This window comes from Pseudomonas sp. G34, assembly GCF_031119625.1.
Taxonomy (GTDB): domain Bacteria; phylum Pseudomonadota; class Gammaproteobacteria; order Pseudomonadales; family Pseudomonadaceae; genus Aquipseudomonas.
Genome location: NZ_JAVHZV010000001.1, coordinates 57,672 through 114,505 on the forward strand (window position 1 = coordinate 57,672; position 56,834 = coordinate 114,505).

General features: G+C 63.0%; 52 protein-coding genes (2 of these 52 cut by a window edge). 19 read left to right on the forward strand and 33 right to left on the reverse strand.

Features of this window, described 5'->3' with window-relative positions; all coding sequences use genetic code 11:
- The 3 genes in view from QYS36_RS00265 to QYS36_RS00275 are tightly spaced (at most 29 nt apart) and all read left to right on the forward strand, a layout consistent with a single transcriptional unit that may run on beyond the window.
- Window positions 1-258, forward strand: partial view of a PilX N-terminal domain-containing pilus assembly protein gene (locus QYS36_RS00265; RefSeq protein WP_308837589.1) — the 3' portion only. The gene continues 210 nt to the left of window position 1, outside the view; 258 of the gene's 468 nt are visible here — the last part of the coding sequence; the start codon falls outside the window, past its left edge; its stop codon occupies window positions 256-258.
- 4 nt (window positions 259-262) lie between these two features.
- Window positions 263-4,186 carry a PilC/PilY family type IV pilus protein gene (locus QYS36_RS00270; RefSeq protein WP_308837590.1) on the forward strand — a complete coding sequence of 1,308 codons (3,924 nt, stop codon included), beginning with the start codon at window positions 263-265 and terminating at the stop codon, window positions 4,184-4,186.
- Between the two features lie 29 nt (window positions 4,187-4,215).
- Window positions 4,216-4,641 carry a type IV pilin protein gene (locus tag QYS36_RS00275; protein WP_308837649.1) on the forward strand — a complete coding sequence of 142 codons (426 nt, stop codon included), beginning with the start codon at window positions 4,216-4,218 and terminating at the stop codon, window positions 4,639-4,641.
- 56 nt (window positions 4,642-4,697) lie between these two features.
- Here the strand turns inward: QYS36_RS00275 and QYS36_RS00280 are convergent, their stop codons facing one another.
- Window positions 4,698-4,856: a YqaE/Pmp3 family membrane protein gene (locus QYS36_RS00280; RefSeq protein WP_070884503.1), complete on the reverse strand. Its 159-nt coding sequence runs from the start codon at window positions 4,854-4,856 to the stop codon at window positions 4,698-4,700.
- Between the two features lie 198 nt (window positions 4,857-5,054).
- Here QYS36_RS00280 and QYS36_RS00285 point away from each other — a divergent pair, with 198 nt between their 5' ends.
- Window positions 5,055-5,609, forward strand: coding sequence for an NADPH-dependent FMN reductase (locus QYS36_RS00285; protein WP_308837591.1), 555 nt, complete (start codon window positions 5,055-5,057; stop codon window positions 5,607-5,609).
- Window positions 5,610-5,893: 284 nt separating this feature from the next.
- Here QYS36_RS00285 and QYS36_RS00290 read toward each other — a convergent pair whose 3' ends face one another.
- From QYS36_RS00290 to bioB, 10 genes are all read right to left on the reverse strand, one after another.
- Complete coding sequence (locus QYS36_RS00290) at window positions 5,894-7,669, reverse strand: acyl-CoA dehydrogenase C-terminal domain-containing protein (RefSeq protein WP_308837592.1); 1,776 nt, start codon at window positions 7,667-7,669, stop codon at window positions 5,894-5,896.
- Between the two features lie 94 nt (window positions 7,670-7,763).
- Window positions 7,764-9,056: a GGDEF domain-containing protein gene (locus QYS36_RS00295; protein WP_308837593.1), complete on the reverse strand. Its 1,293-nt coding sequence runs from the start codon at window positions 9,054-9,056 to the stop codon at window positions 7,764-7,766.
- Window positions 9,057-9,198: 142 nt separating this feature from the next.
- Window positions 9,199-11,004, reverse strand: a complete 1,806-nt coding sequence (locus QYS36_RS00300; RefSeq protein WP_308837594.1) for a phenylacyl-CoA dehydrogenase — start codon at window positions 11,002-11,004, stop codon at window positions 9,199-9,201.
- A 150-nt stretch (window positions 11,005-11,154) separates the two neighbouring features.
- A complete protein-coding gene (locus QYS36_RS00305; RefSeq protein WP_308837595.1) occupies window positions 11,155-11,907 on the reverse strand; it encodes a putative metalloprotease CJM1_0395 family protein in 753 nt (250 codons plus the stop codon).
- Window positions 11,908-11,952: 45 nt separating this feature from the next.
- Complete coding sequence (locus QYS36_RS00310) at window positions 11,953-12,219, reverse strand: hypothetical protein (protein WP_070884509.1); 267 nt, start codon at window positions 12,217-12,219, stop codon at window positions 11,953-11,955.
- A gap of 92 nt (window positions 12,220-12,311) precedes the next feature.
- Window positions 12,312-12,995: a dethiobiotin synthase gene (bioD, locus tag QYS36_RS00315; protein ID WP_308837596.1), complete on the reverse strand. Its 684-nt coding sequence runs from the start codon at window positions 12,993-12,995 to the stop codon at window positions 12,312-12,314.
- Window positions 12,992-13,783: a malonyl-ACP O-methyltransferase BioC gene (gene bioC, locus QYS36_RS00320; protein ID WP_308837597.1), complete on the reverse strand. Its 792-nt coding sequence runs from the start codon at window positions 13,781-13,783 to the stop codon at window positions 12,992-12,994. Before bioC ends, bioD begins: the two co-directional genes overlap by 4 nt.
- The gene (locus QYS36_RS00325) at window positions 13,780-14,487 is read right to left on the reverse strand and encodes an alpha/beta fold hydrolase (protein WP_308837598.1); all 708 of its coding nucleotides are present in this window, start codon (window positions 14,485-14,487) and stop codon (window positions 13,780-13,782) included. The genes bioC and QYS36_RS00325 overlap by 4 nt, the downstream gene beginning before the upstream one ends.
- Complete coding sequence (gene bioF, locus QYS36_RS00330; RefSeq protein WP_308837599.1) at window positions 14,487-15,659, reverse strand: 8-amino-7-oxononanoate synthase; 1,173 nt, start codon at window positions 15,657-15,659, stop codon at window positions 14,487-14,489. The genes QYS36_RS00325 and bioF overlap by 1 nt, the downstream gene beginning before the upstream one ends.
- A gap of 92 nt (window positions 15,660-15,751) precedes the next feature.
- Window positions 15,752-16,810: a biotin synthase BioB gene (bioB, locus tag QYS36_RS00335; RefSeq protein ID WP_308837600.1), complete on the reverse strand. Its 1,059-nt coding sequence runs from the start codon at window positions 16,808-16,810 to the stop codon at window positions 15,752-15,754.
- 82 nt (window positions 16,811-16,892) lie between these two features.
- On the opposite strand from bioB, the gene QYS36_RS00340 reads away from it, so the two are divergent.
- The 4 genes from QYS36_RS00340 (at window position 16,893) to rarD (ending at window position 20,505) form a co-directional block, all read left to right on the forward strand.
- Window positions 16,893-17,630, forward strand: a complete 738-nt coding sequence (locus QYS36_RS00340) for a ComF family protein (protein WP_308837601.1) — start codon at window positions 16,893-16,895, stop codon at window positions 17,628-17,630.
- Window positions 17,631-17,686: 56 nt separating this feature from the next.
- Window positions 17,687-18,451, forward strand: coding sequence for a TOBE domain-containing protein (locus tag QYS36_RS00345; protein WP_308837602.1), 765 nt, complete (start codon window positions 17,687-17,689; stop codon window positions 18,449-18,451).
- Between the two features lie 94 nt (window positions 18,452-18,545).
- On the forward strand, window positions 18,546-19,520 hold the full coding sequence (locus QYS36_RS00350; RefSeq protein ID WP_308837603.1) for a serine/threonine protein kinase: 975 nt from the start codon (window positions 18,546-18,548) through the stop codon (window positions 19,518-19,520).
- An 88-nt stretch (window positions 19,521-19,608) separates the two neighbouring features.
- Complete coding sequence (rarD, locus tag QYS36_RS00355; RefSeq protein ID WP_308837604.1) at window positions 19,609-20,505, forward strand: EamA family transporter RarD; 897 nt, start codon at window positions 19,609-19,611, stop codon at window positions 20,503-20,505.
- A gap of 58 nt (window positions 20,506-20,563) precedes the next feature.
- On the opposite strand, the gene QYS36_RS00360 is transcribed toward rarD, so the two are convergent.
- Window positions 20,564-21,082, reverse strand: coding sequence for an ACT domain-containing protein (locus QYS36_RS00360; RefSeq protein ID WP_308837605.1), 519 nt, complete (start codon window positions 21,080-21,082; stop codon window positions 20,564-20,566).
- 23 nt (window positions 21,083-21,105) lie between these two features.
- A complete protein-coding gene (locus QYS36_RS00365; protein WP_308837606.1) occupies window positions 21,106-21,552 on the reverse strand; it encodes a GNAT family N-acetyltransferase in 447 nt (148 codons plus the stop codon).
- 313 nt (window positions 21,553-21,865) lie between these two features.
- On the opposite strand from QYS36_RS00365, the gene QYS36_RS00370 reads away from it, so the two are divergent.
- Window positions 21,866-24,043 (forward strand): malate synthase G, encoded by a 2,178-nt coding sequence (locus QYS36_RS00370; RefSeq protein ID WP_308837607.1) that lies wholly within the window; start codon window positions 21,866-21,868, stop codon window positions 24,041-24,043.
- Between the two features lie 301 nt (window positions 24,044-24,344).
- Here QYS36_RS00370 and QYS36_RS00375 read toward each other — a convergent pair whose 3' ends face one another.
- Together QYS36_RS00375 and QYS36_RS00380 are read right to left on the reverse strand one after the other, a co-directional pair.
- A complete protein-coding gene (locus tag QYS36_RS00375; protein WP_308837608.1) occupies window positions 24,345-25,388 on the reverse strand; it encodes an acyltransferase in 1,044 nt (347 codons plus the stop codon).
- 87 nt (window positions 25,389-25,475) lie between these two features.
- Window positions 25,476-26,519: a glycoside hydrolase family 5 protein gene (locus QYS36_RS00380; protein ID WP_308837609.1), complete on the reverse strand. Its 1,044-nt coding sequence runs from the start codon at window positions 26,517-26,519 to the stop codon at window positions 25,476-25,478.
- Between the two features lie 201 nt (window positions 26,520-26,720).
- Between QYS36_RS00380 and QYS36_RS00385 the strand changes: the two genes are divergently transcribed.
- Both QYS36_RS00385 and QYS36_RS00390 read left to right on the forward strand, forming a co-directional pair.
- A complete protein-coding gene (locus tag QYS36_RS00385) occupies window positions 26,721-28,652 on the forward strand; it encodes a putative nucleotidyltransferase substrate binding domain-containing protein (protein WP_308837610.1) in 1,932 nt (643 codons plus the stop codon).
- Window positions 28,649-29,356, forward strand: a complete 708-nt coding sequence (locus QYS36_RS00390) for a 3'-5' exonuclease (protein WP_308837611.1) — start codon at window positions 28,649-28,651, stop codon at window positions 29,354-29,356. The genes QYS36_RS00385 and QYS36_RS00390 overlap by 4 nt, the downstream gene beginning before the upstream one ends.
- An 81-nt stretch (window positions 29,357-29,437) precedes the next feature.
- On the opposite strand, the gene QYS36_RS00395 is transcribed toward QYS36_RS00390, so the two are convergent.
- The 13 genes from QYS36_RS00395 to pip all read right to left on the reverse strand — a co-directional run bounded on the left by QYS36_RS00395 (window position 29,438) and on the right by pip (window position 42,748).
- Window positions 29,438-30,229 (reverse strand): hypothetical protein, encoded by a 792-nt coding sequence (locus QYS36_RS00395; protein WP_308837612.1) that lies wholly within the window; start codon window positions 30,227-30,229, stop codon window positions 29,438-29,440.
- A 141-nt stretch (window positions 30,230-30,370) separates the two neighbouring features.
- The gene (locus QYS36_RS00400; RefSeq protein ID WP_308837613.1) at window positions 30,371-30,673 is read right to left on the reverse strand and encodes a hypothetical protein; all 303 of its coding nucleotides are present in this window, start codon (window positions 30,671-30,673) and stop codon (window positions 30,371-30,373) included.
- Window positions 30,674-30,716: 43 nt separating this feature from the next.
- On the reverse strand, window positions 30,717-32,066 hold the full coding sequence (gene creD / locus QYS36_RS00405; protein ID WP_308837614.1) for a cell envelope integrity protein CreD: 1,350 nt from the start codon (window positions 32,064-32,066) through the stop codon (window positions 30,717-30,719).
- A gap of 171 nt (window positions 32,067-32,237) precedes the next feature.
- Window positions 32,238-32,675: a CBS domain-containing protein gene (locus QYS36_RS00410; protein ID WP_308837615.1), complete on the reverse strand. Its 438-nt coding sequence runs from the start codon at window positions 32,673-32,675 to the stop codon at window positions 32,238-32,240.
- A gap of 118 nt (window positions 32,676-32,793) precedes the next feature.
- On the reverse strand, window positions 32,794-34,215 hold the full coding sequence (creC, locus tag QYS36_RS00415) for a two-component system sensor histidine kinase CreC (RefSeq protein WP_308837616.1): 1,422 nt from the start codon (window positions 34,213-34,215) through the stop codon (window positions 32,794-32,796).
- Window positions 34,216-34,246: 31 nt separating this feature from the next.
- On the reverse strand, window positions 34,247-34,924 hold the full coding sequence (creB, locus tag QYS36_RS00420) for a two-component system response regulator CreB (protein ID WP_308837617.1): 678 nt from the start codon (window positions 34,922-34,924) through the stop codon (window positions 34,247-34,249).
- Window positions 34,925-35,672: 748 nt separating this feature from the next.
- On the reverse strand, window positions 35,673-37,700 hold the full coding sequence (locus tag QYS36_RS00425) for a methyl-accepting chemotaxis protein (protein WP_308837618.1): 2,028 nt from the start codon (window positions 37,698-37,700) through the stop codon (window positions 35,673-35,675).
- A 105-nt stretch (window positions 37,701-37,805) separates the two neighbouring features.
- Complete coding sequence (locus tag QYS36_RS00430; RefSeq protein WP_308837619.1) at window positions 37,806-38,306, reverse strand: ATP-dependent zinc protease; 501 nt, start codon at window positions 38,304-38,306, stop codon at window positions 37,806-37,808.
- 266 nt (window positions 38,307-38,572) lie between these two features.
- Entirely contained in the window at window positions 38,573-39,307 is a 735-nt protein-coding gene (locus tag QYS36_RS00435; protein ID WP_308837620.1) for an amino acid ABC transporter ATP-binding protein, read from the reverse strand.
- Window positions 39,300-40,262, reverse strand: a complete 963-nt coding sequence (locus QYS36_RS00440; protein WP_308837621.1) for an amino acid ABC transporter permease — start codon at window positions 40,260-40,262, stop codon at window positions 39,300-39,302. The genes QYS36_RS00435 and QYS36_RS00440 overlap by 8 nt, the downstream gene beginning before the upstream one ends.
- Window positions 40,263-40,346: 84 nt before the next feature.
- The gene (locus tag QYS36_RS00445) at window positions 40,347-41,138 is read right to left on the reverse strand and encodes a transporter substrate-binding domain-containing protein (protein WP_308837622.1); all 792 of its coding nucleotides are present in this window, start codon (window positions 41,136-41,138) and stop codon (window positions 40,347-40,349) included.
- A gap of 204 nt (window positions 41,139-41,342) precedes the next feature.
- Window positions 41,343-41,780: a D-aminoacyl-tRNA deacylase gene (dtd, locus tag QYS36_RS00450; RefSeq protein ID WP_308837623.1), complete on the reverse strand. Its 438-nt coding sequence runs from the start codon at window positions 41,778-41,780 to the stop codon at window positions 41,343-41,345.
- A complete protein-coding gene (gene pip / locus QYS36_RS00455) occupies window positions 41,777-42,748 on the reverse strand; it encodes a prolyl aminopeptidase (protein ID WP_308837624.1) in 972 nt (323 codons plus the stop codon). Before pip ends, dtd begins: the two co-directional genes overlap by 4 nt.
- 103 nt (window positions 42,749-42,851) lie before the next feature.
- Here pip and QYS36_RS00460 point away from each other — a divergent pair, with 103 nt between their 5' ends.
- Window positions 42,852-43,286: a hypothetical protein gene (locus QYS36_RS00460; protein WP_308837625.1), complete on the forward strand. Its 435-nt coding sequence runs from the start codon at window positions 42,852-42,854 to the stop codon at window positions 43,284-43,286.
- A 189-nt stretch (window positions 43,287-43,475) separates the two neighbouring features.
- Here QYS36_RS00460 and QYS36_RS00465 read toward each other — a convergent pair whose 3' ends face one another.
- From QYS36_RS00465 to QYS36_RS00485, 5 genes are read right to left on the reverse strand one after another with little or no spacing between them, the layout of a single operon-like run.
- On the reverse strand, window positions 43,476-44,039 hold the full coding sequence (locus QYS36_RS00465) for a lipocalin family protein (RefSeq protein ID WP_308837626.1): 564 nt from the start codon (window positions 44,037-44,039) through the stop codon (window positions 43,476-43,478).
- Complete coding sequence (gene bamE, locus QYS36_RS00470; protein WP_308837627.1) at window positions 44,039-44,293, reverse strand: outer membrane protein assembly factor BamE; 255 nt, start codon at window positions 44,291-44,293, stop codon at window positions 44,039-44,041. The genes QYS36_RS00465 and bamE overlap by 1 nt, the downstream gene beginning before the upstream one ends.
- A gap of 44 nt (window positions 44,294-44,337) precedes the next feature.
- Complete coding sequence (locus tag QYS36_RS00475; RefSeq protein WP_308837628.1) at window positions 44,338-44,937, reverse strand: DUF924 family protein; 600 nt, start codon at window positions 44,935-44,937, stop codon at window positions 44,338-44,340.
- 3 nt (window positions 44,938-44,940) lie between these two features.
- Window positions 44,941-45,951, reverse strand: coding sequence for a class 1 fructose-bisphosphatase (locus tag QYS36_RS00480; protein WP_308837629.1), 1,011 nt, complete (start codon window positions 45,949-45,951; stop codon window positions 44,941-44,943).
- 35 nt (window positions 45,952-45,986) lie between these two features.
- The gene (locus QYS36_RS00485) at window positions 45,987-47,675 is read right to left on the reverse strand and encodes a histidine kinase N-terminal 7TM domain-containing protein (RefSeq protein ID WP_308837630.1); all 1,689 of its coding nucleotides are present in this window, start codon (window positions 47,673-47,675) and stop codon (window positions 45,987-45,989) included.
- A 351-nt stretch (window positions 47,676-48,026) separates the two neighbouring features.
- Between QYS36_RS00485 and QYS36_RS00490 the strand changes: the two genes are divergently transcribed.
- The 7 genes from QYS36_RS00490 to QYS36_RS00520 form a co-directional block, all read left to right on the forward strand.
- Window positions 48,027-48,419, forward strand: coding sequence for a YkgJ family cysteine cluster protein (locus QYS36_RS00490; protein WP_308837631.1), 393 nt, complete (start codon window positions 48,027-48,029; stop codon window positions 48,417-48,419).
- A 914-nt stretch (window positions 48,420-49,333) separates the two neighbouring features.
- On the forward strand, window positions 49,334-50,644 hold the full coding sequence (locus QYS36_RS00495; protein WP_308837632.1) for a UDP-glucose/GDP-mannose dehydrogenase family protein: 1,311 nt from the start codon (window positions 49,334-49,336) through the stop codon (window positions 50,642-50,644).
- 82 nt (window positions 50,645-50,726) lie between these two features.
- Window positions 50,727-52,154: a mannose-1-phosphate guanylyltransferase/mannose-6-phosphate isomerase gene (locus QYS36_RS00500; RefSeq protein ID WP_308837633.1), complete on the forward strand. Its 1,428-nt coding sequence runs from the start codon at window positions 50,727-50,729 to the stop codon at window positions 52,152-52,154.
- 75 nt (window positions 52,155-52,229) lie between these two features.
- Entirely contained in the window at window positions 52,230-53,762 is a 1,533-nt protein-coding gene (locus QYS36_RS00505) for a glycosyltransferase (protein ID WP_111461090.1), read from the forward strand.
- A 13-nt stretch (window positions 53,763-53,775) separates the two neighbouring features.
- The gene (locus tag QYS36_RS00510; RefSeq protein ID WP_308837634.1) at window positions 53,776-54,918 is read left to right on the forward strand and encodes a PilZ domain-containing protein; all 1,143 of its coding nucleotides are present in this window, start codon (window positions 53,776-53,778) and stop codon (window positions 54,916-54,918) included.
- Window positions 54,919-54,927: 9 nt separating this feature from the next.
- Window positions 54,928-56,388 (forward strand): sel1 repeat family protein, encoded by a 1,461-nt coding sequence (locus tag QYS36_RS00515; protein WP_308837635.1) that lies wholly within the window; start codon window positions 54,928-54,930, stop codon window positions 56,386-56,388.
- A protein-coding gene (locus QYS36_RS00520; protein ID WP_308837636.1) for an alginate export family protein crosses the window boundary here: on the forward strand, window positions 56,385-56,834 show its beginning. 972 nt of this gene lie beyond the right edge of the window; only the first 450 of its 1,422 coding nucleotides appear in the window; the start codon lies at window positions 56,385-56,387; its stop codon lies beyond the right edge, outside the window. The genes QYS36_RS00515 and QYS36_RS00520 overlap by 4 nt, the downstream gene beginning before the upstream one ends.

The window sequence follows — 56,834 nt, forward strand, 5'->3', positions numbered from 1 at the left end:
ACCCGTACCTATTGGCAGAACTACACGGCGACGCCTGCCTGGGCAGGTGGTACGGCGCTATCGGGGCTGGGTACACCAAGATATAAAATCACACCGCTGCCTGGAATAAGCATTGTAAAAGCAGGTGACTCACTACAGGCCGGTGCGCCGATCAGCTCAAGCGTGATACGAATAGAAGCCGAAGGTCTCGGCACTACTAAAAATGACGCAAGCAGCTGGGCATCGAAAGTCGAATTACGCTCCATATATAGGCGCTAAAACCATGCTAAAAGATCAAGCCATGTATGGCCGCTTAAAGAACAGCTCCCTTGGCAGCGCCACGCTTGCCTTCGCATTGACATTCGGGCTTTTTTTCCCAGCGGCACAGGCACGCGCGGCAGTAGCGCAATCACCGTTACTTCTGCCCTCTGAAAGTGTACCCGGCAGTTTGGCTTTAGTTCCATCCGTAGAGTGGCCGACGATCCTCTCGGTTGCAAACTTGGGAAACTATAGCTCCGCCGTCAATTACACAGGTTATTTTGACCCAACCAAATGCTATCTCTACAAATACGACGGCACCAACGCTGACGACACCTGGTTCTACCCCAATGGCAAAGCAGTTGACCGCAAATGCAACGTAGGTAGCGCTAAAAAAGAATGGAGCGGAAACTTTCTCAATTGGGCTGCAACGCCAACCATTGATCCATTCCGTAGCGCCCTAACGGGCGGACAACGATATCGAGACACTGCCGAGCTTACAGTGCTGCAAAAGGCCAGGCATAGCGGCCAATCTGCAGCCGGCAATAGAATAGAAGACGTTCAGAATAATCGTCAGGGAATCCTGCCCCAAGCAGAAATCACAGGCGCCACACCTGCTAGCTCAGACTGGACAAATTTTCATATCCGCCTTCAAGGCCTCGACTATGACATGCTGTTCTCGAATTGGCGGGACGGGATCGGGGGCGGCGGATCGACAGGTGAAAAACAGCGAGAATGGGTGGACTATCAACCGTCGCTCAACGCCCAATTCAAAAACAGTAGGCTTATCACTGATTACACACCGCAAGGACAAGTAAAAAGTATTTATCGAGTAAGGCTTCGAGTAAAAGTGTGCGATCCATCCACTGATGCTGGTGGAGTTGAGGCAAACTGCAAGCAATATGGAAGCAACTATAAACCCGAGGGGCTTCTTCAGCAGTATGCAGGGACGTTGCGCTACAGCGCATTCAGTTACCTCAATGACTCCAGCAACGGTCGAGACGGTGGGGTTCTACGCGCTAATCAAAAATACATAGGCCCAACGCTTGGCGATGGCGGCACCAACAATCCTAACAAAGAATGGAGCGCTACGACTGGCGTATTCGTCAAGAACCCTAACCCAGATGACGCTACAGCGACCGGTTACGGCGTAGTCGATAGCGGCGTAATTAATTATTTGAATAAATTTGGCTCGATGTCGGATCGAAATCACAAAAGTCTAGACCCGGTCAGTGAGCTGTATTACACAGCCGTTCGCTACTTCAAACACCAAGGTAATATCCCTAGTTACTCCAATCTCAACGATGATACGTCCGAGAACCGCTATAAAACCGCCGATGGTTTCCCAGTAATTACCCAATGGGCTGACCCCATTACTTACTCTTGCCAGAAAAACGTGATACTAGGTATCGGTGACGTCAACACCCACAGGGACAAGAACCTCCCGGGCGCCACGAGTAGTGCAGGAGAGCCTGAAAAACCGGCAGAAGTCATAGCTGATACAACCGTTGACGTAGTGACTGCTACCGCAAAAGTTGGCGCCCTTGAAGGCGTGGATCTCAAGGAAAGCGCGAACAATTATACAGGTGACCGTTTTAACTCTGCCTACATTGCTGGCCTTGCGTACGATTCGCACACAAAAGACCTACGCCCAAACATATCAGGCAAGCAAACGCTTTCAACTTACTGGGTAGATGTTCGGGAGAATCAAGCACTGGCGTCCAAAGCCTCCAACCAGTACTGGCTCGCCGCAAAATATGGTGGTTTTACCGTCCCCAATAATTTTCAACCCTATTCCACTGACACCACAGGAGCGAGCATCACCGATGCGATGTGGTGGACAACCGGCCAATACCTCAGCGCAGGTTACAAACGACCGGACAATTTCTTTGTCGCCAGTGATGCTCAGAATATGGTGAGCAGCCTCAAGCAGGCCTTTGCGAAAATCGTTCAGGAAACACGTAGCTCCACCACGTCCTTGGCTACCAACTCAACTCAACTGGATACCGGCAGTGCTGTATTCCAATCGCTATATAACAATGCAAAATGGAGCGGAGATCTTGTCGCTAAAGCTGTTTCCTCAAATAATACTGTAGCAAGCACCTCGACCTGGAGTGCAGCTGCAAAACTGGATGCGTTGAGCGCTGAATCTAGTCGCATGATTTTCACCAGCACTGCCTTATCAGGCAGAAGCAACAATAGCTACTCCACGGCGATTGCAGCTAAAGAGTTCACGTGGAGCGCCCTAGACGACGATGCAAAAACTCTGTTGAAGTCATCTGGCGCTGGCAACAACTCTGTCGATGATACGTTAGGCTCTGATAGAGTTTCTTATCTTCGCGGAAATCGCGCAAAGGAAAGAAACCAAGATAACCCAACCCGCCCGTTCAGAGAGCGAGCTAGTCGTCTGGGTGACATTGTCAACTCCGACCCGCAGTTCATTCATAAACAAGACTTTGGTTACAACCTTCTGAGCGGTAGCTCATGGGCATCGGCCGGCACCAGCTACCAGACGTTCCGTCGTACTAACGCTTACCAAAACCGTACTCCCATCATCGCGGTAGGCGCCAACGATGGCATGCTGCATATATTCAATGCCAGCTTGAGTAGCAGCGGTGGAAGTGAGCTTTTCGCCTATGTGCCGAGGAACGTACTGGGATCCCTTTATGCGCTGACAGACCCAGCCTATACACACCGTTATTACGTTGATGGTACCCCGGCATTTTCCGATGTCTGGATAAATAGCGCATGGAAAACCATTGTCGTAGGCACAACGGGCGCTGGTGGCAAGAGTGTCTTTGCGCTAGACGTTACAAATCCGGACAGTATGGGATCGAGTAGCGTACTGTGGGAATTTACCGCGCCCGACATGGCGTTTCCGATTCAACAGCCGAAAATAGTCGCCCTCGCTAACGGGAAGTTTGGAGTAATCGTCAGTAGCGGCTTTGTTAATGCCACGGTCAGCACCGGGCAAGTCTGGATTCTAGACGCGGCAAACGGCTCAGTGATAAAGAAATTCTCTCTTACCACCTCGGGTGGTATGGGTGAACCGCTTGCGGTAGATATGAATAATGACAGGGTCGCAGACCGTATCTACGTGGGAGATACAGCGGGTAAACTGTGGCGCATGGATATTACGGATGCTAACCCCGCCAACTGGGCTACGCCCAACGCCCCCATCTTCACTGCCGTGGATGGTAGCGACCGCGCACAATCGATTACCGCGCCACTCTCAGCCGCGCTAAATAAAGACGGTTCGGCATTGGTGCTATTCGGCACTGGCAGCTTCTATCAGGTAACAGATACGGACTTACTACAAAACCAAAGAATAGAATCTTTCTATGGACTCATAGATCGAAACACGCCAATTAGCCGGACGGATTTACAAGAGCAGACGATCATTAACGAACGCACTGCAGCCGGTACGAACCTGGGCCGCGCAGTTAGCAAAACCTCGCTCGGTGATGCCAAAGGTTGGTACTTGGATCTTCTTTGGAAACAAGCTCAGGGTGGCTCGAATGCTCTTACTGGCGAGCGAGTTGTTTCACGGCCTGTTTTGAGAAATGGTGCCGTCGTGTTCAGTACACTTACACCCTCTTCAGACCCATGCGCCGGTGGGGGGAGCAGCTGGGTCATGGCGCTTGATGTATTCAGCGGCAGTCGCTTGGATCAGGCCTTTTTCGACGCTGACAGCAACGGAACGCTAGACGGAAATGATTATTACACCGACGCAGCCGGCAATAAGATCCCTTATTCGGGAATAAAAAGCCCGCAGTACGGCGCCATCAAGACACCTACTTTTTTAGAGGGCAATAATGACGGCTCAAATGCTGGCGGAGATGATCTGATATGTTTCTCTGGCTCGGCAGGCGGAGAACCGTTCTGTTCACCTACCGATCCCCTGGCACGCTCGCTTGGGCGGATATCTTGGCGCGAAGTTAATCGATAGGTAACGTTATGAAGAATTGTCGTTCAAAGATGAATTACCGTAGTCGAGCGAGGGGCTTCACATTGATCGAGCTGATGATTGTCGTCGCGGTCATCGGCATCCTTTCAGCTATTGCCTACCCCTCCTACCAGGAGCATGTGCGCAAGAGCAAACGGGCGGATGCCCAGGCTGCGCTGATGGAGCTCTCCCATTTCATGGAGCGCTACTACACGGCTAACGGCAAATACACGAAAGCGGCAAATACCGGGCCTGATCTTCCTTTCGCCAAGACGCCAAAGGACAGCGGGACTGAAAACTATACGTTGGCGTTGTCGGCCGTGGATGACTTCAGCTATACCCTTACTGCGACTGCCACGAACTCCATGACAAACGACTCATGTGGCAACCTCACCCTTACGGATAAGGGCGTAAAAGGCTCAAGTAAAGGGACGCCAGCGGAATGCTGGCGACGCTAAGCCACGACAAAAAGAAAACGCCCCTCGGGGCGTTTTTTATTGCTCGCTTGCTCAACTCACCGCTTGGCGATGATGTACACCGCATGAATGATGCCCGGGAAATAACCGAGCAAGGTCAGCAGGATGTTCAACCAGAAGGCGCCAGCGAAGCCGACCTGCAGGAAAACCCCCAGCGGCGGGAGGAGAATGGCGATCAGAATGCGGATCAGATCCATGATGGTAGTCCTATAGTGGGCCCGGCTGGGCGATACTCCACAATCGACTGGTGCCGGCAACATCCGGTTCAAGAAAAATCGCTCATTGGCACCGCCATGGCGCCAGCTAGATAGCCCGGCTGCTTTCGCATCGCCGTGCGGAGTCTATAGTGTGCTGGCCCTGTCTATAACTGCTCCACCCCTTTCTGGAGAGCTTCCATGAGCAAAACCTACAACGTGGCCGTACTGGTCGGCAGCCTGCGCAAGGCGTCGATCAACCGCAAGCTGGCGCTGGCGCTGGCCGACCTGGCCCCGCAGCACCTGAAACTGCAGATCGTCGAGATCGGCGAGCTGCCGCTGTACAACGAAGACATCGACGTCGATCCGGCTCCGGCCGCCTACACCACCTTCCGCAACGCGCTCAAAGCCGCTGACGCCGTGCTGTTCGTGACCCCCGAATACAACCGCTCGATTCCCGCGCCGATGAAGAATGCCGTGGACGTCGCCTCGCGCCCTTACGGGCAGAGCGCCCTGAGCGGCAAGCCGGCCGGCGTGGTCAGCGCCTCGCCAGGCGCCATCGGTGGCTTCGGTGCCAACCACCAACTGCGTCAGGCCCTGGTGTTCCTCGACATGCCACTGCTGCAGCAGCCGGAAGCCTACCTGGGCGGCGCGGGCAATTTCTTCGACGAAAGCGGCACGCTCAGCGACAGCATCAAGCCCTTCCTGCAGAAGTACATCGACACCTTTGCCGCCTGGGTCGAAAAGACCGCCTGACACAGGCGCACCACGCAGGAGCCCGGCTCCGGGCTCCTTGCAGCGGGACAACCAGGTACTTTTCCTCGCGCAAAAAGAAAACCCCGCCGAGGCGGGGTCTACAGACTCTATTCTGACATCCTTGATCAGCGCGCCATCCTGGCACCTTCCCACGTATCCCTGTCTGCTTCAGTGCGCTTCCTGCGCTAAGTCCTTGAAGTGAAGATTACGCCCCGGGCACAAAGGCCAATAGTGGGTAAAGGCAGAACCGCGTGTAAGCAATCGCCTACACGCGGCTCACGCCCTTAGAACTGCTCAGCGGCCAGCAGGTAGAGGCTGTCGCTGCCCGCACTCACCGAAGCGTTCAGCGAATGGATGCGCGGCAGCAGGCGGGCGAAGTAGAAGCGCGCGGTACCCAGCTTGCTGGCATAGAAATCATCCTGCCCTTCCTTGCCCTGGGCAGCCTTGGCCATCATCGCCCACATGTAGGCGTAGGCGGTGTAGCCGAACAGGTGCAGGTATTCCACGGAAGCGGCGCCGATTTCATTCGGGTTGAGCCGTGCTCGTTCGAGCAACGCCTCGGTTTGCGTCTCCAGAATCTCCACGGCCTCCAGCAGCGGCGCCTTGAACTCCTCGGCCAGCGACCCTGCACTGGCGAAGGCCCGCACTTCTTCGGTGAAATGCCGGCAGAACGCGCCGCCACTGCCGACGATCTTGCGCCCGACCAGGTCCAGCGCCTGGATGCCGTTGGTGCCCTCGTAGATCTGCGTGATGCGGCAGTCGCGAACCAGCTGCTCCTGACCCCACTCACGAACATAACCGTGGCCACCGAACACCTGCTGGCCATGGATGGTGGTTTCCAGCCCGAGGTCGGTGAGAAACGCCTTGGCTACCGGGGTCAGCAGCGCCACCAGCTCTTCGGCGCGCTTGCGGGTGGCAGGCTCTTCGCTGTACTTGGCGGTGTCGAGCTGCATGGCCACGTAGCTGGAGAAGGCGCGACCGCCCTCGTTGAGCGCCTTCATGGTCAGCAGCATGCGGCGCACGTCCGGGTGCACGATGATCGGGTCGGCCGCCTTGTCCTTGGCCACCGCACCGGTCGGCGCACGGCTCTGGATCCGCTCGCGGGCGTACTCGATGGCGCTCTGGTAGGAGCGCTCGCCGGTCGACAGGCCCTGGATACCAACGCCCAGGCGCTCGTAGTTCATCATGGTGAACATCGCCGCCAGGCCGCGGTTCGGCGCATCGATGATGTAGCCGGTGGCGCCATCGAAGTTCATCACGCAGGTGCTCGATGCCTTGATGCCCATCTTGTGCTCGATAGAGCCACAGGACACCGCGTTGCGCTCGCCCAGCGAACCATCGGCGTTGACCATGAACTTGGGCACCAGAAACAGCGAAATACCCTTGGGCCCTGGCGGTGCGTCCGGCAGCTTGGCCAGCACCAGGTGGATGATGTTTTCGGTCAGGTCGTGTTCGCCACCGGTGATGAAGATCTTCGTGCCGCTGACCTTGTAGCTGCCGTCGGCCTGGGGCTCGGCCTTGGTACGGATGATGCCCAGGTCGGTACCGGCGTGCGGCTCGGTCAGGCACATCGAGCCGGCCCAGGTACCGGCGTACATGTTCGGCAGGTAGGCCTGCTTGAGTTCTTCGCTGGCGTGGGCGTTGATCGACAGGCAGGCGCCGGCGGTGAGCATCGGGTAGAGGCCGAACGACAGGCTGGACGAGTTGACCATCTCCTCGACCTGGGCGGAAATGACCTTGGGCATGCCCATGCCGCCGAACTGCGGATCACCGCCCACGCCAACCCAGCCGCCCTCGGCGTAGGCCTTGTAGGCCTCGATGAAACCGGCCGGCGTGCGTACTTCGGTATTGGCCCAGGTGCAGCCTTCTTCATCGCTGGCCCGGTTCAACGGGGCGATCATGCCTGCGGTGATCTTACCGGCTTCCTCGAGGATCGCGTTGGCGGTTTCCTCGTCGACGACCTCGGCCAGGGCCGGCAACTGGGCCCAGAGTTTGGAGACCTGGAAAACCTCGTTGAGCACGAAGCGCATGTCACGCAGGGGAGCTTTGTAGTCGGCCATGGGAAGTCCTCGGTAGCACGGTCAGACGCCGAGTCTAGCTCAACAACTTTTCAGACACATAGGGTCGTGTCGTGACCGGTCAGCCACTGATCGGTCAGCCCGGATTGCCCTTCAACTTCACCGCACCGCGCCTGCGCTGCGCCTGGCTGTTCACGCGGTTGCGACCTGCACTCTTGGCGCCATACAGCGCCTTGTCGGCAGCCTTGAGCACCTCTTCCACACTGCGATGCTGGTCGCCGGACTGCGCCACGCCGATGCTCACCGTCACCGACACCTGGGACGCCCCCGAGCCGGCACGGCGCTGACGCCCCAGGGTGTCGTCGACGGGGCGTTGCTGACGATCACGCAGCTGGATCTGGTAGCGCTCCACCGCCTGGCGTATCGCCTCCAGATGCGGCATGCATTGCTCGATGTCCTTGCCGGCGAATACCAGGGTGAATTCCTCGCCGCCGTAGCGATACACCTTGCCGCCACCACCCACCTTGCGCAGTTGGCTGGCGACCACGCGCAGCACCTGATCGCCGACGTCATGGCCGTGGGTGTCGTTGAATCGCTTGAAATGATCCACGTCGGCCATGGCGATCACGTAGTTGCGCCCCAGGCGTTGCAGGCGCTCGTTCAACGCGCGGCGCCCGGGCAGGCCAGTCAGCTCATCACGGAAGGCCATCTGGTAGGCCTCATGAGCCACCCCGACGACGATCATCAGCATCACCACGCTGGACATCACCTGCAGCGCATGGGGCTGGATGAAGGTATTGGGCAACATCCACGACAGCGCCAGCGCCCCCACCAGCTGCACCGCATGCACCGGCCGCGGGGTGCGCAGGTACTGGATCAGCAGCGCGATGATCACCAGCAGGAACACCGGGTAGGCCAGCTGCACCAGGCTCATCCACTCGGCATGCAGCGATGGCCAGCGGATCACCGACAGCCACTGCTCCAGGCCCTGGGGATAACGCCGTGCCAGGGCTGCCGCGACACCGCCGACCGCCAGCAGAACGGCCGCCCGGGCAACCAGATCCTGGATCAGGTGGGTACGCTCGCGCCACAGCGCGAACAGGCCATAGAGCGCAGGCAACAGCAGGCTGCTGAGGTGAAACACCAGCGCCGCGTCATCACGCACCCGGCCGAACTCACGGTAGTGATCGGCCTGCTCGTCGAGCAGAAAGTAGCCCAGGTACAGCACCAGCAGCATGAACAGTTCGCGCTGGCGGCCGTAGACCACGCAGAAGGTGCCGCCGAGCAGCAGCAGCGAGGTGGGCAGCACGTTGAACAGCGAGGTGAAGAACTCGGTCAGGGTCGGCAGGGTCGCGGCCAGCAGACCGCCGCCGAGCAGCAACAATGCCGGCAGAAAATGTCCCAAGCGCAACGCGACGAGACGCGGCAAGGCGAGCTCCGCAGTGACCGAAAAAAGAGACTGGCATTTTGCCTGTAATTGCCTGCCGACGCACGCCGGCACTATCAGGATCCTGCCCTGCGCCCATAAAAAACCGCGGCACTCGGGCCGCGGTTCATGGGGCGCTGAAGGATCAGTAGCTCAGCGCGAAATCTTCTTCGCTCATGTCCATCAGGCTGCTGGCACCAGACAGCATGGCTGCCACGTGGGTGCGGGTGCGCGGCAGGATGCGCGCGTAGTAGAACTGCGCGGTCTGCAGCTTGGCCTTGTAAAAGGCCTGGTCACCATCACCGGCGGCGATCTTCTCGGCCGCCACACGCGCCATGTCGGCCCAGAAGTAGGCCAGGCAGGCGTACCCGGAATACATCAGGTAGTCGACCGAAGCGGCACCGACTTCCTCACGATCCTTCATGGCGGCCATGCCGATCTTCATGGTCACTTCGCCCCACTCCTTGTTGAGCGCGGCCAGCGGCCCGACGAACGCCTTGAGGGCGTCGTTGCCTTCATTGGCCTGGCAGAACTTGTGGACGATCTTGGTGAAGCCCTTGAGCGCTTCGCCCTGGGTCATCAACACCTTGCGGCCCAGCAGGTCGAGGGCCTGCACCCCGGTGGTGCCTTCGTACATCATGGCGATGCGGCAGTCGCGCAGGTTCTGCTCCATGCCCCACTCGCTGATGAAGCCGTGGCCGCCGTACACCTGCATGCCGTGGGAGGCGGATTCGAAGCCCACTTCGGTCATGAACGCCTTGGCGATCGGAGTCAGGAAGGCCAGCAGGCCATCAGCGGCTTTCTTCTGCTCTTCATCCTGAGCGTACTTGACGATGTCCACCTGCTTGGCGGTGAAGTAGACCATCGCCCGGTTGCCTTCGGCAAAGGCCTTCATGGTCAGCAGCATGCGGCGCACGTCAGGATGCACGATGATCGGGTCGGCAGCCTTGTCCGGCGCTTTCGGCCCGGTCAGCGAACGCATCTGCAGGCGCTCACGGGCGTACTTGATGGCGCCCTGGAAACCCAGTTCGGCATGGGCCAGGCCCTGCAGCGCGGTGCCCAGGCGTGCGGTGTTCATGAAGGTGAACATGCAGTTCAGGCCCTTGTTCGGCGCGCCGATCAGGAAGCCGGTAGCCGAATCGAAGTTCATCACGCAGGTGGCGTTACCGTGGATGCCCATCTTGTGCTCGATGGAACCGCAGCTCACGCCATTGCGCTCACCCACGCCACCGGAGGCAGAGGGCAGGAACTTGGGCACGATGAACAGGGAGATCCCCTTGGTGCCAGCCGGTGCATCGGGCAGGCGGGCCAGGACGATATGGACGATGTTGTCGGCCATGTCGTGCTCGCCAGCGGAGATGAAGATCTTGGTGCCGGAAATGCTGTAGGAGCCATCGGCCTGCGGCTCGGCCTTGGTGCGCAGCATGCCCAGGTCGGTACCGCAATGCGGTTCGGTCAGGCACATGGTGCCGGTCCACTCGCCGGATACCAGCTTGGTCAGGTAGGTGTGCTGCTGCTCGGCGGTGCCGTGGGCGGAAATGGTGTTCATCGCGCCATGGGACAGGCCCGGGTACATGCCCCACGACCAGTTGGCGGTGCCGACCATTTCGCTGACGGCCAGGCCCAGCGACTCAGGCAAGCCCTGGCCGCCATGCTCGACGTCATGGGCCAGGCTCGGCCAGCCGCCTTCGACGAACTGCTTGTAGGCTTCCTTGAAGCCGGTTGGCGTCTTCACGCCGGATTCGCTCCAGGTACAGCCTTCGGTATCGCCCACACGGTTCAGTGGAGAGAGCACCTGCTCGCAGAACTTGGCGCCTTCTTCGAGAATCGCGTCGACCATGTCTGGCGTGGCGTCCTGGCAGCCGGGCAGGCTCTGGTAGTGCGCGTCATAACCAAGCAGCTCGTCACGTACGAAACGGATATCGCGCAAGGGGGCCTTGTAATCAGGCATAGCGGGTACCTCTGCGGGTGGTCTCTTATGTTGGGGATGACCGGTGGGCGGTCGTGTTCAGCATGAGCATGGGGAAAGGATCGCTCCTCTCAAACACATGTTTGAAACATACGTTTACGCCCAATTGCTGTCAAGGCCGCCCATGCACGCTCAGGCGCGCAGATCGAGCAATCCGGAGGGCCTCTGCTGATCCGCGGACGCGGCATAAAGGCTGATGCCCGCAGGCACGGGCGGGCTGGTGGAGGCATCGGCCGTGACCGACGGGTCGTCGCTTTTTTCGGCGTCTTCGTCGGCAGGGGCCTGGGTGGCCTCTCCTTCGCTTCCCTCGCTGCGCTGCATGGCCGCCAGTTCGGCGCGCGCCACTGCCATTTGCGCCTGGGCCTGGCTGGCCACGCTGCGATCCTGTGCGGAAGGCTCGGCAGGCGCCAGCGCCGCGCGGATGACGATTTGCATCTTGGTCAGCGTCGCCTGGGGGTCATTGGCGACAGCGCCGACATCGATGCTCACCTCGCCACCGGAGGCATAGCGCTTGCCGTCCGGGCCCTGGGTATAGGTATAGGTGGGCGCTCCGGCATGTACGCCACCCACGGCGGCATGGGCCTGCTCGTGGGTACGCACTTCGCGGTCACGGTTGGCCAGCTCGGCAACGACCAGTTGGAGCTTCTGTTCTTCCTGGGCAGTGCGTGGCTCGCCTGGCTTGGTGGGAGCGGAAGCCTCCGGCTGCTTGTCCTGTTCCTCTTGCGAGGTAGCAGCATTGGCAGAGTCGGTTTCGCTGCCCGCCGCTACGGGCGCAAAGGAGGCACGGGCCAGATCGGGCGAACTGGCCGATTCGTTCGGACGAGGTACGGAAGCCGAGAGCGGCGAGGCGAACTGATAGGCGGAAGAAAAACCAGCAATCTGCATGTCGGTCTCCCTCCTGGGATCGAGCGCCCGGGCAGGCGCTGCGATTTAGGCGGTAACGTCGATCAAGGTGCCCAACACCTTGTCCGCCGTCTGCACGACACGAGCGCCAGCTTGGGCTTCGTATTGGCCAACGCGCATCTCGACCATGTTCTCGGCGATGTCGGCACGCGCCGCAGACGGCTCGTTGGCCTGGGCACGTTCGGCAGTGACCGGCGCGCTGGCGATTTCACCCGCGGCCTGATCGACCCGGCGCTGGCCGGACTGAATGGTGTTGATGCCAGCGTTGAATGCGCTGGTGGAAGAGATCTGCATGGGACGTCTCCTGCTGCAGGAACTTTATAGCCTGCATTTAAGCAGAAGCCGCTGAAAAGCTGTACAGCCAAAAGTGATGCAAGAGTTGCCGCTCATAGCATCAATCGCGATAAATCGAGATGCTGCGCGACCTGCTCGGCGCCAATCGATGGCAGGAAAGGCACCTGCCCGATACAGGGCGCCGGCAGTCGCTCGGTGAGCGTGGCGAGGTTGTCCTGCAGCCGCGCGACAGTCGGGTCGACCACGTTGGCCACCCAGCCGGCTAGGGTCAGGCCATCACCGACGATGGCTTCGGCTGTCAGCAGCGCGTGGTTGATGCAGCCCAGGCGCACGCCGACCACCAGAATCACCGGAATGTCCAAGGCCCGGGCCAGATCGGCCAGCGTGGCCATGCCGCCCAGCGGCACGCGCCAGCCACCTGCGCCCTCGACCAGGGTGAAATCCGCGCCCTTGTCCAGAATCGTCCGAACCGCGGTTTGCAGCGCCGCCACCTCGAGCGACACGCCGGCATCGCGAGCGGCCAGGTGCGGGGCGATGGCAGGCGCGAACGCCAGCGGGTTCACCTCCTCATAACGCAACGGCAGGCTGCACTGGTCGAGCAGTGCCAGGGCGTCGTCGTTACGCAGCCCCGCGGCGGTGAGCTGGCAACCGGAGGCCACCGGCTTGGCCGCCGCGGTGGACAGCCCCGCACGCTGCGCGGCGCACAGCAGGCCGGCCGCGATGGTGGTCTTGCCGATTTCGGTATCGGTGCCGGTGACGAAATAGGCGGCGCTCATGCTCGAGGCTCCTTTTGCAATACGCCATAGATAACCTGGTAAGTGCACGGCAGCCCCTCGGGCTGGCGGCGCTGCTCGTAGGCATCGGCCAGGGCACGCAGCCGTGCGCGCCCGGTCAGCCCGACCGGGCGGCCAGCATTGAGATTGTGGGCGCCCAAGGCCTTGAGGCTGTGAGTGAGGTTGCGCAGGTCGGGGTAATGCAGACGATGGGCACGCACCTGCAGGCGCTCGACTTGTAGCCCGCTGGCTGCACACAGCGCCTGATAGTCCTCGACGCCGCGAAAACGATTGACGTGCACGAAGCCGTCGACGGCCTGCCAACTGTCGCGCAGCTCCTGCAAGGTGCCAACACACAGGCTGCTGAACGCCAGCACGCCGCCAGGGCGCAGCACCCGCTGCGCCTCACCCAATACCGCGGCGAAGTCCGCACACCACTGCAGTGCCAGGCTGGAGAAGATCAGCTCGCAACTGCCGTCGCGCAGCGGTAACCGTTCGGCATCACCGGCCACGAAAGCCTGGGCACCACCCAGCAGTCGGGCGTGCTGCAACATGCCCTCGGCGATATCCACGGCAATGCCCTCGCCTTGCGGATACCAGTCCGCCAGCGCGCGACTGAAAAAGCCGGTGCCACAGCCCAGGTCGAGCCATCGTTCTGGTTTCAGGTGCAGCGGCAGATACCACAGCAACTGGCGGCCGACGTCGCGCTGCAGTTGCGCCACGCTGTCATAGGTGCCGGCAGCCCTGGAAAAGGACGCCGCCACCCTAAGCTTGTCCGGGCGGGTAGTCATGTCCGCGCCTCCACGAAGCGCGCTATCACAGCCGCCACTTCGTTCACCTGCTCGACCACCAGGGCATGGCTCGCACCGTCGACACGGCGAACCTCGGCGGCCGGCTGCAGCCGCTCAATGGCCGCCGCGGCTGCCACCGGCACCAGGGCGTCGCCAGTGGCGAACAGATGCAGTTGCGGCCCGGCAAAGCCTTGCAGCGCCTGCCGCGTATCGAGTGCGGCAAGCAGCTCCAGGCCGGCCAGGGAATCGGCACCATCGGCCTGCGCCAGCAGGCGGCGGGACAGTCCGCGGGCATCGGCAGCGCCCTGGCTGCAGAGCATGGCAAAACGCTTGAGCGTCGCCGTGGGGTTCAGCTCATAGCCCTCGCGAAATGCCGCGAAGGTCGCCGCCGGCATTGCCGTTGGCCACGCCTCGCTGGCGGTGAATCGGGCATTGCTGGCCAGCGTCAGCAAACCCGGGCAATCCGCACCGCGGCGCGCGGCCAGCAAGGCGGCGAGCATGCCGCCCAGGGACCAGCCAGCCAGCCAGGCACTGCGGGGCAACCCTTCGTCCAGCGCGGCCAGGCAATGCTCGATGTCAGCCTGCTCGAACGCCGGCAAGGCTTCGATGCGCACCTGAAAATGGCCGACCAACGCCTCGGCCAATGGTACCAGCGGCGCACTGCCGAGCCCCCAACCGGGGAGCAGAATCAGCGATGGGGGCATCACACGAACTCCCCCGGTAACTGCGACCAGCACTGGGCCAGGGCTTCGAGCAGCCGATCGACCTGGGCCGGTTCATGGGCAGCGGACAGGGTGACCCGCAGGCGCGCACTGCCGGCCGGCACGGTGGGCGGGCGAATCGCGCTGACCAGCAGGCCACGCTCGCGCAGGGCCTGGGACAGGGCCATGGCACGGCCGCTGTCGCCGATCAGGATCGGCTGGATCGCCGTGTCGCTGGCCATCAGCGTCAGGCCGATGCTCGCCGCCCCCTCACGGAATCGGCCGATCAACGCAGCCAGGTGCTCACGGCGCCAGTGCTCGCTGCGTAGCAACTCCAGGCTCTTCAGCGTGGCGCAAGCCAGCGCCGGTGGCTGGCTGGTGGTGTAGATGTACGGGCGGGCGAACTGCACCAGGGTGTCGATCAACGCCTCGCTGCCCGCCACGAAGGCGCCAGCGGTACCGAACGCCTTGCCGAGGGTGCCGACCAGCACCGGCACCTCGTCAATACCAAGCCCGAACTGCTCGACCACACCGCCGCCGGTGGCGCCCAGGGTGCCAAAGCCGTGGGCATCATCGACCATCACCCAGGCGTCATGGCGTCGCGCCTCGGCGCACAGCGCCGGCAGGTCGGCCACGTCGCCGTCCATGCTGAACACGCCGTCGCAAACCACCAGGGTATTGCCCTCGGCCTTGGCCAGGCGGCCGGCAAGGCTTTGCGCGTCATTGTGCAGATAGCGCGAGAAACGCGCGCCGCTGAGCAGGCCGGCATCCAGCAGCGAGGCATGATTGAGGCGATCCTCGAGCACCGTGTCGCCCTTGCCCACCAGGGCCGTGACCGCACCCAGGTTGGCCATATAACCGGTGGAGAACAGCAGCGCCCGCGGCCGTCCGGTGAAGTCGGCCAAGGCCTCTTCCAGCTCATGGTGCGGCGTGCTGTGGCCGACCACCAGGTGCGAAGCGCCACCGCCGACGCCCCAGCGCCGCGCGCCCGCACACCAGGCCTCGACCACCTGCGGGTGGTTGGCCAGGCCCAGATAATCGTTGGAGCAGAAGGCCAGCAACTGCCGGCCATCCACCTCCACCAGCGGCCCCTGGGGGCTGCCCAACAGGGGTCGCTGGCGATACAGGTCGGCAGCACGGCGCTCGGCCAGGCGAGCGGCAAGATCGAAACTCATGGGTTCACCGTAAAGCGGAGCGTCCAGCGCTCACCGGCCACCGTCACGGCGCACCGGCTAGGAGCAGGCGCCATCCTGGCGCCTGCAAAGGATCAAACGGCAGCGGCGTCGTAGAACAGCCGCGAGTCACGCTGTTCGACCAGCGCCTGCTCGATGGCGGCCTGGTGCACCTCGTCGGCGTGCTCCTCGCGCGCTTCGGGCTGGATGCCGAGGCGGGCGAACAGCTGCATGTCCTTGTCGGCCTGGGGGTTGGCAGTGGTCAGCAGCTTCTCGCCGTAGAAGATCGAGTTGGCGCCGGCGAAGAACGCCAGGGCCTGCATCTGCTCGTTCATCGCCTCGCGGCCGGCGGACAGGCGCACATGGGACTTGGGCATCATGATGCGCGCCACGGCCAGCATGCGGATGAAGTCGAACGGATCGACGTCTTCTTCATTGGCCAACGGCGTGCCTTCGACCTTGACCAGCATGTTGATCGGCACTGACTCCGGGTGCTCCGGCAGATTGGCGAGCTGGATCAGCAGGCCGGCGCGATCGTCCAGCGACTCGCCCATGCCAAGGATGCCGCCGGAGCAGATCTTCATGCCGGCGTCGCGCACGTAGGCCAGGGTCTGCAGGCGCTCGCTGTAGGTGCGGGTGGTGATGATGCTGCCGTAGAACTCCGGCGAGGTGTCGAGGTTGTGGTTGTAGTAATCCAGCCCCGCCTCCGCCAGGGCGGCGGTCTGCTCCCTGTCGAGCTTGCCCAGGGTCATGCAGGTTTCCAGGCCCAGGGCCTTGACCCCTTCGACCATCTTCAGCACGTAGGGCATGTCCTTGGCGGACGGGTGCTTCCAGGCCGCGCCCATGCAGAAACGGGTCGAACCGATGGCCTTGGCCTCGGCCGCCGCCTCCAGCACCTTCTGCACCTCCATCAGTTTCTGCTTGTCGAGGCCGGTGTTGTAGTGGCCGGACTGCGGGCAGTACTTGCAGTCTTCCGGGCAGGCACCGGTCTTGATCGACAACAGCGTGGAGACCTGCACGCGGTTGGCGTCGAAATGCGCGCGGTGCACGGTCTGGGCCTGGAACAGCAGGTCGTTGAACGGTTGCTCGAACAGTGCCCGAACTTCATTCAGGCTCCAATCGTGACGCAGGGTGGTGGCGGTACTGGCGCTCATGGGGGCAAGTCCTTATCTACAGGCGGCCTGCTACAGTCGAAACAGACCCAACACGGATGTGCGGCATAGTTAAGGAAGCCCCATGCACTGTCAACCACCAGCAATATTGAAGGTTTACAACTGGTTAAAAATAAAACAAACCTGCTTGTTGTGTGACGAGCGGGTCGACACGCCCCTGCCGCTCTGCGCCGGCTGTGAAGCAGAGTTACCCTGGCTCGGCGCACATTGCCAGGTTTGCGCACTGCCGCTGGCGGTGGAGGGCCTGACCTGCGGCAGTTGCCTGAAGCGGCCGCCGCCGTTCGGCCGGGTCGAGGCGCCCTGGAGCTATGCTTTTCCCGTCGATGCGCTGATCAATCGCTTCAAGCACCAGGCGCGCTGGCCCATCGGTCGCTTGCTCGGCGATCTGCTCGCGGGGCATCTGGCCCACGCGTTCAACGACGGGCTACCCAGGCCTGATCTGCTGCTGCCGGTGCCGTTGTCGCCGAAGCGCCAGCGCCAACGCGGCTTCAACCAGGCGCAGATGCTCGCCGAAGTCCTCAGCCGCGCGCTGCAGATCACCCAGCGCAGCGACTGGTTGCTGCGCATCGGCGACCCACCCGCCCAGCAGAAACTCGATGCCGCCGCACGCCGGCGCAACCTGCGTGGCGCCTTTACGCTGTCGCCCATTGCCCGGCCAAGTGGCCTGCACCTGGCACTGATCGACGACGTGCTGACCACCGGCGCCACGGCCCGGCAACTGGCGCGTCTGCTGATGCGCGCGGGCGCCTTGCGGGTGGATGTCTACTGCCTGGCGCGCACGCCCGCCCCGGGCGACGATTGACGATGCCAGAAGCGTCGCGCACAGTGGCCGGCCGTCGTACTGATCGCCGCCCCGCCATGTCCAGCCTCTCGCTGCTCGCCCAGCACGTCACCCGCCGCCCGCAGCGTATCGCCCTGCTCGAGCAGATCGCCGTACAGGGCTCGATCACCGGTGCGGCCAAGGCCGCCGGCATGAGCTACAAGGCCGCCTGGGACGCCATCGATGAGCTGAACAACCTGGCCGACCAGCCCCTGGTCGCTCGCAGTGTCGGCGGCAAGGGCGGTGGTGGCGCGCGGCTGACACCGGCCGGTGAGCGCCTGCTGCAACTGCACCAGCGCTTGCAGGCGATTCAGGCCGAAGTGCTGCAGGCCGCCGACGATGATGCCGACCTGCAGTTGCTTGGCCGCCTGATGCTCCGCACCAGCGCGCGCAACCAGCTCGGCGGTCGCGTACGGGCGATCCAGCCCCAGGGTGGCAACGACCTGATCGATATCGAGCTGCCCGGCGGCGCGACCATCCAGGCGCAGATCACCCGTAACAGTACGGCGCATCTGCAACTGCAGCCGGGCGTGGCGGTGATGGTCTTGCTCAAGGCCGGCTGGCTGCAGCTCAGCGCGCCAGCTCAAGAAGCCGATCCAAGCCTCAACAGGCTCGAGGGGACTATCGAGCAGATTCTTGCCGAGGCCGACGGCCCCTGCGAGGTGCGCATCGCCCTGCCCAACGGGCAAACGCTGTGCGCCCAGGCATCCGCTGAACAGCTCACCGGCCAGGGCCTCGTGCTTGGCGGCGCCGTCCGCGCCCAGTTCGCCGCCAGCCATGTGCTGCTGGGCACGCAGGTCTGACCCCGGGTTGACCGCGGCAACCTTGCGTGGAGAATAGTGGCCGTACCGATTGTCCACAGGCGTTACACTCTGCGGCCAACCGACGGAGCTGCCCATGTCTCATCCTTTTGCCGCCCTCACCCCAGACCTGGTTCTGGATGCCGTCGAAAGCCTGGGCTACCTCAGCGACGCCCGCGTGCTGGCGCTGAACAGCTACGAAAACCGTGTCTATCAGGTGGGCATCGAGGCGCAAACGCCGCTGATTGCCAAGTTCTACCGCCCGGGTCGCTGGACCAACGAGGCGATCCGCGAAGAGCACAGCTTCACCGCCGAGCTGGCCGACTGCGATGTGCCGGTGGTGGCGCCGCTGCAACGCGATGGCGAAACCCTGTTCGAACACGCCGGTTTCCGCTTCTCGCTGTTTCCGCGCCGCGGCGGCAGGGCTCCGGAGCCCGGCAATCTCGACCAGCTCTACCGCCTCGGCCAACTGCTCGGCCGCCTGCATGCGGTCGGCTCGCTGCGCCCGTTCGAGCACCGCGAATCCTTGCGGGTCGACAACTTCGGGCATGCCTCCCTGGCGACCCTGCTGGAAGGCAACTTCATTCCCAAGAGCCTGCTGCCCGCCTATGAGTCGGTGGCGCGTGACCTGCTCAAGCGCCTCGATCAGCTGTTCGCGGCAAACCCCGCCAAGGCGATCCGCCTGCACGGCGACTGCCACCCGGGCAACCTGCTGTGCCGCGACGAGACCTATCACATGGTCGACCTGGACGACTGCCGCATGGGCCCGGCGATTCAGGACCTGTGGATGATGCTGGCAGGTGAACGGCACGAGCGGCTCGGGCAGATCGCCGAGCTGGTCGACGGTTATCAGGAGTTCCACGACTTCAATCCGCGCGAGCTGCCGCTGATCGAGGGCTTCCGCTCCCTGCGTCTGATGCATTACAGCGCCTGGCTGGCACGCCGCTGGGACGACCCGGCGTTTCCGCAGAGCTTTCCCTGGTTCGGCAGCGAGCGTTACTGGGGCGAGCAGATCCTTATGCTGCGCGAGCAGATCGCCGCCTTGAACGAAGAGCCGCTGAGGCTGTTTTGAGCTAGCCACGCCGATAACAAAAAGCTGAACGCGCGGACAACTGCGCACTAGAATGTCGCGCTACCCCACTGCCTTGTTAAGGACTTACATGGCCACCGCAGATCTGCGCCGCGGCTACATCCTGGGCCTTTCCGCCTATGTCATCTGGGGCCTGTTCCCGATGTACTTCAAGGCGATCCAGGCCGTTCCGTCGCTGGAAATCATCGTGCACCGGGCGATCTGGTCCGCCCTCTTCGGCGCCCTGCTGCTGCTCGTCTGGAAGCACCCGGGCTGGCTGCGCGAGTTGATCGATCACCCCAAACGCTTTGCGGTGCTGGCCCTCAGCGGTTCGCTGATCGCCGCCAACTGGCTGATCTACGTATGGGCGGTGAACAACGGGCGCATGCTGGAGGCGAGCCTGGGGTATTACATCAACCCGCTGGTCAACGTAATGCTCGGCATGCTGTTGCTCGGTGAACGGCTGCGTCGCCTGCAGTGGGCAGCGGTGCTGCTGGCGGCGGCTGGCGTGGCACAACAGCTGTGGCAGGTCGGCAGCCTGCCCTGGGTGTCGCTGGCGCTGGCGCTGACCTTTGCCAGCTACGGGCTGATCCGCAAGAAAGCGCCGGTCGCTGCACTGCCAGGGCTGGTGGTGGAAACCTGGTTGCTGCTGCCGCTGGCCATCGGCTGGATCCTCTTCCATCCGGCTGCCATGAGCAGCCAGCCAGCGTTCTGGACCACCAGCGAAGCCCTGTGGCTGATGGCGGCCGGGCCGGTGACGCTGATCCCGCTGGTGTGCTTCAACGCCGCCGCTCGCCACTTGCCGTTCGCGACGCTGGGCTTTTTGCAGTACATCGCGCCGACGTTGGTACTGCTGCTGGCCGTGCTCGTTTACGGCGAGCACTTCGACCCGGCGAAGCTCATTTCCTTCATGCTTATCTGGGCGGGCCTGGCGGTATACAGCGTCGACACCTGGTTGACGCTGCGTAAGCGCCAGGCCACGGTTTGAAGGCAAGCGGCCGCTGATTCAGCGGCCCTGTGGTTTACCACGCCCAAGTTTCAGCAGCCTAGTCTTCCATGCGCAACTTCAGCTCCACCATCAGATCGTCCGCAAGGCCTTCCAGCGAGGTCTGCAGCGTGTTCAACGGCAAGCCTTCCGGCACAGCCAGGGTCGCTTGAGCGTGAAACAGCGGCTCGCCGCTCATGGGCGCGGGGGTTACCTCGGTCAGCAGGCTTTCCAGGTTGACGCCATTGGCCGCCAGCAGGCGGGTGATGTCGCGCACGATGCCCGGGCGATCATTGCCGAGCAGGTCGAGGTGGATCGACTTCCAGGTGCAGTCCGGCTCGGCGCCCGCCGAAGCAAGCTGCACGCGAATGCCCTGGGCACTCAGCTCGCTCAACGCCTCCATCAGCGCGCCGTGAGAAGCCGCCGGCACGTCGACCCGCAAGATGCCTGCGAACTGCCCGGCCATCCGCGACATGCGGCTCTCCAGCCAGTTGCCATCGTGCTTCGCCACGCATTGAGCGATACGCTCGACCAGGCCGGGTTGATCCTGGGCGATAACGGTCAGTATCAGATGATCCATGCTCATGTCCTCGTCGTTGGCGCTCAACTCAGGTCGAGCCAATAGGTCAGGTAGATCGCATCCCGAACGTAGCCGAGACGCTCATAAAGAGACTGCGCAGCCAGATTGGTTCGCGCCGTTTCCAGCTGCAAGCCACAAGCACCGGTGCTCAGCGCATGCTGCCGAGCGGCTTCGAGCAGCCTCTCACCGATGCCCTGGCGCCGCGCGTGATCGGCAACGTACAGGTCGCTGAGCAGCAGGCTCGGGCGCAATGCCAGCGAAGCATAAAGTGGGTAGAGCTGCACGAAACCTTGGGCAGCGCCCTGCGCGTGCCGTGCGATAAAGATCGTCGAGTCGCCGCGTTGCAGGCGCGCAGCCAGAAACGCCCGCACCTGCGTGACGCTTCTTTCCACGCTGTAAAAGGCCAGATAAGCCGCGAACAGCGGCACCAGGTCATCGAGATCGGCAGGCGTGGCGGCACGTGTAGGCATGGTGGATTCCTCACAGGTGGCCTGCAGTATAGGCAGCGCCACGGGATCAGCTTTCTGGCGAGAATACGACCAAGGTAGCGGCAGATCATTTCTGGACTGTTTTTCCCGATTCGTTCATGTAGTATCGACAAAAACTCACTACATGAACCCTAACCCAGTCCTGCTGGTTGTGGAAAACCCCGCTCACGAAGCATCTCCAGATACGCCGCAGCAACGCGGGCAGCCGTCAACCACGGCCCCCGACAGCGGTCGGTCTGTGCAGCATCGAGGGTTCCCGCCGTTACAGTGGCTAAGCGAAGCAGAGAGGCGAGAGATGACTGAGCGTGTTCGAGTCGGTGGCCTGCAGGTCGCCAAGGTGCTGTTCGATTTCATCAATGACCAAGCCATTCCCGGCAGCGGCGTGACGGCCGATGCCTTCTGGGCCGGCGCCGACGCCGTGTTCCGCGACCTGGCGCCGAAGAACCGCGCCCTGCTCGACAAGCGCGACGGGCTGCAGGCGCAGATCGACGGCTGGCACCGCGAGCGGGCCGGCAAGCCCCACGATGCGGCGGCCTACAAGGCCTTCCTGGAGCAGATCGGCTACCTGCAACCGCAGCCTGAGCAGGTGCAGGCCAGCACCGCAAACGTCGATGACGAGATCGTCCGCATGGCCGGCCCACAGCTGGTGGTGCCGGTGATGAACGCGCGCTTCGCGCTCAATGCCAGCAACGCTCGCTGGGGCTCGCTGTACGACGCGCTGTACGGCACCGACGCGATCAGCGAGGAAGGCGGCGCCGAAAAGGGCAAGGGCTACAACCGCGTACGCGGCGACAAAGTGATCGCTGCCGCGCGCGCCTTTCTCGATGAAAGCGCGCCCCTGGCCACCGGTTCCCACGCCGAGGTCGGCAGCTATCGCATCGAGGGCGGCAAGCTGCTGGTCACCCTGGCCAATGGCGACATCAGCGGGCTGCGCGACGCCGATCAACTGGTCGGTTTCCAGGGCGAGGCCGGCGCGCCGATCGCCATCCTGCTCAAGCACCACGGCCTGCACTTCGAAATCCAGATCGACGCCAACAGCCCGATCGGCAGTACAGACGCCGCCGGCGTGAAGGACGTGCTGATGGAATCGGCGCTGACCACCATCATGGACTGCGAAGACTCGGTGGCCGCGGTGGATGCCGACGACAAGACCCTGGTCTACCGCAACTGGCTGGGCCTGATGAAGGGCGACCTCAGTGAAGAGGTCAGCAAGGGCGGCAGCACCTTCACCCGCACCATGAACCCGGATCGCGTCTACACCCGCCCGAACGGCGGTGAGCTGACCCTGCACGGGCGCAGCCTGCTGTTCGTGCGCAACGTTGGCCACCTGATGACCAACCCGGCGGTGCTCGACGCCAGCGGCAACGAGCTGCCCGAAGGCATTCTCGATGCGCTGTGCACCAGCCTTGCCGCGCTGCACAACCTCAACGGCAACAACAGCCGCGCCAACAGCCGCAGCGGCTCGGTGTACATCGTCAAACCAAAGATGCACGGCCCTGAAGAAGTGGCGTTCACCAGTGAACTGTTCGGCCGTGTCGAGCAGGTGCTGGGCCTGGCCCGCAACACCCTCAAGGTCGGCATCATGGACGAGGAGCGGCGCACCACCGTCAACCTCAAGGCCTGTATCGCAGCCGCCAGCGAGCGCGTGGTGTTCATCAACACCGGTTTCCTCGACCGCACCGGCGACGAGATCCACACCTCCATGGAAGCTGGCGCCATGGTGCGCAAGGCGGCCATGAAGAGCGAGAAGTGGATCAGCGCCTACGAGAACAACAACGTCGACGTCGGCCTGGCCAGCGGCCTGCAGGGCCGCGCGCAGATCGGCAAGGGCATGTGGGCGATGCCCGACCTGATGGCCGCCATGCTCGAACAGAAGATTGGCCACCCGCTGGCCGGCGCCAACACCGCCTGGGTGCCCTCGCCGACCGCCGCCACCCTGCATGCGCTGCACTATCACAAGGTCGACGTGTTCGCCCGCCAGGCCGAACTGGCCAAGCGCACGCCCGCTTCGCTGGATGAAATCCTCAGCATTCCGCTGGCCGCAGACACCAACTGGAGCGCCGAGGAAATCCGCAACGAGCTGGACAACAACGCCCAGGGCATTCTCGGTTACGTGGTGCGCTGGATCGATCAGGGCGTCGGCTGCTCCAAGGTGCCGGACATCAACGACATCGGCCTGATGGAAGACCGCGCCACCCTGCGCATTTCCAGCCAGCTGCTGGCCAACTGGCTGCGCCACGGCGTGGTCAGCCAAGCGCAGGTGGTCGAAAGCCTCGAGCGCATGGCGCCGGTGGTGGATCGGCAGAATGCCGGTGACCCGCTGTACCGGCCGATGGCGCCGGACTTCGACAGCAACATCGCCTTCCAGGCGGCGCTGGAGCTGGTACTCGAAGGCGCCAAACAACCCAACGGCTACACCGAGCCGGTGTTGCACCGCCGCCGCCGCGAGCTGAAGGCCAGCCTGGCGCACTAACTGAGCAGCCGTGCAAAACAAAACCGCCGAAAGGCGGTTTTGTTTTCTGTCGCATACATTGGTGGGTTACGGCGCCATGGATGCGCTGACACGCCGCAAAGACGAAGCGGCGCCTCCACCCACCCTACGGGGATATGGAGCGTGCGTGACCGCGTAGCCCGGGTCGAGCGAAGCGACACCCGGGAAACCGCGGGCGGCGTATGTCGTAGGGTGGGTGAGCGACGCATGCCCCATCACTGCCAGACACCGCAGCATCCAAAGCGTCGCGTAACCCACCACGCGATCTCAACCCAGATACAGATCAAGCCGCCGGCTGCACCGCCACGCGGCGTTGCTGCCAGCGATAAACCGAAAAACGCTTGGGCATTTCGTACAGCCAGTTGATGCCCAGCGCCTCGAGAATCTTCGCGGCGATGATCGGCAGCAGCACACCGGCCAGGCAGCCGATGACGATGTGCAGGGTGTCGTCGTTGATGCCCAGGAACTTGCTGAGAATCACCCGTGCGCCACTGCCGGCCAGGATGTGCATCAGGAAGATCGGCATCGACAGCGCGCCCAGGGTCAGCATCCAGCCCATCGGCCGGCGCGCCAGCACCATGCACAGGCTGACGGTGAACAGAATGCCGATAAAGGCCACCACCAGTGAGGCCGCGCCGCGATCCGCGTAGGTCAGGCCCAGCGGGCCATGGAACACATACTGCGCGACCACGAAGGCCAGGCCGCTGCCCAACGCCACAGCCGAGGCACGGGGCTCGATGCTGCCGCGGATCTGGTTGAACCAGATACCCAGGGCGAAGAACACGAAGTTCTGTGCCAGGAACACCAGCGCCGCCACCCGCGGCGTCCACTGCTGCAGCAGGTAGAACAGCGCACTGAGCACCAGCAAGGGCAGGAACGCCCGGGTGGAAAAACGGCGGTACAGCAGGATCGCCAGGCAGAACGCGGCGAACAATGCATACAGGAACCAGAACTGCGCCCGTGGCGACCACAGCAGCGCCAATACTTCGCCCATGCCGACGCCACCGTTGGTGTAGCGCGCCAGCACCACTTCGATGCTGCCTTGCAGCAGCGACCAGAGCACGAAGGGATAGAAAATGGTGTCGATCTTGTTGCAGAACAGCCCGGCGCTGCCGCGGTTGTTCAGCGAATGCCAGAAGAACAGCCCGGACAGAAAGAAGAACAATGGCATGTGGAAGGTGTAGATGATGCTGTCCACCAGCCAGTGGAAGTCCACGTTTTCGGTGATGATGCCGCCGTTGAGCAAGCCGCGCACCACGTGGCCATAGACCACCAGGAGGATGCCGATGGCCTTGGCGTAATCCACCCATAGATTGCGGTTTTGCATGCGGGAATCCTTGAGATCAGGTTCAGCGTGAGGAGCGATGGCGGCGACAGGAGCGCCGCCACGCTGATCAGAGCCTCAACCCGTGCATCAGGTTCCCGGCCCGATGCTGGTGCAGTTGCCGCCGCCCAGGTATTTCTGCAACACCGCCCATTGCGGGCGATCCACCCCTTTGACCGGCTCGACGGAAAGCTTGTTCTTGCCCCACGACGGCCCAGCCGCCCAGTAAGCGAAGGGGATGCAGTGCTTCTGCAGATAGGCGAGCGTCTGGTCCAGCGCCTTGAGGCCGCTCTCGTCTTCGGCCGGCACGCCGAACTCGCCGATATGGCCCTTCTTGTTGTGCTTGATCAGCCAGTTGACGAAGGGCTCGAGGCGCTTGACGCCGATCTGCGGATCCAGGTTGGGCGCCAGGGCGGTCTTGTAGAGGCCGCTGGCATCCGGGTCGATGTACATGTGCGCCGAATAGATCAGCTTGTTGGCCGGATCCTTCAGGTCGAGCAGGTTGTCGTTGAGCTTGGGCCAGCGCAATGCCGACGAATACTCGGCGCCCTCGACGTAGATATCGTTCTTCGAGTCGTACTTGCGCACGCCGTTGATACCGGCCTGGGCCACCTGTGGCCAGAACTTGTTGGCCGCGCCGTGGGGCTCGTTCATCAGGTCGTAGGAATACACGGCCGGGTGGTCACCCCAGCGTTTGGCGATGCGTTCCATCAGGTTCTGGTAGGCGGAAATCGGTACGTCGTCGGTGCCGATCACCTTGCCGTGATAGCGGCCATAGTTGTGCACGTCGAGCATCACGTCTATGCCGGCCTGCTGCGCTTCATCGAGGGTCTTGTCGATCAGCTTGGCGTAGGTCTCGTCGAACTCGCCATTGGCCTTGGGTTGCAGGCGCTCCCAAATGAAGGAGAAGCGCACCCAGCTGATGCCCTTCTGCTGCCACTTCTGGTAATAACCCTTTGGCGGGAAGAAGAAGTTGGTGCCGTGCTTGCCGGGGATGTACGAGCTGGCGAATCCCGCCCCGGCGACGTTGATGCCGATCAGCTCGACGGGTTTCTGTTGTGCGCTGGCGATGCCGCAACTCAGCAGGATGCTGGTCCCGAGCGCCACAGCGTGACGCAGGATGCTGCCACTCATGGGTAATGTCTCCTCTGTGCCTGGAAAGGATGGCTGCCTGAAAAACGCGTTCCAGACACATCAGGACGCCAATCGAAGTGAGAGGTTCACCGCAGGCCGGGATATTCACCCTCCCGATTCCCTCGCCTAGACTTACGTCCTATGTCGATTCAGGGCGCAGGCCATCACCATGGCACTACAAGAACAAAAGGAACGCGCGCAATGAAACCAGCCGACGATTTCGTCCAGGCCGGCAAGACGGCGGTACGCCAGAACGTCCATGGCACCATGGAGTTTCTGCAGAAATTCCCGCCGTTCAACCAGATGGACAGCACGCACCTCGCCTATCTGGTGGAACACTGTCAGCTGCGTTTCTACGGCGAAGACGAGGTGATCATCCACCCTGATGACGGCCCGGTAGAGCACCTGTACATCGTCAAGCAGGGCCGCGTGCACGGCCAGCGCCCGCATTCGGCGCGGCGCGGCACCGAGACCACCTTCGAGATCACCAGCGGCGAATGCTTTCCCATGGCCGCGCTGATCGGCGAGCGCGCCACCCGCACCGCGCACCTGGCCGGCGAAGACACCTTCTGCCTGCTGCTCGACAAAGCCGCCTTCACGCGCCTGTTCAGCCAGTCCACCCCCTTGCGTGATTTCGCCCTGCGCGGCGTCAGCAGCCTGCTCGACCAGGTCAACCAGCAAGTACAGATGCGCGCCGTGGAGACCCTTGGCTCGCAGTATTCGCTCGACACCCGCCTGGGCGAACTGGCCATGCGCCAACCGATTTCCTGCGCGCCAGAAATGCCGCTGCGCGACGCCGTGCGGCTGATGCACGAACAGCAGGTCGGCAGCATCGTCATCGTCGACGCGGGCCTGCGCCCGCAAGGCATCTTCACCCTGCGTGACCTGCGCCGCGCGGTGGCCGATGGCAGCTCGCTGGAACAACCGATCAGCAGCCTGATGACCCAGGCGCCGTTCCACCTGCCACCGAGCGCCAGCGCCTTCGACGCCGCCATCGCCATGACCGAGCGGCATATCGCCCACGTCTGCCTGGTGGAACAGGGCCAGCTGTGCGGCGTGGTCTCCGAACGCGACCTGTTCTCCCTGCAGCGCGTCGACCTGGTGCACCTGGCGCGCACCATTCGCCACGCCGGCCGGGTGGAGACCCTCGTCTCGCTACGCGAGGACATCCGCCAACTGGTCGACCGCATGCTCGCCCACGGTGCCAGCGCCAGCCAGATCACCCATATCGTCACCCTGCTCAACGATCACACGGTGTGCCGGGTGATCGAACTGACGCTCGAAGATTTGGGCGACCCGGGCGTGCCGTTCGCCTGGCTGTGTTTCGGCAGTGAAGGCCGGCGCGAGCAGACCCTGCACACCGACCAGGACAATGGCATGCTCTTCGAGGCCGAGGGCAACGTGCAAGCCGCTGAGATTCGTGGCCGCCTGCTGCCGCTGGCCATGGAGATCAACCAGCGCCTGGCGCGCTGCGGCTTCACCCTGTGCAAGGGCGACATAATGGCCGGCAACCCGCAGCTGTGCCTGTCGCGCCAGGAATGGTCACGGCGCTTCGCCGGTTTCGTACGCGAAGCCTCGCCGGAAAACCTGCTGGCCTCGACCATCTATTTCGACCTGCGCACCGTGTGGGGCGATGCCAGTGGCTGCGAAACGCTACGTGATGAAGTGCTTGGGCAGATTGCCGGCAACAGCCTGTTCCAACGCATGATGGCCGAAAACGCCTTGCGCCAGCGGCCACCCGTTGGCCGCTTCCGGGATTTCGTGGTGGCCCGCCGCGGTGTCGAGAAAGACACCCTGGATTTGAAGGTGCAGGGCCTTACCCCGTTCGTGGACGGCGCCAGGCTGCTCGCACTCGCCCATGGCATCAAGGCCACCAACACCCAGCAGCGCCTGCGCGAACTGAGCGAGCGCGGGGTGATTGACCCCCTCGACGGTGCCGCCTATGAAGAGGCCTACCACTTCATCCAGCAGACCCGGCTGCAACAGCACCAGTTGCAGGCCCGCCAGGGCCAGCCCTACGCCAACCGCCTCGACCCGGACAGCCTCAACCACCTGGACCGGCGCATCCTGCGTGAATCCTTCCGTCAGGCCCAGCGTCTGCAAACCAGCCTGGGGTTACGCTACCAGTTATGAATGCCTTCTCCTGGCTGAGCCGCCGCCGCACCACCCTGCCCGCCGACCAGCAGCAACGCTGCGCCGCCCTGCCCGCCCCGCGGGCAGCGGATGACACACCCCTGGCCCAGCAACGCCTGGTGGTGCTCGACCTGGAAACCAGCGGCCTGGACACCAAACGCGACGAGGTTCTGTCGATTGGCGCCGTGGTTATCGATGACGGCGCCATCCAGCTCGGCGAGCAGTTCGAATGCACCCTGCAGCGCGATGGCCACACGGTCAGCGCCAGCGTGCTGATCCACGGTCTGGCGCCCAGCGACATCGCCGCTGGCATCGAACCGGGCGAAGCGCTGCTGGCGTTCATGGAGTTTCTCGGTGACAGCCCGCTGCTGGCCTTTCATGCCGGTTTCGACCAGCGCATGCTGGCCCGTGCCCTGAAGCACACCCTCAATCTGCGCCTGCGCCACCCCTTCTACGACGTCGCCGAGCTGGCACCGATGCTCTGCCCCCAGGCGGAAATCCGCAACGGCGGCCTGGACGACTGGACCCGGCACTTCGGCCTGCAGGTCGGCCAACGCCACCACGCCAGCGCCGACGCGCTGGTGACCGCCGAACTGGCGCTGATCCTGTTCAGCCGGGCGCGCAAGCAGCAAGTCGACAACCTCAAGGCACTGGAGCAACGGCTGAAAAGCTGGCGGCAGCGCTTGCAGGGCCATTCGCTCTAGGCACAGACCGTCCCGGGTTACGCCTTCGGCTAACCCAGGCTACGGGATTGAGTCTATGAAAAAGCCTGGTCGATCTATGCGCTATAAGGGTGAAAGCTCCATTGGTAGCAAATAACGCTCTTCGCCATAGCTGATGCGGTACTGCTCCTGATCACTCTTCTCTTCAACGGTTTCGCACGACTCTGCCATCCCCTCTCTGCGGCTGGAGGTTACAGAGAGTTTGAATAGCAGATCGCGATAACCAGCTTTACCATGCTTCTCCGTGACGATGAGAATCCCAGCCTTCTCTCCGAACTCCCCAGTACATTGCATATCCCACTCAGCACCCGAGCTCGTCACCACCAATTCACTCAACAGCGGACGAAGCCGCTGCGCCTTTAGCTCGTAGAGGCTGAGCGACGTTTCATAGAAAGGATTGGGGCCGGAGCCGTTGCGCCGCGAGATGCGAATACCAAAGGCAATGTCATTGCCGTTTAGGCGATAGGGCGCAGTGTCGAACGCCACCCCATCGACGCGGATCGCATCCCAATCCAGGCGGTTCGACTCGACCAGCCGTGCAACGATGCGCTGGCTGCGGTTATCGACCACCAGCACTTCCAGATCGGTCTCGCCGTAGCCATCTTCAACGGTGCGTACCAAAGGTATGGCCACCAGAGCCAAATGCGGACGGGCCGGCCAGCGCTTGCAAATGCCCTTGTAGTTCTCCACACGGTAAGAACCGCGCTCATCCTGCAGCGTTACCGATTGCTTGGCATATCCCGGGTGAGCCTGCTCCAGCCAGCTCGGCATCTGCTGTCGGCAATCATCATTGGCCAAGGCCAGCGGGGCCATCAGCAGGCCACAAAGTGCAACGATGAAAGAGGTTTTGTTCATCCGTGAATCGCTCAGATTTAGGCGGTTCCCAGTCTACACCGATCGCATACCCCGCCCCTGCAGACTCAAGAAATAACCGGGCGATGCAACGCGCCAGCTGCCGGCCGGCAAGGCGCTCCTCGCGCAAACCAAGGCACCCGCTCATCGCCGGTACCACAGGCGAAAGAAGCCCAGGGCGAACAGCAGGGCGATCTGCATCATGGCCACGCACAGTTGCAGGAACGATTGCACCGAGCTGTTGGCGGCCGCATCGGTGACCCCGGTCAGGCTGTTCCAAAATGATTCGGGCAACAGCTGCAGGCCCAGTTGAGCGAACGGCCAGCCGCTGAGCATCAACAGCTCGATCCAGTCGAAGCGGCCGACGAACATCATGCCGATCAGCAGCACGCCGGCGATGCACAGGCCAAGGAAGAAACAGGCAGAAAATTGCAGCAGTACGCGCATGGCAGTCTCCAGGGGGCGTGCGCCTGGCACGCCCCGGCAAGGGTCAGGAAGCGCTGCTGGCGCTGCTGGCGGGGCGGCCGACGCCGTACCAGTCAAGCTTGCGGGTCAGCACCATCACGCAGCCCAGCACGCCGAACACCAGCAGCGAGCCCATCAGCAGGGCGTAGTCCTCGGCGCTCAGCAGGCCGTAGAGCAGGCCATACAGGGCCGCCAGCAAGGCGCCGAAGAACGCCCCGCGCAACCAGCTACGCAACACACTGCTGACGTAGAAGCTGTTCAGCGCCACGCAGCCCAGGGCGGACAGGCCGTAAGCGACGGCAAAGCCCAGGTGCTCGGAAAGCGACAGCAACAACAGGTAGAACAGCGCCATCGACAAGCCCACCAGGGCGTACTGCACCGGGTGCACGGCCATGCGTTTGAGCACTTCGAAGAGAAAGAACACCGCGAAGGTCAGGGTGATGAACAGCAGTGCGTACTTGATCGCCCGGTCGGCCTTCAGGTACTGGTCCACCGGATCGATGAAGCTCACCCCGAACGCACGGCTCTGCATCGCCGCACAGGAACCGCTGACGCAGCTGCTCAGGGCATCCTGCATGTCGGTAGCGAAGAAGCTGGTCTGCCACTTGGCGGTAAAGCCCTGCTCGCTCACTTCCCGCTGGCTCGGCAGGAACTCGCCGACGAAGCTGGGGTGCGGCCAGTCCGAACGCAGCGTTACCTGGCTCTCACGGCCGACCGGGGTGATGCTCAGCTGCTCGGTGCCCTGCAGCTTCAGGTCGAAGGCGAAGGTGTAGGTCTGCTCGTCGCGGCGGTCATGTGCCGGCAGTGCCACGTGTACACCGCTGCCGAAGCTGTCGTCGCCACTACCGGGTTCGAAACCCAGGCTGGCGCCATTGAGCTGCAGCTTGAGGTCATTGCCGATGCCACGCACATCGCTGATACCCACGGCAATGAAGGGCTCGCCAAACCAGTAGGCGTCGACGTCGCTGATGCCGTAATTGGCCGGCACCTTGAACTCGCCGTTTATCTGGCTATCACTGTGGTACAGGCGCGCCTGGTAGATGCCGCGGTAACGCAACTCGGTGCGCACATCACCCTCGAGCACGAAACGCTCCGGCAGAAAGTACAGCCGCCCCTGCTCGATCGACTCTTCCTGATAACGCTCGTCGCTGTCCTTGCGGGTTTTCCAGGTCAGCACCTTCTTGCGATACGGCACCACCATGATCGGCCCGGTGACCTGCTGGGCATAGCTGGAGCTGCGGGCGATATCGCGCAGCACGTCATCGCGCGCACCTTGGCGCTCGTTGACCAGGCCATCGATCAACAACAGGGGAATCATCAACAGCAGAATCAGCAGGGCAATGGTGCCCAATTTGAATAGCAGGCTTCGGTTCATGGCACAGCGCTCCGTGCAGTTGGGATGCACGCAGTCTGGCCAGGCTCGGTGGAGCCAGTGTGGAGCGCAGATGGAGTTTATGTGGGCGTTGCGAGGTGCCGGCGCTGCGGGTGGACGAGGGTGTCACCCGCACGGCGGTCGTGGCGAGGTGGCCGCAGGCGCAGCCATCGATCATTCGCCGCGGATGTACTGCTCCAGATGCTGGATCAGGTCTTCCTGATGGCTGATGATGTCCTTGACCAGGTCACCGATCGACAACAGGCCGACCAGGCTGCCGTCTTCGACGACAGGCAGGTGGCGCAGACGGCCGTCGGTCATCAGCTCCATGCAATGGCGGGCATCTTCGCTCGGCGCCACGGTGATGACCTTGTCGGTCATGATGTCACTGACCTTCATGTTCACCGGCGAACGCTCCTGCACCGCCACCTTGCGCACGTAGTCACGCTCGCTGACGATACCGGCCAGGCGTTCCCCGTCGAGCACCACCAGGGCACCGATGCCCTTTTCGGCCATCAGCTTCATCGCAGCGAACAGGCTGCTGTCGGGCGTCACGCTGTACACGTTGGATATGGGCTTGCTCTTGAGTACGTCGGCCACGGTCTTTTTCATGCAGGTCTTCCTGTCCGGTTGATTGGCGAACCCCATCAGAATAACCAAAGTCCGGCCATCTGTACCCCCCGTGATTGCGCCAAGTCGCCGCCGGCAACGGCGACGTCGTCGCCGACACTCAACGCCTGAAGCACAGGCTGACCTCGACGCCACCTTTGACGTTGGCGATGTTCAGGCTGGCGCCATGCAGCTGGGCCACCTCCTGCACGAAGTTGAGCCCCAGGCCCGTGCTCTTGCGCCCGGTAGCGGGCCGGGCCAGGGAGTAGAAGCGTTCGGTAAGGCGCGGCAAGGCGTAGTCGGGAATCGCCGCCCCCTGATTGAACAGATGCACTTGCAACGACTCGCCATCGGCCTCGCAGGCAAAGCGGATCAGCCCACCAGGCGGAGTGAAGTCCAGCGCATTGTCGAGCAGGTTGCTCAGTGCCTGGCGCAGCAGGAAGCGCTCGCCGAGTAGCTGCTGCGAGGCATCCACCTGGTTATCCACCTGCACCTGGCGCTGCTCGATGCGCGCCATCTGAGCGTGCACCAGTTCATCGATCATGGCCTGCAGCGGCACGGCAACGCGCTCTTCGAGTCCCTGGCGCTGCTCGACCTGGGCCAGGTGCAACAGGCGTTCGACCAGGTTCTGCAGGCGTTCGCCCTCCTCGCTGATATTGGCCACGAACCGCTGGCGCTGGGCCGCAGGCATCTCGGCCTCGAGCAGCTCGGCGGCGCCACGAATCGCCGCCAGGGGGCTCTTCAGTTCGTGGGTCAGGGTATGCACGTAACGCTCGACGTAGGCCTTGCCCTCCAGCTCGGTGCGCATGCGCTCCACCGCCTGGGCCAGTTGCCCGAGTTCGCCACCCCGCACCTGGGGCAACTCGGCACGCTGCCCCTCGCTGACTGCCTGTGCATAACGGGTCAAGCGGCGCAGCGAGCCGCTGAGCCACCAGCTGAGCAGACCACCGACCAGCAGGCCCAGGCCGATCAGCCCGGCCCCCAGCCAGCCGAGGCGCCGCTGCGAACGCTCGATATAGGGCTGCAGCGTACGGTTGGGCTTGGCCACCGAGACCACGCCGAGAATGCGCTCGCCGTCGACGATCGGCGCGGCCACGTACATCACCGAGGAGTCCGGGTCTTCGGGGTCTTCCCGGGTGGAGCGCACCCCATAGCGGCCCTGCAGGGTCAGGTAGACGTCGTTCCAGCGCGAATAGTCCTGGCCCACCGCCAGGCCGCTGGAATCGAGCAACACGATGCCGTTGGCGTCGGTAACGTAGATACGGTGGTTGACCTGGTTCTTCGCCACGCCCCAGATCTGCGCGCCGGGCTGGCGCTGGCCGTAGGCCTTGAGCAACTCTGGCAGCGCCCCCTGGGCAAGCCGCCCCTCACGTACATCCTCACGCAGCAGCACGGCCAGCAAGTGCGCGGTGTCAACCAGGGTTTCCTCGGTGGACTGGCGCACGCCCGGGCGGATTTCGTCCATCACCGTGCTCAGCACGAACCAGCCGGACAGCCCGACGAACAGAAAATAGGCCAGGAAAATACGTACACCGAGCGGCATCAGCGACTCTCCTCGACGTGGGGCATCGGCCCTACTCCAGCTTCAGGCTGTAGCCGAGGCCACGGTGGGTCTGGATCGGTTCGGCCTGCGGCGCAACCTGCCGCAGCTTGGCGCGCAGGCTCTTGATATGGCTGTCGATATTGCGCTCGTAGCCCACGTCGGCGGCCACCCCCAGGGCATCGAGCAGCTGCTCGCGGCTGAACACCCGCTCGGGCTGGCCAAGCAGGCATTGCAGCAACTGGAATTCGAGCCGGGTCAGGCTCAGGGGCTGGCCGTGGTAGTCGATGCGTACCCGCTCATTGTCGAGGCGAAACGGGCCATCGGCGGACTTGGCGGCCGACTCGCGCGGCGCCATCCGCTTGAGAATCGCCTTGACCCGCGCCGCCACTTCCCGGGGGCTGAAGGGCTTGACCACATAATCATCGGCGCCGATTTCCAGCCCCACCACGCGGTCGATCTCGTCATTGCGCGCGGTGAGGAACATCACCGGCACATCGGAGAAGCGCCTTAGCCGCTTGCAGGCCTCGAAGCCGCTGATATCCGGCAGGCCGACATCGAGAATCACCAGGTCGAAGGCCTCGTGCTGCAGCAGCGTCAGCGCTTCACCGGCCAGTGTCGACCAGCGCGTGGTAAAGCCCTCGGCCTGCAGGGCATACACCAGGGTGTCGGCAATTGCGGCTTCATCTTCGACGATCAGGACGGTCGCCATGGTTGGCATCCTTGCGGCACGTGGGTTGCGGAGCCTGCGCGAGGTAACGATAGGCGTCAATAGCCCAGTACCGAGGCCAGTTCATGCACAAAACACGTGGATCATTCTGTGGATAAGCTTGGAGTGAAGCCCTGAATACCGCTAAAAACGCGGCTTGCAAGCAGCCGCTCACTATTTGATCAGCGCCTTATTCACAGGCTGAGGCGCGACAAGGCCTTGTTGTGAAAAGGATTCTGTCAAGCCGAGAATTACCCTTGAGCCCCTGCTGCTCATGCACAACTTGAGTGGAACAGTTTGTGGATAACCTTTGCATGGCTGGCTGCAGGCCCGGTGAACCGGCCACTCCGGCACGCTGTTCATTTACTGACCAACGCCAGACTGGCGGATTCGTTGCGGAACAACGCGCGCAGAACATGATAGCTCGCGGCACACATCGGGGCGCTATACACAGTAGCGGTGGAAGGCTCTGTGGATAAACCTGGTATCGAACTGCGCAAGCCACGTCGGTCGTGGTTCTCAGGCGCCTGATCAGTTATTGATCAGGCGCCCTCTGGATCGTCACAACCTGCTGTATTGCTTGACTTTAATAACCAGAGAAGGCTTGGGATCAGCAAGCGGAAACGATCCAATATTCATGCACAGTGGCCGTGCACCATCCTGTGGACAACCTTGGGATCATCCCTTGCAGGCCGCTGCCATCGCGGCTTGCAAGCAATCGTTCATTTATTGATCAGCTATTGCCCTGCGCTTACTCCACCCGGAAACGGCCGGTGTTGCGCGACAGGGTTTCACTGCCACGGCGCAATTGTTCACAGGCCTCGCTGACCATCCGCGCACCGCCGAGCAATTCACTGGCGGCCTGATCGACCTGCTGGATATTGCCGCTCACCTCGTCGGCGGTCGCCGCCTGCTGCTCGGCAGCGGTCGCGATCTGCGCCAGGCGGTCGCTGACCCGCTGCACCGACTCGACGATACCGTCGAGGTCGGCACTCATCGCCAGCACGTTGTCCACGTCGCCTTCGGCCTGATGCATGGCCTGCTCCATCTCGGCGACGGACTGACCGACGACCTTGTGCAGGTCGCCGACGGTCTGGGCGATCTCCGCGGTGGAGTTCTGGGTGCGCTGTGACAGGGAACGCACTTCGTCGGCGACCACCGCAAAGCCGCGCCCCTGCTCGCCAGCGCGCGCCGCCTCGATGGCCGCGTTGAGCGCCAGCAGATTGGTCTGTTCGGCGATGCCCTTGATCACGTCGACCACCCGGGTGATCTGCTCGGTCTGCTGGCGTAGCTTGTGCAGGGTCTGCGCGCTGCCGGCCAGGCGCTCACTGAGTTCACGCATGCTGGCACTGGTGCGGGCGCTGCGCTGGTTGCTCTGGTTGGCGATCTCGCGGGTCTGCCCGGCTTCCTGGGCGGCCTGCTCGCAGCTCTGCGCCACGCTCTGGGCGGTGGCGGCCATCTGCGTGGCGGCAGTGGCGATCTGGCTCATCTGCGCCTGCTGCTGCTCCACCGCACTCAGTGAGCCGGCAGCCTGGCTTCCCAGGCTGCGCACGGTGTCGTCGAGGCTCTGCCCTTCGCGGCCCACCCCCTGCATGGAGTCGCGCAGCTGGGCGACGGCGGTATTCAGGGCCGTGGAGATAGCCGCCAGGTCATCGGCGCCATGCACCTGCATGCGCACCCGCAGGTCGCCGTCACGCAGGCCTTCGGCAGCCTGGATGATGCCGGCGGTGCTGCGCCGGATGGAGGCGTTGAGGCACAGCAGCAGATACAGCGCCAGCAGGGTGAGCACGGCGAAAATCAACGTGGTGTGCAGCATGTCCTGCCGGGCTTTGCCCTGGTAGTCGCCGATACTGGCGATGAACTGCCGGTACACCGCCTCACGCAGGACGCTGACATTTTCCTGCAGCGCCTGTACCTGCTGCGCGAACTGGGCCGGCTGCAGCACCATGGGGCTGGCTTCGAACATGTCGCGGTCGACTTCGGCGAGAAAAGTCTGCAGGCCCTCCTCGACCTGCGCATAGGGCTGCTGCAGGGCTTGCATGGCCCGCGGCGAAGCCTGCTGCAAAGCGGTGCGCGACTTGGCGATCTGTGCACCAGCCTGTTCCAGTGAGCGGCGCAGGTCACGTACCGCCACGCGGTTCTGCAGGGTGAAGTGCTGCGCCACCAGCGAGCCATAGCCCTGGCTGGCGAAGCTGCCCACGTTATCCGACAACCGCGGCAGGGTCTGCGTCAGCTGCTCCATCATCAGGTAGGTGTCGAGGAAGGGGTCGAGGATCAGACCGCTGTCGGTGGCGACCTGCTCACGGAGCACCGTGAGCAAGGAAAGGGTTTTCTGGTAACGCTCGAGTGCGTCGAGCAGGGCCATCTTGCCCAGCACGGCGAGATCCAGTTCAGCCACCGAGGCCTGCAGGGCGTCGAGCTGTCGGCCGGTTTCCTCGCTCGGCGTCAGCGCTACCTGTTCGGCAGCGGCCGCCAGGGCTTCGCCGAGCTTGCCGCTACGCTCGCGCAACAGCGCTTCGGCCGCCTTGTCATTGCCCTTCCAGCGCGCCAGCAGGAAACGTTGCTGGTGCAGCTCCTGCTCGACCGTGCCCAGCGCCTGCACGCCATGCATGCCGTCTACCTCGCTGCCCAGCACCTCGATGCGCTCCAGGTTGCCGCTCATCATCACCCACAGCGCATAACCCAGGGGGATGACGAACAGCACGAACAGCAACTGAAACTTGCGGGCGAAACTCACGCGCTCCAGCACGCGTATACCCGGTTTGAGCAATCCCCACATATTTCACCTCGACAAGCGCCACGGTCCATGAACGCCGTGGCAATGTGCCATTTCGAGGCAAGAATCACACCGGACTGCGCGAAAGGGAAGCGCCGTCCGTGCAAATCAGCAACTGGGTTGTTCGGCGGTATAGCGGTTGGACGGATCGATGGCCGCATCCAGCTTGCGGATGGCACTGGCGCCGATCAACAGCGGGTAGTCGAAATGGCTGCGGTCGGTGAGGTTGACCTCGATGGTGCGCTGCTCTTCGCCCAGGCAGATGTCCATGTTGACGACCGGGCGCGCCGAATAGGACGGCTTGGCGGAGCTGCCTTCCTCGGCACGGTTCTTGATCTCGGTGACACGCGCCAGAGGCTTTTCGAAGAGCTGATCATCGGCGTCCTCGACGGCCAGGCGGAAACGCACCCAGTCCTCGCCATCACGCTCGAACTGCTCGATATCGCGGGCCGACAGCGAAGCGGTCATGGCACCGGTGTCCATCTTGGCCTTGAGGGTCTGGCCGAGCTGGGGCAGCTGAATGTACTCGTAGCGACCGTAGAGAGTCGGCTGGTCGGCCATCGCCGGCAGGGTGATGGCAGCGGCCAACAGGGCTAGAACGGTTTTCACGCCTTAACGTCCTCATATCGAAGGGAGAACATTGGGACTGGGTCACGCGTGAATGGTTCTGGAAACCTGCCGAGGCAATGCGTGTTCGATGCAGCGCCTGAGGGGCCGCAACATGGCGGGGGCGGCCGGTCGTAGGGTGGACGACGCTTCACCTACGCGGCCCGACCCGTCCACCGCTCTGCGAGCGCAATGGTGGACAAAAAGAGCGTTGTCCACCCTACGCTGGGAACGTCCGCTTTTGCCTTGAAGCGGCCCCGGTCTTCTCGTTACAGCACCTGGCGCAGAAACGCCTGGGCCCGCGGATCCTTCGGTTGGGCGAAGAACTCGGCGGGCGGGGCGTCTTCCAGCAGCTTGCCGTGGTCGAAGAACAGCACCCGGTCGGCCACTTCACGGGCAAAGCCCATCTCGTGGGTGACGCAGACCATGGTCATGCCTTCCACGGCCAGTTGCTTCATCACGTCGAGCACTTCACCGACCATTTCCGGGTCGAGGGCCGAAGTGGGCTCGTCGAACAGCATGACCTTGGGGTCCATGCACAGGGCGCGGGCGATGGCCACCCGCTGCTGCTGCCCGCCGGAGAGGCGCGACGGAAACTCGTCAGCCTTCTGACCGATACCGACCTTGTCCAGCAGGGCGCGGGCCTTGGCTTCACGCTCGGCCTTGCCGCGCTTGCGCACCACCTTCTGCGCCAGGCACAGGTTCTCCAGCACGGTCATGTGTGGGAACAGGTTGAAGTGCTGGAACACCATGCCGACTTCGCGGCGGTAGGCGTTGATATCGGTCTTGGGGTTGGCCAGGTCGAGGCCATCGATGCTCACCGAGCCGTCGTCCAGCTCTTCCAGGCCGTTGAGGCAGCGCAGGAAGGTCGACTTGCCGGAGCCGGACGGGCCGATCACCACCAGCACTTCACCGCGTGCCACCTGGGTGGTCACGCCATCGACGGCGCGTACCTGCTGGCCGCGGGCGTCGAATACCTTGATCAGGTCACGGACTTCAATCACTTTGCGCGAGCCTCCGTTCCAGGCGGTTGGCGATCTGCGACAGTGGCAGGTTGATCACCAGATACAGGGCCGCCACACAAAACCAGATCTCGAACGTGGAGAACGAGGTGGTGATGGCTTCGCGGCCGCTCTTGGTCAGTTCGGTAATGGCGATCACCGAGACCAGCGAGGTGTCCTTGACCAGGCTGATGAACTGCCCGGCCAGCGGTGGCAGCACGCGCTTGAACGCCTGCGGCAGGATCACGTGGCGCATCGACTGCGCCGCGCTCAGGCCCAGCGAGCGAGCCGCTTCGTCCTGCCCGCGGACGATGGACTGAACGCCAGCGCGTACGATCTCGCCGACATAGGCGCCGGTGAACAGGGCCAGCGCAGCCACACCGGCGAACTCGCGCGACAGGTCGAGCACCGTGCCGATGAAGAAATAGAAGATGAAGATCTGCACCAGCAGTGGCGTGCCGCGTACCAGCTCGACATAGACCGTCGACAGGTGGCGCAGCGTCGGGTTGGCCGAGAGCCGGCACAGGCCGGTGACCAGGCCGATCAGCAGGCCGAACACCCCGGCCGCCACGGAGATCCACAGGGTGGTCCAGAGGCCCCAGAGCAATGGCCCGGCGGCCCAGTGACGGGTGACACCAATCACATCGCCCTCGGCGACATCGTCGCCCTCACTGAGCTGCAGGCTGTCACTTGCCACGCTGAGCTGCTGCTGTTCGCCGCCTTCACCGAGCAGGGTGACAACTGCATCGTCGCCCTGCCGGCTGATGCTCTCGACGCGCCCGTAGTCAGCGGCCCGCTGCGCCTCTTCGGCGTGGTAGGCGAAATACTGGGGAACGCGATTCCAGCGCCATTCGTAGGAGATCAGCGAGGTGGAATACCAGATTGCCAGGATACCCAGGACCAGGATCAGACCGGTCAGCAGGTGCCAGGGCCACTGGGCTTTGTTCTGTTTAGCCACGGCGAGTGTCTACCCGTTGAGTTGCCAACATGAAGGCGCGCGGACTAGCCGCGCGCCGGGTGTAGCGAAGTGAAGCCGCAGGCTTCACTCCATGTCTTTCAACCAATTGGTGCTCTTGAACCACTTGGCGTGGATCCGATCGTAGGTGCCGTCTTCACGGATCTGGTGCAGCCAGTTGTTGATCCAGTTGAGGCTGTCGTAGTCGCCCTTCTTCAGGCCGAAGGCCAGGGGCTCGAAGGTGAACGGCTGGTCGAGGAATACCAGCTTGCCGGCACCGGCCTTGTTCACCGCCACGACGTTGTACGGGGCGTCGTAGATGAAGGCATCGGCCTTGCCGTTGACCACGTCCATCAGCGCTTCCTGCTCGTTGTCGAAGCCGCTGTACTTGGCCTGGGCGATCAGCTTCTTGGCGACCATCTCGCCGGTGGTGCCGATCTTCGAGGTGATGCGGTAGTCGGCGCTGTTCAGGTCCTTGTAGCTCTTGACCTTGTCAGCCAGCTCCTTGCGGATCAGCAGGGTCTGGCCGACCACGATGAAGGGCTCGGAGAAGTTGATGCGCAGGTTGCGCTCCTGGGTCAGGGTCATGCCCGAGCCGATCATGTCGAACTTGTCGGTCAGCAGTGCCGGGATGATGCCGTCATAGGAGGTGGACACCAGCTCCAGCTTGACGCCCATGGCCTTGGTCATCGCCTTGAGCAGGTCGACTTCGAAGCCGATGATCTCGCCGCGCTTGTTGGTCATCTCGAACGGCATGTAGGTCGGGTCCATACCCACGCGCAGGGTACCGCGCTTGACCGCGTCGTCGATGACGCCAGCCTGGGCGATGCTGGCGAAGGCGCAGACGGATAACAGCAGTGAGGCGACAAGCTTTTTCATTCTTGCTCCTGAAGGCAAACGATTATGGGGGCCGGCTCAGGGGTCATGCACCGGTGCGGTGCGAGCGGCAGGCCCTTCGATAAGGCGGCGCGGCATGCTAACCGTGATCGCCGCCGATGGCGAGAGATACGCGCCAGATCAGCGCCAAACAGCAGCATGCGGCCGCCACTCAGGAGGCAAGAAGCAGGCCAGTGACTGCGCCGATCAGGTTTCCAGCAGAAAGGTCACCGGCCCGTCGTTGACCAGGTGCACCTGCATGTCGGCGCCAAAGCGCCCGCTGGCGACCTGCGGGTGCTGCGCGCGAGCCTGTTCGAGCAGATGATCGAACAGTGCTTCACCCAGGGCGGGTGGCGCGGCGGTGGAAAAACCGGGGCGCAGGCCGCTGCGAGTGTCGGCGGCCAGGGTGAATTGCGAGACCAGCAACAGACCGCCACCGACATCCTTGAGCGACAGGTTCATCTTGCCTGCCGCGTCGCTGAACACCCGGTAGTTGAGCAGCTTGTGCAGCAACTTGGCGCAGCTGGCTTCGCTGTCCTGGGGCTCGACACCAACCAGCACCAACAGGCCCTGGTCGATGGCGCCGACGGTTTCCCCGGCGACATCCACACGGGCACTGGAAACGCGCTGCAGCAGTGCCTTCATGCTTCGTCCGGCGCCAGGTCGAGCAGGCGGTGGGCGATTTCGTCGGCGGCGCGCACCAGTGCATCGGCGATGCCCGGCTCGGCCGCCGAATGGCCGGCCTCGCGGATGATCTGCAGCTCGCTGTTCGGCCATGCCTGGTGCAGCGCCCAGGCGTTGTCCAGCGGGCAGATCGCGTCGTAGCGGCCATGCACGATGATGCCCGGCAGGTGGGCGATCTTCGGCATGTCACGCAGCAGCTGATTCGGCTCCAGGAAGGCGTTGTTGACGAAGTAATGGCACTCGATACGGGCGATCGACAGCGCCCGCAGGCTCTCGGCGAAGCGCTCGACCACCTGGGGGTTGGGCCGCAGCGTGGCGGTGCGCCCTTCCCAGCACGACCAGGCCTTGGCGGCATGCATCTGGGCAATCTGGTCGGCACCGGTCAGGCGCTTGTAGAACGCCTGCATGAGGTCGCCCTGCTCTTCGACCGGAATCGGCGCCAGGTAATCCTGCCAGTAATCCGGGAACAGCCGGCTGGCACCCTCCTGGTAGAACCATTTGAATTCCTGCGGCCGGCACAGGAAGATGCCGCGCAGGATCAGCGCCTGCACGCGATCCGGGTGGGCCTGGGCGTAGGCCAGCGACAGCGTGGAGCCCCAGGAGCCGCCGAACAGCACCCACTTGTCGATGCCCAGGTGCTCACGAATGCGCTCCATGTCGGCGACCAGATCCCAGGTGGTGTTGTTCTCCAGGCTGGCGTGGGGCGTGGAGCGGCCGCAGCCGCGCTGGTCGAAGGTGACGATGCGGTACAGGTTCGGGTCGAAGTAGCGGCGGCTTGCCGCGTCACAGCCCGCGCCGGGGCCACCATGCACGAACAGCACCGGCAGACCATCCGCTGAGCCGCTCTCGTCCACATAAAGGACGTGCGGGGCGTCTACCGCCAACTCATGACGGGCGTACGGCTTGATCTCCGGATACAGCGTCTGCATGGTGCGCTCCTGAGGAAGATTTGAGGTAGGCTCGGGCCGCCCGGACGTTGGTCGGGGCTATTGCACTCGTTCGGGCATCATAACCATGAAAAGGGAATTCGGCATGTCGATACGGAAATTAGCAACACCACTGCTGCTGCTCGGTTTACTGCTGGGCGGCTGCGGCGCCAAGGACGACCCCCAGGCCAGGCTGGAAGCCGCGGTGCAGCAGCTGCAGGACAACCTCGAAGCGAAGAAGACCGCAGCGGTGCTCGACCAGCTGCACAAGGAGTTTCGCGCCCAGCAGGCCAATGATCGCGACTGGGCCAAGCGCACCATGACGCTGCTGTTCCTGCGCCACAACAACGTCAAGGTACTGGCCCTGGGCAAGAGCAGCCGCGTGGATGTGACCTACCGCGACAAGGGCTATACCGACGCCCAGGTGGCGCTCACCGGCGCCGAAGGGCTGATCCCCGACAGCGCCCGGCATTACGCCGTGAAGCTGGAGTGGTGGCAGGACGGCGGCGAATGGAAGCTGGCGCGGCTGGACTGGGAATAGAACCTGGTCGCGGCACTGACCGGAACGCCAATGATGGGTGACGCAGCCTACCGTCAAGGAAGCGGTTGAAACCTAGGGTAGGTGGAGGCGTAAACGGTGTGCGGGAGTCTCTCGATACCCGCCGCCGCACCCCACCCTCTGCGTACAACCCATGTCGCTTGGCTAGGCAGCGCTAGCCATAGCGAGCGATCACTGCGCCGGCTTGGCACCGTCGCGCCAGATCAGCTCACTGGTGTCATAACCCTGGGCGCGGGCCACGGACAGCAGTTCGTCGCGTACTTCATTGGAGATCGTCGGGGTACGCGACAACAGCCACAGGTACTTGCGGTTCGGATGGCCGACCAGGGCGGTCTGGTAGTCGTCGTCCAGATCCAGCACCCAGTACTCGCCCTTGCTTACGCCGGGCAGCAGGCGGCTGAACCAGTTGTCGAAGGTCACCCACAGCTTGTCGGTCTTGCCTTCGACCTGCGGTACGGCGCGCCCCTCGACCTGACTCCACTGGCCGTCGGCCTCGCGGCAACGGTTGGTCACGGCCACGCTGCCGTCATCCTGCAGACGGTAATGCGCCTCGGACTCCACGCAGTTGCGCTGGAAGAACATCGGCAGGCGCGCCACTTCGTACCAGGTGCCCTGGTAGCGCTCGAGGTCAACCGATTCGACGGTCTTCGGTGGCGCCACGCCGGTGCCCGAATTGGCGCAGCCAACCAGCAGCAAGGCGCCCAGGGCCATCAGCGCCAGGGTACGTTTGTTCATCACTTCAATCCTTTTGCAGAAAACATGATCACCTTGTCACCGGCGTACTGGACGCTGATGAAGCTCACCTGATCGCCCCAGGTGCAGCTGGACATGCCCAGCGCGCCGGAGCATTCGCTTGGCTTGCCGAGCAGATCCTCGACCTCGGCCTTGTTCATGCCCGAATAGAGCTTGGCATAGTTTTCCTGGTTGACCTTGCCGCAGGCGGCCAGAAGGACACAACCTGCCAGTAGCGCGAGAGAGCGCAGGCGCATGGGATATCTCCGTAGTGCAGTGGGGGCCAGATGCCGGTTCGACGTCAGAAGCGTGAGCCCGGTTCCGCGAGAAAGCGCAACTCGTCCGCGCGGCTGGCGCGCCCGAGAATCTCGTTGCGATGGGGGAACCGTCCGAAGCGCTCGATAACCTGCTGATGGCGCTGAGCGTAGTCGAGAAAGCCGGCGAACAGTTGGCGCTCGGCATCGCCGGCAGCTTCGGCGAGTTCCGCGAACAGCTGCACGGCGCGGGCCTGCTGAAGGGGGTTCTCGGCGTGCTCGAGCACCAGATAGATGAACACCCGCTGCAGCGGGGACAACTGACGATCCCAGCCTAACCTGATGCCCTCCTCGACCAAGGCCCGGGCCTGGGCATCGCCAGCGAAGGCCAGCGGCGTGTCGCGGTGGATCATGCGTGGCAGCTGGTCGAGCAACAGCACGTTGGCCAGCCAGCCGCGCGGGTCGGCCGACCACTCCTGCAGTTCGCCAGCCAGCGCCTGTTCGACCAGGGTGCCAAAGCGCGCAAGGGCTTCGGCATCCTGTTCGTCGCGCTTGCCGAACCACAGCCTGTGCTTTTCGGCAGCACGCTGCTCGGCCGACCCCGAAGGGCCGAACCACCAGTCGAGCAGGGGCTGCCAGGGGGCCATCGATCAGCCCTTGTGGTAACCGGTGACGCGTTCGACTTCTTCCTTGGAGCCCAGGAACACCGGCACGCGCTGGTGCAGCGAAGTCGGCTGGATATCCAGGATGCGCTGCACGCCATCGGTGGCGGCACCACCGGCCTGCTCGATGATGAACGACATCGGGTTGGCTTCGTACATCAGGCGCAGCTTGCCAGCCTTGTCCGGCTCGCGGTTGTCACGCGGGTACATGAACAGGCCGCCGCGGGTCAGGATGCGGTGCACGTCGGCGACCATCGAGGCGATCCAGCGCATGTTGTAGTTCTTGCCCAGCGGGCCTTCCTTGCCGGCCAGCAGCTCGTCGACGTAACGCTTGACCGGGGCTTCCCAGTGGCGCTGGTTGGACATGTTGATGGCAAATTCGGCGGTGCTTTCCGGCACGCTGATGTTGTCGTGGGTGAGCACGAAGCTGCCCAGCTCACGGTCCAGGGTGAAGCCCATCACGCCGTTGCCCAGGGTCAGGATCAGCATGGTCTGCGGGCCGTAGATGGCGTAGCCGGCCGCGACCTGCTGGGTGCCTGGCTGCTGGAAGGCTTGCTCATTGAGGCTTTCGTTCTGGCTCAGGTACTCGCTGGGGCAGCGCAGCACCGAGAAGATGGTGCCGACCGAGACGTTGACGTCGATGTTCGACGAACCATCCAGCGGGTCGAATACCAGCAGGTAGGCACCCTTGGGGTACTTGCCGGGGATCTGGTAGGCGTTGTCCATTTCCTCGGAGGCCATGCCGGCCAGGTGGCCGCCCCACTCGTTGGCCTCGAGCAGGATGTCGTTGGAGATCACGTCGAGCTTCTTCTGCACTTCGCCCTGCACGTTCTCGGTGCCCATGCTGCCCAGCACGCCGCCCAGGGCGCCCTTGGAAACGGCATGGCTGATTTCCTTGCATGCACGCGCCACCACTTCGATCAGGAAGCGCAGATCGGCCGGGGTGTTTTGACTACGGGTCTGCTCGATGAGGTAACGGCTCAGGGTAACGCGGGACATGAAGGACTCCGGGAAGGAAGGTAATCGAAAGGAGTTTAACCCTTTCCAGGAACGGGTGCCTCAGCCGCCTGTGGGGTAACGCGCGGCAGCAGGCTGCACACGCGGTTACGTCCGCGACGTTTGGCTTCGTACAAGGCGGCATCGGCAGCCTGCAGCAGATCGTCGAGCGCCGTGCCCTGTTCGGGCCACAGCGCCAGGCCGGCCGAGAGGGTCACGTGGCGCAGGCCACTGCGGGTCTTGAGCGGTTTTTGCGCCAGCCCCTGGCAGATGGCCTCGAGGCGTTCGCGCGCTTCACGGGCATCGGTACCGGGGAGAATCAGCAGGAACTCCTCGCCGCCGATACGAAAGACCGTATCGGAACTGCGCAAGTTCACCAGCAGGTGCTGCGCCACGCTCCTGAGCACGTCATCGCCATCGAGGTGGCCATGCTGATCGTTGAGCCGCTTGAAGTGATCCAGATCGATCAGCGCCAGCGCCAGCGGCACGTTCTCGCGGCGGGCCCGGGCCAGCTCGCGGCCGAACAGCTCGTCCAGGTAGCGGCGGTTGTAGAGCCCGGTCAGCGGGTCGCAGAGGGCCTGCTCGCGCAGCTGCTCGTGCAGGCTGGTGATGGTCCGCAAGCGCTCCTCGCTGAGTGCCAGCGCGTCGGCAAGCTTGAGCTTGGCCATCTGCCGCTGGGTGACGTCGCGCAGGTACAGCAGTTGGCCCAGCACCAGGATGCCGTGGCGGGTCAGCCGCTCGATGGGCCGCATGCGCACTTCGAAGTAGTGGCCGGCGTCGCTGTGGATCAGCAGCGGCTCGCGCAATTCGCCCTGCTCGACCAGTTGCGCCTGCAGGTCGCTGCCGAAGCCCGGCCAGTCCTTCAGCCGGCGCCCCTGCCAGTCAGCAGCGAGCTCGCCCAGCTTGAGGGCCGCCTGGTTGGCCTCGATCACCCGCCACTGGGTGTCGACCACCATGACCGGGTCGGGCAGCGAATCGAGCAGCAAATGGCGGGCGACCGGAACCAGGTCGAACAGCCGCACGCCGAGGATCAGCCAGGAAAACGCCGCCAGGGTAAACACGAAACTGAACGGCGTCGGGTCGACGCCAAACACCACGTAGCCAAAGCCCACGTAGGCGATGTTGGCCGACCAGGGCACCGCGGTGACCAGCACGAATGCCAGGTAATGGCGCCGGTGCACGCCATGGCTGATCAAGGCAGCGCGCAGCACCACACCGAGGCTGAAGGTCATGAACAGGTACACGTACACCGCCGTGGCGTAGAACAGCGGCCCGTGATCGTAGTAGACCGGCGCCCCCGGCTCGGCGGACACCGGCCCGGTGGCCGCGCCATAGAACAGGCCGTGCCACGGGTTGCTCAGCACCACCAGCCAGATCAGCAGCGGCATGAGGATCATGCCCAGCATCGAGCGCCTGCCCAGCGGCTTGCGCACGCTGCTCACGTACTGCCAGAGGAACACCGCCCAGAAGGTCGGCACGCTGATGATGCCCGGCCACGCCATGGTGGCCCAGAGCATCTTGCACGCCGGCGCCACGGAGGCGACCTCGAGGCCGGCCATGGCCATCCACCACATGCTCGCCAGGTGCATCAGGATGAAGGTGTCGCGCCCCGGAAAATCGCGCTGGTTGATCACCCAGCGGGCCAGCACCACGCCGCCCACGCAAACCACCACGGTCAGCAGCACGGCGAAATCCAGCTGCCAGGCGTTGACCAGGCACGCGTTCACGCTGCCACCCTGCCCGCCCGCAGGCGAGATACGGCCAGGCACGTTGCGAGGCAACGCGAGGGAGAGGCAAACAAGGCGGATGCATCCATTGCAACAGGCTCAGGAAAGAGGCCAGGGCTGGGCGCCTGGCGGCCTAGCGTCAACCGAGCCGCGAGCCACTGGAGGCGTGCAGACAGGCAGGGCAACAATTTTCGCCGCTACGATACTGCAATTCATCACATTTTCAGCAGGTTTTTATTGCTTCATCGCCGCCGCTGCGCGTACAGCGCAACGCCAGCCGGCGGATAGCCGTTCACAATTCTCGCAAGATCGCTATGATCGCGCGCCGCCCACCACGCGAAACCCTCCGAGATGAAAAGCAACCTGATCGCCGCCGCGGAAATAGACCGCCTCGATACCTGGGCGCGCTACACCGCCGATATGTGCCACAGCTGCATTTCCAGCTGCTGTCAGTTGCCGGTCGAGGTGCGCCTCAACGACCTGATCCGCATTGGCGTGGTCGATGAATTCGAGCGCGGCGAGCCGCCCAGAAACATCGCCAGGCGCCTGCAGAAGGATGGCTTGGTCGAGCGCTTCAACCAGAAGTCAGGGATCTTCACCCTGACGCGCATGAGCAACAACGACTGCTATTACCTGGATCGCAAGACCCGCCTGTGCACCATCTATGAGCGCCGCCCGGACACCTGCCGCAACCACCCGAAGATCGGCCCGCGCCCCGGCTACTGTGCCTGGCGGCCCAAGTAGGGCCTTGACGCCTGCCGACAGGCCGCCTGCGCCAGACCGTGCCTCGCCCGCTCTTCATTGGCCCGCACCGCCACCGGGCGGACTCACGGGCCCCTCCTCCGTTATCAGCACGCCGCTCATCGCCAACGCCTGATTGCCGACCAACCATCGCCCGCGTGGCGAAGCGGCCTGACGGCGTGCGCGGCAATCCCATGAGCAGTTGCATTCGCCAGCCAGGCGGACGCGACCGCTTATCGTGCAGCCCCCCCTCAACGGACGGGTTGCAGCCTGGTCGCCCAGCCAACTGCACCGCAATGGCTGCCAGAGGCACTCCGGCGTGGAAAACAAGCCATAACGCCAACGCAGTGATTTCGCCCTCGCCGTTGCGCAGGCGCGCCAATCTGAAATACGCCATTAAAACAGCGTAAATCTGGCGCCAGAAAAAAACGGACCGTTCCATTGGCGCTCTACGCCTAGGCAACGCCGTCTAGGACGCGGGGCATAAAAAAGCCATGCCCATAAACAATGGAAAACGCCCAGAGCGCCGGGGCGCCGCCTGCCCGAAGTGGATAACAGAAAATTAAGAGGCACTTAAATAAAGTTAGGAAAAACAGGCTTTAAATCTCAAAAACAGCAAAAAGACGGAAATAATAAAAAACCAATAACAGGCAATCGGTTTTTTGACGCCACAACTATGGCATTTATAAGCCATTGATTTATATCAATAAAAAAAATAACGAAAGTTAAGTGGCACTTTGCCAAAACTTTCTCTTGAAGCAAAAAAAAATCTCTCCTAAGATCGCCGCCAGCTCAACCCCAGACCATTAATTTGCAAACTAACCAGCCCTCGCCATGCGCTTAATTAGCGCAGCGATAGTCTGTGGCTTTGCCTAAAACAACCGCTACGCCTATCAAGAGTTATCAGGGAAACAACTATGAGAATCAGCATTTTTGGTCTGGGCTATGTAGGGGCGGTATGCGCCGGTTGTCTATCGGCACGCGGTCACCAGGTGATCGGCGTCGACGTATCGCAAGACAAGATCGACATGATCAACCAGGGCAAATCACCGATCGTCGAGCCTGGCCTGGCGGCGCTTCTGGACAGGGGCGTGAGCAGCGGCCTGCTGAGAGGCACCACCAACGTCAGTGAAGCGGTAGCGGACAGCGAGCTCTCGTTCATCGCGGTGGGCACGCCGAGCAAGCGCAACGGTGATCTCGATCTCGCCTACATGGAATCGGTGTGCATGCAGATAGGTGTAGCGCTGCGCGACAAAGCGGATCGCCATACCGTGGTCATTCGCAGCACGGTGTTACCAGGCACGGTAAAGAACGTGGTGATTCCGTTGCTCGAGGCGGCATCCGGCAAAAAAGCCGGTGTCGATTTCGGCGTGGCCACCAACCCGGAGTTCCTGCGCGAAAGTACCGCGATCAAGGATTACGACTTTCCGGCCATGACGGTCATCGGCGAGCTGGATGAACAATCCGGCGAGTTGCTGCAGGCGCTCTACAGCGAACTGGATGCACCGATTATCCGCAAGTCGATCGAAGTCGCGGAGATGATCAAGTACACCTGCAACGTCTGGCACGCCACTAAAGTCAGTTTCGCCAATGAAATCGGCAACATCGCCAAAGCGTGCGGCGTCGATGGCCGCGAAGTCATGGACGTCGTTTGCCAGGACCACAAACTCAACCTGTCGCGTTACTACCTGCGCCCAGGGTTCGCCTTTGGCGGCTCCTGCCTGCCCAAGGACGTGCGCGCGCTGACCTACCGTGCCGGCCAGATGGACGTTGAACACCCGCTCCTGGCCGCCATCATGCCGAGCAACCGCGTTCAGGTGAAACGCGCCTACGACATGATCTCCCACCACGGCAAACGCAAAGTCGGCCTGCTCGGCCTGAGCTTCAAGGCCGGCACCGACGACCTGCGCGAAAGCCCCCTGGTTGAGCTGGCGGAGATGCTGATCGGCAAAGGCTATGACCTGCGCATCTTCGACAGCAACGTCGAATACGCCAGGGTGTTTGGGACCAACAAGGAATACATCGAGTCGAAGATCCCGCATGTTTCCTCGCTGCTCTGCCAGGAGCTCGATGAGGTGGTCGACGAATCCGATGTGCTGATCATCGGCAACGGTGACAAGCGCTTTGCCGAGGCGATGAACAACGCGGGCGACGACAAGCTGTTCATCGACCTGTTCGGCTTCATGGCGCACACGAGCACCGCCACCAGAGAAGGCATCTGCTGGTAAGCAGCCGAGCGCGGGCGCTCGTTCTAGAGCGCCCGCCGACTTCATCGTTGACAGCTGCAATCGCTGCGAGGAAATGCCCCCCATGATTCCCCTGATTTTGTCCGGCGGTAGCGGCTCACGGCTCTGGCCGCTGTCTCGCAAGCTCTACCCCAAGCAGTTCCTGGCCCTGACCGGCAGCGCAACCATGTTCCAGCAAACCCTTCAGCGCCTTGCCCATGAAGGTATCGGCAAGCCGATGATCGTTTGCAACGAAACCCATCGCTTCATCGTCAGCGAGCAACTGGCGGCCATCGATTGCAGTGCGCAGACGATCCTGCTCGAGCCGTTTGGCCGCAACACGGCGCCCGCCGTGGCGATCGCGGCCATGCATCTGCTCGCCGAGGGTCGCGATGAACTGTTGCTGGTGCTGCCGGCCGATCATGTCATCGAGGATCTGGGCACCTTCCATCACGCCCTGGGCGTAGCCCGTGAGGCCGCCGAACGGGGTGAGCTGGTGCTCTTCGGGGTACCCGCCGAACGCCCGGAAACCGGTTTCGGTTACATCAAGGCCGGCGCTGGCAGCAAACAGCTTCCTGCAGGCGTGCTGGATGTCGAGCGCTTCGTTGAAAAGCCTGACCTGGCCACGGCGAACGAATTCGTCGCCAGCGGTGATTACTTCTGGAACAGCGGCATGTTCCTGTTCCGTTGCAGCCGCTACCTGGAAGAGCTGAAACGTCACGACCCGGATATCTACGACACCTGCCAGCTGGCCCTCAGCCAGAGTGAAGTCGACCTGCAGTTCATCCGTATCGATCCCAAGGCATTCGCGTGCTGCCCGGACAACTCCATCGACTACGCGGTGATGGAAAAAGCCCAGCGCACTTGCGTCGTCCCCTTGTCGGCAGGCTGGAATGACCTGGGCTCCTGGTCGGCGATCTGGGATGTGCAAGCCAAGGACGCCAACGGCAACAGCCATACCGGCGACGTCCTGGTGCACGACAGCCACAACTGCCTGGTGCGCAGCGAACACAAGCTGGTCACCCTGGTCGGCCTGGACGACGTGGTGGTGGTGGAAACCAAGGATGCGGTGATGGTCGCCCACAAGGATCGCGTGCAGGACGTCAAGCACCTGGTCAACACCTTGTCGGCCCAGGGCAGGCCCGAAGCGGAGAACCACTGCGAGGTCTATCGGCCCTGGGGCAGCTACGACTCCATCGACAACGGCCACCGTTTCCAGGTCAAGCGCATCATGGTCAAGCCGGGCGCGAGCCTGTCGCTGCAAAAGCATCACCACCGCGCCGAGCACTGGATCGTGGTCACCGGCACCGCGAAAGTCACCTGTGACGACAAGACCTTCCTGCTCTCGGAAAACCAGTCCACCTATATCCCCATCGCCTCGGTACACCGCCTCGCCAACCCCGGGAAGATTCCTCTGGAGGTCATCGAGGTGCAGTCGGGCAGCTATCTGGGCGAGGACGACATCGAGCGTTTCGACGACGTGTACGGGCGCACGGACACCACGCTCAGTTGATAACACCCACATCCAAACCATCGGCTGAACGCCGCATGGCGGTAGAGAGCGGTTTCAATAAAGGGAATACACAACATGCGCAGGTATCTTTCCAGTGCTGTGGATTGGATCGGGACATCGGCGATTTTCGGCAAGCTCTGTGGCTGGGCGTGCCTGTTCGCCCTCATAGCCCTGGCTTCCGAGCTGGTCGCGCCGGAGTACCTCGACCCGGCGCACCAGAAGTTCATCTTCATCATCGGCGCGCTTGGCATGTGGCGCTACGGCAACGCGATCACCCATTACCTGCGGGGCATGTACTTCCTGCACTGGCGCTTTCCCAGAATGCGCAAGGCCGTGGAGCGGATGGGGCCGGCGGCGCTGCCCGATCACATGTTCATGATCGTGACGAGCTTCCGCATTCCGACCCACACCACCTTCAAGGTGTATCAGTCGGTTCTCCAGGAAGTGCAACGCCTGCCCGTGCCCTGCACGATCATCGCGTCGATCGTCGAGAAGGGTGACGAGAACTTCATCAAGGACATCATGCGCCAGGAAATCCACGGCCGTGATGACATCAAGCTGATCATCGTCCGTGCCCGCGGTACCGGCAAACGCGACGGCCTGGCCCATGCGTTCCGCTCGCTGTCGCGGCAGATGCCCCTGGAAAACGCCGTGGTCGGCGTGGTCGATGGCGACACCATGATGTTGCCCGGCTGCGTCGAGCGGGCGGTGAGCCTGTTCGCCTACCTGCCGAGCGTCGGCGGCATCACCACCAACGAGTTCTGCGAGGTGGAAGGCAGCACGCTGATGAAGCAGTGGCACACCATGCGTTTCGTGCAGCGCCATATCAACATGTGCTCGATGGCGCTGTCCCGGCGTGTGCTGACCCTGACCGGGCGCCTGTCGTTCTTCCGCGCCAGCGTGATGACCAACCCGGAGTTCATCAAGGACGTCGAAGCCGACTTCCTCGATCACTGGCGCCTGGGGCGCTTCCAGTTCCTGACCGGCGATGACAAGTCGTCCTGGTTCAGCCTGATGCGCGCCGGCTGGGACACCTTCTACGTACCCGACAGCCACACCCTCACGGTCGAGCATCCACCAGACAACAGCTTCCTGCGCGCGACCCGCCAGCTGATGTATCGCTGGTATGGCAACTCGCTGCGCCAGAACTTCCGCGCCACCACGCTGCTGGGCCTGGATCGGCTCGGGCTGTTCACCATGTACGTGCTGTACGACCAGCGCGTGTCCATGTGGACCTGCCTGATGGGCCTGTCCGCCTCGGTGGTCGCCGGCCTGCTGTTCGGCATCCAGTACCTGCTGCTCTATCTGTTCTGGGTACTGCTGTCGCGCACGCTGGTGACGCTGCTGTTCACCTTCGCCAAGCACCCGGTGTCGCCGATTTATCCGTTCGTTCTTTATTACAACCAGATCATGGGCTCGATCATGAAGGTTTACACCATGTTCCACATGGACCTGCAGAGCTGGACCCGCCAGAAAACCACCCTCAGCAACGGCAGCGTCAACTTTGATGCAGCCCTCAACCGCTGGACCTCGAAAGCGATGCTGCTGTCTTCGCTCGCCATCTTCTTCGGGGCCATTTCGGTTCTGCTCGATTTCACGCAACCTTAAGTAGGCGACTGCCATGAACTCCTCAGTCTCACCCGCCAATGTCGTACACGAAGCCATCGATGAGCGTCAGTACGTGCGCACCAAGATCCCGGCCAGAGTGCTGCTCGATGGCAATGGCCTCAAACAGCTGGAATGTGAAATCCAGGATATCTCTCTGGGCGGTCTGGGGCTCATCTATGACCAGCCACTGACCCTGGGCAGCCTGTTCAATGCCTCGATCAAGCTCAAGCTGAACAAGATCGACCTGAACATCGATGCCAAGGTGAAGATCGTGTCGCAACGCGGCCATGAAGTGGGCGCCGAGTTCATCGAGCTCGATCGCCAGAAGCGCGACATCCTGCGCTACATCATCAGCGCCTACATGTCCGGCGAAATTGCCGACATCAACGGCCTGTTCAACGTGATGCAGCGCGAGAACTACATCAAGGAGCGCAAGCAGAAGCACAGCAGCTCGCGCAGCGCCGGCGATCGCTTCAAGGCGGTGCTCGGCACCCTGCTGTTCCTGGCCCTCGGCCTGGCGGCAGTGGGGCTGATCGCCTACAAGAGCTACCTGCTGTTCTTCCGCGTGCAAGCGGCCCAGGCCATCGTCAGCGCCAATGCCTACGTGGTGGCCATGCCCGACAACGGCTACGTGAAATACCTGCTGGCGCCCGACCAGGCCCAGGTCAAGGTTGGCGAGCCGGTGGCCAGCGTCTCCAGCCAACTGGCGGCGACCTTCACCACACCATCCGACATCCAGGCCCTGGCCAACCTGTCGCAGACCGACCTGCAATTGCTGATGGGGCGTGCCCTGATCGAAACCGTGATCGCCAGCCCCTGCGATTGCGAGGTGTTCTTCCCAGGCCAGAAGCTCGACGGCTACGCCTACAAATATGCGCCGCTGATGCACCTGTTGCCGCGCGACGAGTCGCTGTTCGTCAAGGCGACGATTCCCTTCGACCAACTGGACAAGATGTCGCGCGTCGACTCGGTACGCATGCAGGTGCTGGGCATCGAGGAGCCGATCAATGGCAGCGTCGTATCGAGCAGCGTCGATGAGCAGAATCAAACCCTGATACTGACCATCAAGCCAGACCGCGAGCTGCCTCGCGATGCTTATCAGAAGCCGGTATCCGTGGACCTGTTCCTCGGCCTGCCAATGATCGCGCAGTTCTAAGGGTCGGCCATGAAGCTGCTACCGCCTTACGCCACTCTGCTCGGAACCGCGCTGCTTGGCATCAGCTTCAGCGCAACTGCAGTCGCCGGGCAGAGCCTGGAGCAGATCCGTTATGCACTGTTCAAGGATCCGGCTGCCCCGGTAGAAGCCGACCTGCGGGTGCTGGCCGAGCGTGATCGCTCGGCTCAGCACCTGCTGGGCAACGTGCTCGCCAGCGACCCGGCGAAAACCCGCGAAGCCGCACAGGTCTACCAGGCGGCGTTCGATGACGGCCGCGGCGATATTGCCGCCCTCGGCTCCCTTGCCCGCCTGCTGGATCGCAGCCCCCGCCTGCGTCTCGAGCTTGCCCCCTACATGCGCGACGCCCTGCAGCGTTTTCCCCACGACCGTGACGTGCGCAGCCTCAACACCAGCCTGGAAGTATTCGTCAGCTACCCGGCGCTGTTCACCGTCGCCCAGGTGCACAGCCTGATCGCGCTGTACGACCGCTCCTGCCTGATGCAGTGCAGCAGCGACTTCTACCGAGCGGTACTGGCTGAGCGGCAACAACAGCCGGACCAAGCCAAGACCTGGTACGAGCGCGCGATCATGACCGACGTGCGCGCGGTCGATCGCTACTACCAGCTGCTCGGTGAGCAACGCGATCCGCTGTTCGCCGCGTTTGCCCGCAGCCGGATCAGTGAGGCCAACCGCATGCCGGTCGAGGTGGTTCATCGCATCGGCACCCAGCTCGACAGCATCAGCGCCGAACGTTCGGTGGGCCTGCGCTATCCGCTGCCACCCAGCCAGGCAGAGCTCGATCGCCTGCCCGAGGCGCAACGCAGCGCGCGCCGCGAGCAGATCGACCAGGTGCGCACGCAGATCGAAAACGAAGCCAAGACGCTGCGCGGCGACGCGCTGCTCTGGCTCGACAATGCGGTCAATCGTGGCTGGGTGCCGGCCATGGTCGCCAAGGTCAATTTCATGACCTCATCACCGACCGAGAACAGCGCCGAAGAAACGGCGGCGCTTATCGACCGAGTCGCGCAAAGCGAGCCGAGCCGGGCCAAGGCACTGCGTGTCTCGCTGTACCTGGTGACCAGTTGGACCACCCTCGATCCCTACAAAGCCCAGGCGCTGATCGAGGAACTCGCCGCCAGCCGCTACCGCGATGCCGAGCTGCTGCAGGGCGACCTGTACAGCCACGGCGGCCTTGACGAGCCCGACCAGCAGAAAGCCCTGGCGATCTACCAGCGCATCTCGGCCGGTGGCTCGTCCACGGCCTATTACCGCATGGCATCGGTGTACGCCAGCGCCCGCGCGATCTGCTACGACCCGGTCAAGGCCTATGCCTATGCACGCGTGGCCGTCGACTACGGCGACAGCCGCGCCCGCAGCCTGGTGCTCGAACTGCAGCGCACGCTCACCCCGAGCGAACTCGACAAGGCCCAACTCATGCACGCCACTCTGCTCAAGGATGCGCCGCAATGACCCCCATCAAGCTGTACGGTTTGAGTGCGCTGACGCTCGCCCTGCTCCACTCACACGCCTGGGCCGAAGACCAGCCCGCGCCCGTCCAGCCCTTCGCCGAACCAGTGGTGACCTCGGAGTTTTTCCAGAAGCTGACCCTGCAAACCGGCTACGGCCCGCAGGACTCGACCGTCGGCAACGGCCGCAAGGTCTTCCAGAGCTACCGCTACGAGCCCTCGTTCACCTGGTATTCCCCCGAAAAACGCTGGGCCAAGTGGCAGGTGTTCGGGCGTGCCTGGGTCAACTACAACACCAGCCAGACCTCTACCGGGTTGCAGGAAGACAACAGCAGCAACCGTGAAGCGCGCGAACGCCCCGAGTATTTCTACTCCGAGCTGCGCGAGTTCTACGTGCGCCGCAACCTGCTTGGCGATGACCCGCGCTACTCGCTGACCGTGGGCCGGCAG

What these genes read in the sequence shown, in the direction of transcription:
- QYS36_RS00270 (WP_308837590.1), top strand. Translation starts at nt 263, where the DNA reads ATGCTAAAAGATCAAGCCATGTATGGCCGCTTAAAGAACAGCTCCCTT.
- QYS36_RS00275 (WP_308837649.1), top strand. Translation starts at nt 4,216, where the DNA reads ATGAATTACCGTAGTCGAGCGAGGGGCTTCACATTGATCGAGCTGATG.
- QYS36_RS00280 (WP_070884503.1), bottom strand. Translation starts at nt 4,856, where the DNA reads ATGGATCTGATCCGCATTCTGATCGCCATTCTCCTCCCGCCGCTGGGG.
- QYS36_RS00285 (WP_308837591.1), top strand. Translation starts at nt 5,055, where the DNA reads ATGAGCAAAACCTACAACGTGGCCGTACTGGTCGGCAGCCTGCGCAAG.
- QYS36_RS00290 (WP_308837592.1), bottom strand. Translation starts at nt 7,669, where the DNA reads ATGGCCGACTACAAAGCTCCCCTGCGTGACATGCGCTTCGTGCTCAAC.
- QYS36_RS00300 (WP_308837594.1), bottom strand. Translation starts at nt 11,004, where the DNA reads ATGCCTGATTACAAGGCCCCCTTGCGCGATATCCGTTTCGTACGTGAC.
- QYS36_RS00305 (WP_308837595.1), bottom strand. Translation starts at nt 11,907, where the DNA reads ATGCAGATTGCTGGTTTTTCTTCCGCCTATCAGTTCGCCTCGCCGCTC.
- QYS36_RS00310 (WP_070884509.1), bottom strand. Translation starts at nt 12,219, where the DNA reads ATGCAGATCTCTTCCACCAGCGCATTCAACGCTGGCATCAACACCATT.
- bioD (WP_308837596.1), bottom strand. Translation starts at nt 12,995, where the DNA reads ATGAGCGCCGCCTATTTCGTCACCGGCACCGATACCGAAATCGGCAAG.
- bioC (WP_308837597.1), bottom strand. Translation starts at nt 13,783, where the DNA reads ATGACTACCCGCCCGGACAAGCTTAGGGTGGCGGCGTCCTTTTCCAGG.
- QYS36_RS00325 (WP_308837598.1), bottom strand. Translation starts at nt 14,487, where the DNA reads ATGCCCCCATCGCTGATTCTGCTCCCCGGTTGGGGGCTCGGCAGTGCG.
- bioF (WP_308837599.1), bottom strand. Translation starts at nt 15,659, where the DNA reads ATGAGTTTCGATCTTGCCGCTCGCCTGGCCGAGCGCCGTGCTGCCGAC.
- bioB (WP_308837600.1), bottom strand. Translation starts at nt 16,810, where the DNA reads ATGAGCGCCAGTACCGCCACCACCCTGCGTCACGATTGGAGCCTGAAT.
- QYS36_RS00340 (WP_308837601.1), top strand. Translation starts at nt 16,893, where the DNA reads ATGCACTGTCAACCACCAGCAATATTGAAGGTTTACAACTGGTTAAAA.
- QYS36_RS00345 (WP_308837602.1), top strand. Translation starts at nt 17,687, where the DNA reads ATGTCCAGCCTCTCGCTGCTCGCCCAGCACGTCACCCGCCGCCCGCAG.
- QYS36_RS00350 (WP_308837603.1), top strand. Translation starts at nt 18,546, where the DNA reads ATGTCTCATCCTTTTGCCGCCCTCACCCCAGACCTGGTTCTGGATGCC.
- rarD (WP_308837604.1), top strand. Translation starts at nt 19,609, where the DNA reads ATGGCCACCGCAGATCTGCGCCGCGGCTACATCCTGGGCCTTTCCGCC.
- QYS36_RS00360 (WP_308837605.1), bottom strand. Translation starts at nt 21,082, where the DNA reads ATGGATCATCTGATACTGACCGTTATCGCCCAGGATCAACCCGGCCTG.
- QYS36_RS00365 (WP_308837606.1), bottom strand. Translation starts at nt 21,552, where the DNA reads ATGCCTACACGTGCCGCCACGCCTGCCGATCTCGATGACCTGGTGCCG.
- QYS36_RS00370 (WP_308837607.1), top strand. Translation starts at nt 21,866, where the DNA reads ATGACTGAGCGTGTTCGAGTCGGTGGCCTGCAGGTCGCCAAGGTGCTG.
- QYS36_RS00375 (WP_308837608.1), bottom strand. Translation starts at nt 25,388, where the DNA reads ATGCAAAACCGCAATCTATGGGTGGATTACGCCAAGGCCATCGGCATC.
- QYS36_RS00380 (WP_308837609.1), bottom strand. Translation starts at nt 26,519, where the DNA reads ATGAGTGGCAGCATCCTGCGTCACGCTGTGGCGCTCGGGACCAGCATC.
- QYS36_RS00385 (WP_308837610.1), top strand. Translation starts at nt 26,721, where the DNA reads ATGAAACCAGCCGACGATTTCGTCCAGGCCGGCAAGACGGCGGTACGC.
- QYS36_RS00390 (WP_308837611.1), top strand. Translation starts at nt 28,649, where the DNA reads ATGAATGCCTTCTCCTGGCTGAGCCGCCGCCGCACCACCCTGCCCGCC.
- QYS36_RS00395 (WP_308837612.1), bottom strand. Translation starts at nt 30,229, where the DNA reads ATGAACAAAACCTCTTTCATCGTTGCACTTTGTGGCCTGCTGATGGCC.
- QYS36_RS00400 (WP_308837613.1), bottom strand. Translation starts at nt 30,673, where the DNA reads ATGCGCGTACTGCTGCAATTTTCTGCCTGTTTCTTCCTTGGCCTGTGC.
- creD (WP_308837614.1), bottom strand. Translation starts at nt 32,066, where the DNA reads ATGAACCGAAGCCTGCTATTCAAATTGGGCACCATTGCCCTGCTGATT.
- QYS36_RS00410 (WP_308837615.1), bottom strand. Translation starts at nt 32,675, where the DNA reads ATGAAAAAGACCGTGGCCGACGTACTCAAGAGCAAGCCCATATCCAAC.
- creC (WP_308837616.1), bottom strand. Translation starts at nt 34,215, where the DNA reads ATGCCGCTCGGTGTACGTATTTTCCTGGCCTATTTTCTGTTCGTCGGG.
- creB (WP_308837617.1), bottom strand. Translation starts at nt 34,924, where the DNA reads ATGGCGACCGTCCTGATCGTCGAAGATGAAGCCGCAATTGCCGACACC.
- QYS36_RS00425 (WP_308837618.1), bottom strand. Translation starts at nt 37,700, where the DNA reads ATGTGGGGATTGCTCAAACCGGGTATACGCGTGCTGGAGCGCGTGAGT.
- QYS36_RS00445 (WP_308837622.1), bottom strand. Translation starts at nt 41,138, where the DNA reads ATGAAAAAGCTTGTCGCCTCACTGCTGTTATCCGTCTGCGCCTTCGCC.
- dtd (WP_308837623.1), bottom strand. Translation starts at nt 41,780, where the DNA reads ATGAAGGCACTGCTGCAGCGCGTTTCCAGTGCCCGTGTGGATGTCGCC.
- pip (WP_308837624.1), bottom strand. Translation starts at nt 42,748, where the DNA reads ATGCAGACGCTGTATCCGGAGATCAAGCCGTACGCCCGTCATGAGTTG.
- QYS36_RS00460 (WP_308837625.1), top strand. Translation starts at nt 42,852, where the DNA reads ATGTCGATACGGAAATTAGCAACACCACTGCTGCTGCTCGGTTTACTG.
- QYS36_RS00465 (WP_308837626.1), bottom strand. Translation starts at nt 44,039, where the DNA reads ATGAACAAACGTACCCTGGCGCTGATGGCCCTGGGCGCCTTGCTGCTG.
- bamE (WP_308837627.1), bottom strand. Translation starts at nt 44,293, where the DNA reads ATGCGCCTGCGCTCTCTCGCGCTACTGGCAGGTTGTGTCCTTCTGGCC.
- QYS36_RS00475 (WP_308837628.1), bottom strand. Translation starts at nt 44,937, where the DNA reads ATGGCCCCCTGGCAGCCCCTGCTCGACTGGTGGTTCGGCCCTTCGGGG.
- QYS36_RS00480 (WP_308837629.1), bottom strand. Translation starts at nt 45,951, where the DNA reads ATGTCCCGCGTTACCCTGAGCCGTTACCTCATCGAGCAGACCCGTAGT.
- QYS36_RS00490 (WP_308837631.1), top strand. Translation starts at nt 48,027, where the DNA reads ATGAAAAGCAACCTGATCGCCGCCGCGGAAATAGACCGCCTCGATACC.
- QYS36_RS00495 (WP_308837632.1), top strand. Translation starts at nt 49,334, where the DNA reads ATGAGAATCAGCATTTTTGGTCTGGGCTATGTAGGGGCGGTATGCGCC.
- QYS36_RS00500 (WP_308837633.1), top strand. Translation starts at nt 50,727, where the DNA reads ATGATTCCCCTGATTTTGTCCGGCGGTAGCGGCTCACGGCTCTGGCCG.
- QYS36_RS00505 (WP_111461090.1), top strand. Translation starts at nt 52,230, where the DNA reads ATGCGCAGGTATCTTTCCAGTGCTGTGGATTGGATCGGGACATCGGCG.
- QYS36_RS00510 (WP_308837634.1), top strand. Translation starts at nt 53,776, where the DNA reads ATGAACTCCTCAGTCTCACCCGCCAATGTCGTACACGAAGCCATCGAT.
- QYS36_RS00515 (WP_308837635.1), top strand. Translation starts at nt 54,928, where the DNA reads ATGAAGCTGCTACCGCCTTACGCCACTCTGCTCGGAACCGCGCTGCTT.